The organism is Nostoc sp. (assembly GCF_036917815.1).
In the GTDB taxonomy this organism is placed as follows: domain Bacteria; phylum Cyanobacteriota; class Cyanobacteriia; order Cyanobacteriales; family Nostocaceae; genus Nostoc.
The window spans coordinates 1-57671 of sequence record NZ_JBALEK010000053.1 but is presented as its reverse complement, the minus strand read 5'-3'; the positions used below and the strand labels follow the sequence as shown (position 1 = coordinate 57671).

The 57671-nt window shown below is 41.7% G+C and carries 49 protein-coding genes (1 of these 49 running past the window's edge); 24 read left to right on the top strand and 25 right to left on the bottom strand.

Annotation, left to right across the window (positions count from 1 at the left end; translation table 11 throughout):
• The 3 genes in view from V7K97_RS15435 to gnd are tightly spaced (at most 24 nt apart) and all read right to left on the bottom strand, a layout consistent with a single transcriptional unit that may run on beyond the window.
• Positions 1–110, bottom strand: the 5' portion of a protein-coding gene (locus V7K97_RS15435) for a hypothetical protein (RefSeq protein ID WP_334801909.1). It extends 46 nt beyond the left edge of the window; 110 of the gene's 156 nt are visible here — the first part of the coding sequence; its start codon is at positions 108–110; its stop codon lies beyond the left edge, outside the window.
• A gap of 24 nt (positions 111–134) precedes the next feature.
• Positions 135–1514 (bottom strand): glucose-6-phosphate dehydrogenase, encoded by a 1380-nt coding sequence (zwf, locus tag V7K97_RS15430; RefSeq protein WP_334801908.1) that lies wholly within the window; start codon positions 1512–1514, stop codon positions 135–137.
• An 11-nt stretch (positions 1515–1525) separates the two neighbouring features.
• Positions 1526–2548: a phosphogluconate dehydrogenase (NAD(+)-dependent, decarboxylating) gene (gene gnd, locus V7K97_RS15425; RefSeq protein WP_334801907.1), complete on the bottom strand. Its 1023-nt coding sequence runs from the start codon at positions 2546–2548 to the stop codon at positions 1526–1528.
• Between the two features lie 377 nt (positions 2549–2925).
• On the opposite strand from gnd, the gene V7K97_RS15420 reads away from it, so the two are divergent.
• The gene (locus tag V7K97_RS15420) at positions 2926–3969 is read left to right on the top strand and encodes a heme-binding protein (RefSeq protein ID WP_334801906.1); all 1044 of its coding nucleotides are present in this window, start codon (positions 2926–2928) and stop codon (positions 3967–3969) included.
• A 689-nt stretch (positions 3970–4658) separates the two neighbouring features.
• A complete protein-coding gene (locus V7K97_RS15415; RefSeq protein WP_334801905.1) occupies positions 4659–4976 on the top strand; it encodes a hypothetical protein in 318 nt (105 codons plus the stop codon).
• Between the two features lie 75 nt (positions 4977–5051).
• On the opposite strand, the gene V7K97_RS15410 is transcribed toward V7K97_RS15415, so the two are convergent.
• The 6 genes from V7K97_RS15410 to V7K97_RS15385 form a co-directional block, all read right to left on the bottom strand.
• Positions 5052–5282 carry a ribbon-helix-helix domain-containing protein gene (locus V7K97_RS15410; protein WP_334801904.1) on the bottom strand — a complete coding sequence of 77 codons (231 nt, stop codon included), beginning with the start codon at positions 5280–5282 and terminating at the stop codon, positions 5052–5054.
• Positions 5283–5484: 202 nt separating this feature from the next.
• On the bottom strand, positions 5485–6861 hold the full coding sequence (gene opcA / locus V7K97_RS15405) for a glucose-6-phosphate dehydrogenase assembly protein OpcA (protein ID WP_334801935.1): 1377 nt from the start codon (positions 6859–6861) through the stop codon (positions 5485–5487).
• Positions 6862–6948: 87 nt separating this feature from the next.
• Entirely contained in the window at positions 6949–8478 is a 1530-nt protein-coding gene (zwf, locus tag V7K97_RS15400) for a glucose-6-phosphate dehydrogenase (RefSeq protein ID WP_334801903.1), read from the bottom strand.
• 140 nt (positions 8479–8618) lie between these two features.
• Positions 8619–9764 carry a transaldolase gene (gene tal, locus V7K97_RS15395; protein WP_334801902.1) on the bottom strand — a complete coding sequence of 382 codons (1146 nt, stop codon included), beginning with the start codon at positions 9762–9764 and terminating at the stop codon, positions 8619–8621.
• A 446-nt stretch (positions 9765–10210) separates the two neighbouring features.
• On the bottom strand, positions 10211–11260 hold the full coding sequence (fbp, locus tag V7K97_RS15390) for a class 1 fructose-bisphosphatase (protein WP_334801901.1): 1050 nt from the start codon (positions 11258–11260) through the stop codon (positions 10211–10213).
• Positions 11253–11453 (bottom strand): hypothetical protein, encoded by a 201-nt coding sequence (locus tag V7K97_RS15385; RefSeq protein ID WP_334801900.1) that lies wholly within the window; start codon positions 11451–11453, stop codon positions 11253–11255. Before V7K97_RS15385 ends, fbp begins: the two co-directional genes overlap by 8 nt.
• A gap of 150 nt (positions 11454–11603) precedes the next feature.
• Here V7K97_RS15385 and V7K97_RS15380 point away from each other — a divergent pair, with 150 nt between their 5' ends.
• From V7K97_RS15380 to V7K97_RS15370, 3 genes are all read left to right on the top strand, one after another.
• Positions 11604–12302 (top strand): Uma2 family endonuclease, encoded by a 699-nt coding sequence (locus tag V7K97_RS15380; RefSeq protein ID WP_334801899.1) that lies wholly within the window; start codon positions 11604–11606, stop codon positions 12300–12302.
• A gap of 81 nt (positions 12303–12383) precedes the next feature.
• A complete protein-coding gene (locus V7K97_RS15375) occupies positions 12384–12779 on the top strand; it encodes a hypothetical protein (RefSeq protein ID WP_334801898.1) in 396 nt (131 codons plus the stop codon).
• A gap of 300 nt (positions 12780–13079) precedes the next feature.
• Positions 13080–14288 carry a NupC/NupG family nucleoside CNT transporter gene (locus tag V7K97_RS15370; RefSeq protein ID WP_334801897.1) on the top strand — a complete coding sequence of 403 codons (1209 nt, stop codon included), beginning with the start codon at positions 13080–13082 and terminating at the stop codon, positions 14286–14288.
• A 606-nt stretch (positions 14289–14894) separates the two neighbouring features.
• Here V7K97_RS15370 and V7K97_RS15365 read toward each other — a convergent pair.
• Together V7K97_RS15365 and V7K97_RS15360 are read right to left on the bottom strand one after the other, a co-directional pair.
• Positions 14895–15440, bottom strand: coding sequence for an RNA 2'-phosphotransferase (locus V7K97_RS15365; protein WP_334801896.1), 546 nt, complete (start codon positions 15438–15440; stop codon positions 14895–14897).
• 164 nt (positions 15441–15604) lie between these two features.
• Positions 15605–16912, bottom strand: coding sequence for an amino acid permease (locus V7K97_RS15360; RefSeq protein WP_334801895.1), 1308 nt, complete (start codon positions 16910–16912; stop codon positions 15605–15607).
• Between the two features lie 385 nt (positions 16913–17297).
• On the opposite strand from V7K97_RS15360, the gene V7K97_RS15355 reads away from it, so the two are divergent.
• The 3 genes from V7K97_RS15355 to V7K97_RS15345 all read left to right on the top strand — a co-directional run bounded on the left by V7K97_RS15355 (position 17298) and on the right by V7K97_RS15345 (position 26897).
• Positions 17298–18548 carry a hypothetical protein gene (locus V7K97_RS15355; RefSeq protein ID WP_334801894.1) on the top strand — a complete coding sequence of 417 codons (1251 nt, stop codon included), beginning with the start codon at positions 17298–17300 and terminating at the stop codon, positions 18546–18548.
• Between the two features lie 372 nt (positions 18549–18920).
• Positions 18921–21230 carry an NAD(P)-binding protein gene (locus tag V7K97_RS15350; RefSeq protein WP_334801893.1) on the top strand — a complete coding sequence of 770 codons (2310 nt, stop codon included), beginning with the start codon at positions 18921–18923 and terminating at the stop codon, positions 21228–21230.
• Between the two features lie 333 nt (positions 21231–21563).
• Positions 21564–26897: a trifunctional serine/threonine-protein kinase/ATP-binding protein/sensor histidine kinase gene (locus V7K97_RS15345; protein WP_334801892.1), complete on the top strand. Its 5334-nt coding sequence runs from the start codon at positions 21564–21566 to the stop codon at positions 26895–26897.
• 383 nt (positions 26898–27280) lie between these two features.
• On the opposite strand, the gene V7K97_RS15340 is transcribed toward V7K97_RS15345, so the two are convergent.
• Positions 27281–28258 carry a threo-3-hydroxy-L-aspartate ammonia-lyase gene (locus V7K97_RS15340; RefSeq protein ID WP_334801891.1) on the bottom strand — a complete coding sequence of 326 codons (978 nt, stop codon included), beginning with the start codon at positions 28256–28258 and terminating at the stop codon, positions 27281–27283.
• Between the two features lie 207 nt (positions 28259–28465).
• Between V7K97_RS15340 and V7K97_RS15335 the strand changes: the two genes are divergently transcribed.
• Complete coding sequence (locus V7K97_RS15335) at positions 28466–29278, top strand: SDR family NAD(P)-dependent oxidoreductase (RefSeq protein WP_334801890.1); 813 nt, start codon at positions 28466–28468, stop codon at positions 29276–29278.
• Between the two features lie 309 nt (positions 29279–29587).
• Here V7K97_RS15335 and V7K97_RS15330 read toward each other — a convergent pair whose 3' ends face one another.
• Both V7K97_RS15330 and argJ read right to left on the bottom strand, forming a co-directional pair.
• Positions 29588–30790, bottom strand: coding sequence for an AAA family ATPase (locus V7K97_RS15330; RefSeq protein ID WP_334801889.1), 1203 nt, complete (start codon positions 30788–30790; stop codon positions 29588–29590).
• 661 nt (positions 30791–31451) lie between these two features.
• Positions 31452–32615 (bottom strand): bifunctional glutamate N-acetyltransferase/amino-acid acetyltransferase ArgJ, encoded by a 1164-nt coding sequence (argJ, locus tag V7K97_RS15325; protein ID WP_334801888.1) that lies wholly within the window; start codon positions 32613–32615, stop codon positions 31452–31454.
• A 362-nt stretch (positions 32616–32977) separates the two neighbouring features.
• On the opposite strand from argJ, the gene V7K97_RS15320 reads away from it, so the two are divergent.
• Together V7K97_RS15320 and V7K97_RS15315 are read left to right on the top strand one after the other, a co-directional pair.
• Positions 32978–33871 carry an alpha/beta fold hydrolase gene (locus V7K97_RS15320; protein WP_334801887.1) on the top strand — a complete coding sequence of 298 codons (894 nt, stop codon included), beginning with the start codon at positions 32978–32980 and terminating at the stop codon, positions 33869–33871.
• Positions 33872–34187: 316 nt separating this feature from the next.
• Positions 34188–35270, top strand: coding sequence for a serine/threonine protein kinase (locus V7K97_RS15315; protein ID WP_334801934.1), 1083 nt, complete (start codon positions 34188–34190; stop codon positions 35268–35270).
• Positions 35271–35453: 183 nt separating this feature from the next.
• Here V7K97_RS15315 and V7K97_RS15310 read toward each other — a convergent pair whose 3' ends face one another.
• Together V7K97_RS15310 and V7K97_RS15305 are read right to left on the bottom strand one after the other, a co-directional pair.
• Positions 35454–36203, bottom strand: coding sequence for a Uma2 family endonuclease (locus V7K97_RS15310; protein WP_334801886.1), 750 nt, complete (start codon positions 36201–36203; stop codon positions 35454–35456).
• Between the two features lie 63 nt (positions 36204–36266).
• The gene (locus V7K97_RS15305) at positions 36267–37055 is read right to left on the bottom strand and encodes a Uma2 family endonuclease (protein WP_334801885.1); all 789 of its coding nucleotides are present in this window, start codon (positions 37053–37055) and stop codon (positions 36267–36269) included.
• A 182-nt stretch (positions 37056–37237) separates the two neighbouring features.
• On the opposite strand from V7K97_RS15305, the gene uvrA reads away from it, so the two are divergent.
• Entirely contained in the window at positions 37238–40126 is a 2889-nt protein-coding gene (gene uvrA, locus V7K97_RS15300) for an excinuclease ABC subunit UvrA (RefSeq protein WP_334801884.1), read from the top strand.
• A gap of 74 nt (positions 40127–40200) precedes the next feature.
• On the opposite strand, the gene V7K97_RS15295 is transcribed toward uvrA, so the two are convergent.
• From V7K97_RS15295 to V7K97_RS15275, 5 genes are all read right to left on the bottom strand, one after another.
• Positions 40201–40332 (bottom strand): HNH endonuclease, encoded by a 132-nt coding sequence (locus tag V7K97_RS15295; RefSeq protein ID WP_334801933.1) that lies wholly within the window; start codon positions 40330–40332, stop codon positions 40201–40203.
• Between the two features lie 54 nt (positions 40333–40386).
• On the bottom strand, positions 40387–41313 hold the full coding sequence (locus V7K97_RS15290) for a hypothetical protein (protein ID WP_334801883.1): 927 nt from the start codon (positions 41311–41313) through the stop codon (positions 40387–40389).
• Positions 41291–41689, bottom strand: a complete 399-nt coding sequence (locus tag V7K97_RS15285) for a helix-turn-helix domain-containing protein (protein WP_334801882.1) — start codon at positions 41687–41689, stop codon at positions 41291–41293. Before V7K97_RS15285 ends, V7K97_RS15290 begins: the two co-directional genes overlap by 23 nt.
• Complete coding sequence (locus V7K97_RS15280) at positions 41673–41972, bottom strand: type II toxin-antitoxin system HigB family toxin (protein ID WP_334801881.1); 300 nt, start codon at positions 41970–41972, stop codon at positions 41673–41675. Before V7K97_RS15280 ends, V7K97_RS15285 begins: the two co-directional genes overlap by 17 nt.
• A 61-nt stretch (positions 41973–42033) precedes the next feature.
• Positions 42034–42465, bottom strand: coding sequence for a DUF2358 domain-containing protein (locus tag V7K97_RS15275; RefSeq protein ID WP_334801880.1), 432 nt, complete (start codon positions 42463–42465; stop codon positions 42034–42036).
• Between the two features lie 196 nt (positions 42466–42661).
• Here V7K97_RS15275 and V7K97_RS15270 point away from each other — a divergent pair, with 196 nt between their 5' ends.
• Complete coding sequence (locus tag V7K97_RS15270; RefSeq protein ID WP_334801879.1) at positions 42662–43552, top strand: alpha/beta fold hydrolase; 891 nt, start codon at positions 42662–42664, stop codon at positions 43550–43552.
• 258 nt (positions 43553–43810) lie between these two features.
• On the top strand, positions 43811–44275 hold the full coding sequence (locus V7K97_RS15265) for a pentapeptide repeat-containing protein (RefSeq protein WP_334801878.1): 465 nt from the start codon (positions 43811–43813) through the stop codon (positions 44273–44275).
• 207 nt (positions 44276–44482) lie between these two features.
• Here the strand turns inward: V7K97_RS15265 and mnmA are convergent, their stop codons facing one another.
• Positions 44483–45538: a tRNA 2-thiouridine(34) synthase MnmA gene (gene mnmA / locus V7K97_RS15260; RefSeq protein ID WP_334801932.1), complete on the bottom strand. Its 1056-nt coding sequence runs from the start codon at positions 45536–45538 to the stop codon at positions 44483–44485.
• A 291-nt stretch (positions 45539–45829) separates the two neighbouring features.
• Between mnmA and V7K97_RS15255 the strand changes: the two genes are divergently transcribed.
• From V7K97_RS15255 to V7K97_RS15245, 3 genes are all read left to right on the top strand, one after another.
• Positions 45830–46732, top strand: a complete 903-nt coding sequence (locus tag V7K97_RS15255; protein WP_334801877.1) for a hypothetical protein — start codon at positions 45830–45832, stop codon at positions 46730–46732.
• Between the two features lie 131 nt (positions 46733–46863).
• Complete coding sequence (locus V7K97_RS15250) at positions 46864–48450, top strand: NAD(P)H-hydrate dehydratase (RefSeq protein ID WP_334801876.1); 1587 nt, start codon at positions 46864–46866, stop codon at positions 48448–48450.
• A 72-nt stretch (positions 48451–48522) separates the two neighbouring features.
• On the top strand, positions 48523–49056 hold the full coding sequence (locus V7K97_RS15245; protein ID WP_334801875.1) for an REP-associated tyrosine transposase: 534 nt from the start codon (positions 48523–48525) through the stop codon (positions 49054–49056).
• A 67-nt stretch (positions 49057–49123) separates the two neighbouring features.
• On the opposite strand, the gene larC is transcribed toward V7K97_RS15245, so the two are convergent.
• Complete coding sequence (gene larC / locus V7K97_RS15240) at positions 49124–50407, bottom strand: nickel pincer cofactor biosynthesis protein LarC (RefSeq protein WP_334801874.1); 1284 nt, start codon at positions 50405–50407, stop codon at positions 49124–49126.
• Positions 50408–50455: 48 nt separating this feature from the next.
• Entirely contained in the window at positions 50456–50656 is a 201-nt protein-coding gene (locus V7K97_RS15235; RefSeq protein WP_334801873.1) for a hypothetical protein, read from the bottom strand.
• Positions 50657–50673: 17 nt separating this feature from the next.
• Here V7K97_RS15235 and V7K97_RS15230 point away from each other — a divergent pair, with 17 nt between their 5' ends.
• The 4 genes from V7K97_RS15230 (at position 50674) to V7K97_RS15215 (ending at position 54372) form a co-directional block, all read left to right on the top strand.
• Entirely contained in the window at positions 50674–51333 is a 660-nt protein-coding gene (locus tag V7K97_RS15230; RefSeq protein ID WP_334801872.1) for an L-threonylcarbamoyladenylate synthase, read from the top strand.
• Between the two features lie 405 nt (positions 51334–51738).
• On the top strand, positions 51739–52959 hold the full coding sequence (locus tag V7K97_RS15225; protein WP_334801871.1) for a HetZ-related protein: 1221 nt from the start codon (positions 51739–51741) through the stop codon (positions 52957–52959).
• A gap of 30 nt (positions 52960–52989) precedes the next feature.
• A complete protein-coding gene (locus tag V7K97_RS15220) occupies positions 52990–53211 on the top strand; it encodes an addiction module protein (RefSeq protein WP_334801870.1) in 222 nt (73 codons plus the stop codon).
• 684 nt (positions 53212–53895) lie between these two features.
• Positions 53896–54372 carry a PD-(D/E)XK nuclease superfamily protein gene (locus V7K97_RS15215; protein WP_334801869.1) on the top strand — a complete coding sequence of 159 codons (477 nt, stop codon included), beginning with the start codon at positions 53896–53898 and terminating at the stop codon, positions 54370–54372.
• Here V7K97_RS15215 and V7K97_RS15210 read toward each other — a convergent pair.
• On the bottom strand, positions 54369–55205 hold the full coding sequence (locus tag V7K97_RS15210; protein ID WP_334801868.1) for a DNA adenine methylase: 837 nt from the start codon (positions 55203–55205) through the stop codon (positions 54369–54371). The two genes, V7K97_RS15215 and V7K97_RS15210, sit on opposite strands and share 4 nt — an antisense overlap.
• Positions 55206–55370: 165 nt before the next feature.
• On the opposite strand from V7K97_RS15210, the gene V7K97_RS15205 reads away from it, so the two are divergent.
• The 3 genes from V7K97_RS15205 to V7K97_RS15195 all read left to right on the top strand — a co-directional run bounded on the left by V7K97_RS15205 (position 55371) and on the right by V7K97_RS15195 (position 57215).
• Positions 55371–55577: a DUF751 family protein gene (locus V7K97_RS15205; protein ID WP_229550407.1), complete on the top strand. Its 207-nt coding sequence runs from the start codon at positions 55371–55373 to the stop codon at positions 55575–55577.
• A gap of 124 nt (positions 55578–55701) precedes the next feature.
• On the top strand, positions 55702–56121 hold the full coding sequence (gene rbfA / locus V7K97_RS15200; protein WP_334801867.1) for a 30S ribosome-binding factor RbfA: 420 nt from the start codon (positions 55702–55704) through the stop codon (positions 56119–56121).
• Between the two features lie 857 nt (positions 56122–56978).
• Entirely contained in the window at positions 56979–57215 is a 237-nt protein-coding gene (locus V7K97_RS15195; RefSeq protein WP_094347157.1) for a DUF4327 family protein, read from the top strand.
• Positions 57216–57671: the final 456 nt, after the last annotated feature.

Here is a 57671-nt window from a genome sequence, read left to right as displayed (position 1 = left end):
TGGTGTTGCTTATCGGCACTATCATGCCTGATGTCAGGTTTATTTCGAGGATTTCCCGTTTTTAATTCTTCTATTGTCAGGAAGGTTGTTTTATGTTCTTCCTCTGTCAACTCTGGAACTTCGACAGCAGTAACTTACTCTCTAGCTAATGGGTTGTTCCACTGATCCCTTGGCAAGAGCAGTTGATCTGACTCAGGTGGTCCCCATGTATTTGGCTCATACTCATAAATGGGTGTGACGTTATCGAGAATTGGCTGGACAATCCGCCATTCCTCTTCTACAGTATCTTCTCGTACAAACAAGCTGGGATCGCCCCGCATGGCATCACCCAATAGACGTTCATAGGGTTCCATCTCGTCGCCACCTCCGTAAAAGGCTAGGAGTTCAACTGTAGAGCCGATCATATCTTCTCCAGGGATTTTAGTGCGAGCGCCCAATCCCACAATTACCTCTGGATCTAGTAAAAAACGAACATAATTACCGTTTTCTTTTCCTCCCTCCTGGAACACATCTAAAGGTGGACACTTGAGCTTGACCATCACCTCAGTAGTTTTGACAGGCAATTTCTTCCCAGCCCGAATGTAGATGGGAACTCCTGACCACCGCCACGTATTTATAAATAACCGCACGGCAACAAAAGTTTCTACTTGGGAGTCAGGAGAAACACCTTCTTCGTTACGGTAATTACAAAATTGACCGCGAATAATCTCATCGGGTTGCACTTCCCCTATAGCTTTGAGAATACGCTCTTTTTCATCCCGGATGGAATCGGCAGCCGTACTGGCGGGAGCATCCATGCACACTGAAGCCAATATTTGCAGCATGTGGTTTTCCACCACATCCCGAATTGCGCCAGTTTCCTCATAGAAGCGCCCCCTTCCTTGAATGCCAAAGTCCTCTGCCATCACAATCTGGATGCTTTCAACATAGTTGCGATTCCAGATGGGTTCGAGAAAAGAGTTGGCAAACCGAAAATAGAGTAAATTCAGCAGTGGTTCTTTGCCCAGGTAATGGTCGATGCGATAAATGGATGATTCGGGAAAAACTGATGCCAGAATTTGATTTAACTCGCGTGCTGATTCCAAATCCCGTCCAAATGGTTTTTCAATTACCACTCGCGCATTTTTAGCACAGCCTGATTCGCCCAATCCTGACACTACTTGTGCAAACAGACTTGGTGGAATTGCCAGATAGTACAGGGGACGAGTAGCATCACCAAGGGCTTGACGTAATTTTTCGTAAGTTTCTGGTTTGTTGTAGTCACCAGCAACGTATTGGAGTAGTGCAGAAAGTTTCTCAAATGCGTCTCTCTCTACACCACCATGATGTTCTAGGCTATCACGTGCCCTTTCCCTAAGTTGATCCGTCGTCCAAGGTCGTCCGGCAACCCCAATCACTGGGACATTGAGATTGCCACGTCGTACCATTGCCTGAAGGCTGGGGAAGATTTTCTTGTAAGCTAAGTCACCTGTTGCCCCAAAAAATACCAGTGCGTCTGAATCAGGAGTTCCCATGACTAACCTCTTTAAGAATTAGCTTTTTCATCATGCCCGCCAAACTGATAGCGCATGGCTGACAAAAGTTTGTCGGCAAAGTCTGCTTCCCCACGCGAGCTAAAGCGAGCAAAGAGCGCTGCACTTAACACCGGAGTCGGTACAGATTCGTCAATTGCGGCGATCGCACTCCAGCGCCCTTCGCCAGAATCTGATACACGACCACCAAACTCTTCTAAATTGGGGCTTGTCAACAAGGCGATCGCTGTCAAATCCAATAGCCAGGAAGCAATTACACTACCCCGCCGCCAGACTTCGGCAATATCTGCCAGATTCAAGTCATACTGATAATACTCTGGATTTCGTAATGGTGTGGTTTCGGCATCGATCTCGCGCTGATTATTGCCCACGTTGGCGTGGTGAAGAATATTCAGCCCCTCTGCATAGGCCGCCATGACACCGTACTCAATACCGTTGTGTACCATTTTCACGAAGTGTCCTGCACCGATGGCCCCGCAGTGGAGATAGCCTTGTTCCGCAGTCCCGCCCACCTTCTCTCGTCCGGGAGTACGGTCAATCTCTCCTATACCCGGAGCTAGAGTTGCAAAAATTGGGTCAAGGCGTTTGATAGCCACCTGTTCACCCCCGATCATTAAGCAATAACCCCGCTCCAATCCCCAAACACCTCCGCTCGTACCGCAATCAATGTACTGAATGCCTTGATCCTTGAGTGTGGCTGCTCGACGAATGTCATCATGGTAGTAAGAGTTACCACCATCTATAATAATGTCGTCTGGCTCGAGTAGCTCAATCAGGGTTTCAATTGTTTCATCCACCGAAGCCGCAGGCACCATCAACCAGACGGCACGGGGTTTGGATAACTTGCTGACTAGATCGGCGATTGAGCTTGCTCCGGCTGCAATTACACCTTCCTTCACCATTGCGGACAATTTCTCTGTCCGACGGACATACCCAACTACACGATGCCCAGCACGCATTAAGCGCTCTGCCATGTTTGCGCCCATCCGTCCAAGTCCAATCATTCCAAGTTCCATAGATTTTTCGTCTCCTGGTTTTGACCAATAATCTTTACCATAATTTATTGTGTCGATAAGCTTTAACTCCTATTTTGAAATGATTCTGGCATCACTTTAAGGGTTTGCAGTGGTTATTGCTTCTAACTATTGGAGTAATAATCTGCTGGGTATGGACACAGATGAAGAACTCAGTGATCCCACTAAAGTTTCTAGGCTGGACTTCAAGAAAAACTCATCTAAGTAAAAACCGCTTTCCTATTTAGAAAAATCTGCCAGCTTTTCCGTAATCTTCAAACTGCAATCAGTAGATATATGTGTAACCGTTTCTTGTTTGAATTGAGGATGTGTTAGTCAATCTCATTTAAATAACCCTATGTATTAGGGAAAGGAGGCTTATGTCTGAAAATACAGATCCGCTTAACGCCAATTCCATCAATACTCGCCCCGGGGTGACACTCCAAAAGGTATCAGACTCCCTTGGGTTGCTCTCGGACCTAGCGGGTACTTGGGTCGGCACCGGCTTCAGCTTGGTTGAACTGCCGGATTTCGATTCGACTTTTCCCAGCACTGGTCCAGCACCGTTCCGCCTGAAGCTGAATAAAACCATCGAGACTTTGCAGTTCACGCCTGTCGGTGGGACGGTTCCCAACCGAGGCGTGATCACCAGCTTGGCCGATCCCACTACGGGGCAACCTGACATCCAATTAAACGCATTGAGCTATCTCCAGCGCATCAGCGATTTCGTGACCAATGAGCCGTTGCACATTGAGCCTGGTTTCTGGCTGAATGTTCCTCCGACTACAGTCTTTCCTGTACAATCAGCAACGACGGTGGCACGACTGGCCACAATTCCGCACGGCGATGCGGTGAGCGCACTGGGCGTACCGTTTTCAGTGCCGAGCGGTCCGGTCATTGCAGCGGCTGATGCTTCGCCAATTCGCCTTTCAGACAACGTGCGGCTGATCGATACACCGGGATATAACACACCCTTCCTTAACCCGCCCCTACCGCCAGACTTCAAGCTGCCCTACGTAGCCAATCCAAACCTGGCGCTACAGGATGCCATTCTCGGACAGAAAATCATTAACACCGTGGTGCTGATCATTACCACTACATCCGAGTCTGTTTCCATCCCGTCGAGCGCGAATGCCACAGACCCAAACCCCCCAGGCACCGTTGTCAACATTGCCGCACCGACAGGAGGCAGTGTCAGCGTCCCAGCACCTGGTGGTGGTACAGTCAATAGCAGCATTGTCAACATCCCCTTTGTCGTGCAGAACGCTAATGCGGTGACACTTGACGCGATCTTCTGGATTGAAACGGTGCAGCAGCCAGATGGCAGCACCTTTTTACAGCTTCAATACACCCAGACCATCTTCCTGCAATTCTTGGGGATCAACTGGCCACATATCACTGTCGCTACGTTGGTCAAGCAATAAGCAGGTGGCATAGTCGTGGTCAAAACCTACCATTAAAGCCTAGTGGTCTGTCAATTTTGATTTTGTGCGTAAGCAGTCCCAGAATATATTCCTAGCAAACGATTTCAAAAGTTGGTCACACACAATTTTTAGCTTGACAGACCACTAGAGCGCCAGTCCAGTAGAAGTAGTTGACATCATCAATAACGCTTTCAGCCTTAACTGAACCGTATTGATATCTACGCCTACTGAAAAATAATTAATTATTGCTTCCCTGAGTACCTAAAGATAGTTAATTATCAATCCAATTAGGAAAGAATAATCTGGGTATTAAGAAAGGGCGAAAGAGTAAGCATTCAAGCTAAACTATTTCTTAAACAAAAACAATAAGAGAAGAATTATGTGGAATTTAGATATTGTTCCTCTGCCTAATTCTCTAGGTTTTGGTGCGTTGTTTGCTTACGTTTTCACGTTGCTACCGAGTGGTTTAAGAGTAGTTTTCCCAGCAATTAAAAAAGCCCCAATCCCAACTATCTTATTGAAATATCGACAGATCACTTGCACAAGGAAAAACTCATTAATCAGCAGTAATTTTTATTGAATCTTCAAAGTCTTAAAAAATTAAGTGAGTGAATTCAATTTAATTGAATACATAAGTAATTTTATGTTGACAAAATTCAAACAACTTCTAGATAAAAATCGAGCTATGTTTGCAGTTATGCGTTGGTCATCACCACGGTAGCACCGGAGATCAATTGGCTCTAGTACAACAGGGAGATATTACAGTATTGCGTGGCTCTGATCGCTTACCGGATGAGGGTAGTAACTTTAGGCTACCACGATCGCACTTTCAGGTTATCCCTCACCTCGACCGTTGCCGCGCTCCTGGAGGTATTCCCAGATGCGGTCAATTTGGGTTCGCCATTCAACGCGTGAGGCGTTTAGCTCTATTGTCAGGCGTTCAAAATTTTGCTGGTGAATTGTTGCGACTTGCAGCAGTGCGTCTGCGGTGGCACGTAGTTCTGTAACCGAGGTGCGGAGGTCGGCGTTGACGGCCACTTGCCTATCTAGGGCGGCTTCGATCCGGTCGAGTCTTTCTTCGCTCATCCTGCCCCCTTGTCTTGTTGTCGCTCCTTGGCCGCCTGAGACAGCAAGTAAACAACCAGACTGCTTAAAGAACGTGACTCAGAATTAGCCCATTCTTCCAAGACAGCCTTTAAATCCGGTTCCAAATACGCTGTTACAGCTTCTAGCCTACGTTTTCCGCCCAAAGTTTTTTGATCTGATATCAGTGGTGTTGACTGCATTATACCTTCTAATAAAGTTTCAGACATCTTCCTACTGCCTCATACAGTATTGTACAGTAGCATTACCCCATCTTGGTTTCAGCCTTAGCGTACAATTTTCCCGGTTTGGTACGGTGATGCCTAAGTCCTAAAATAGAAAAACCCTCCAGATGATTGAAATATCCAAAAATCAGAAGGGTTTGCATTTAATTGTCGCAATTTGGGTAACTTTTATTGTTTCCAGGCGAAACTAACTATTGGTTGCCAACTTGAAAATATTCGCTGTAATCCCCAGACTTTCTTCAAAAAGCGACTCACGTCCCCAACGTTGTACCTGCTGACTCAGTAATGCTTCCGCCTTTTGCTCTGAAAGTGAAGTAACTTGTTGAAACAGACCGGCGGATTGGGCGCCACCGTGGGTTTCCATCCGCATACAGCCACCAGTTTCTGAGCAAATTACTGTACCACAGTCTGCCTTTGGATTTGTCGAACTGAGCCGCAAAGCAATCAAGTCGCCGGCAATTTCACCCACATCAGCCAGGGGAACACCCGCTAACTCAGCTTCTACTTGCCGTTGGTCTTGGGCAATAAAGTGAATGCGAGTGATGTCGTAATCTCCAGTTTCCTTTTGATAGGAAACTGGCTGCCATTCTAGACGACTGGCCAGCCAACCCAAAAACAGCAAAGCTTGTGCGGGGTTGCCTTTTTCGTAATCAATGGTTACTCGGTCAACTTCCTTAAGGGCGGCGCGACGGTTAGGTGAGTCGTAGGCTTCAGCTGTCAATTCTTGCCATGCTGAAAGGCGACGCCAGTTGAGGTCAGCCAGGGGAACACCACTTTCTACTAACTCTTGGAGGCGGAGTAAATCACTTTCTGGCTCGTTAAAGCGGCAAGAATCCACAATCACATTATTACAAACTGCTGACAGCCGCTTGAATAGACCATTGTTGGGGTCTGGTGTTGCTTTCCACCAAATAAACTTTGGTAAGCCGCCAATTAACAATGCTGGAATCATGCCGCCTATACGTTCCAAGGCAGCAGCAGTTCCACTGAGAGTTATGTATTCACAGCAAATTAGTGTACTTGACGATTGCTTTTGGATGGGACAATAGGCAGAAACTTGAGCCTTTACCCCTTTATCTTCGCCAGCAATGGGAAACAGTGCAATAATCCGGCAAGGATTGCGGAGGGCGATTTCATCAGCAATTCTAGGACTTGGGGCATTTAAGCTGGGAAGTTCAATAGAACCATTATCCCCCGTAGCTCCGTTTCCTTGACGTTTGACGAATTCTTCTCTCAAGATTGCCAGGGTTTCAGGTGTTGCTGTTCCCGTATTTGGCAGTGCATGTTTTGTCTGCACTTGCCGCAAGGCAGCTTGCATCTGAGGCCCTAAAATCCCATCAAGCGGGCCGTTGTAAAATCCCAAAGTAGCTAAAAGATACTGGGTTTCTTCTGGTTCGTAAACCACTAAGCTAAATGTCGTAGCCCGAGTAGCAGCAGGAAGCCCACCGTCCTCGCCAGTGATGCCGTAACTTTGCCAAATTTGACTCAGTTCCGCATCTATTTCGTTAAGGGAAATATCTTTTGGTGTCTGAAGTGAATAAATTGTCGAAGATTGGGGAGCCATAGGAAGTTTTGGGTTTTGGGTTTTGGGTTTTGTCATTTGTCATTTGTCATTTGTTTTTACTAATGACTCATGACTAATGACTAATATTTAGAGTCTGCGCCAGCGACGCCCATCTTGGTTAATTAAGAATTCTGCTTCTGCTGGTTCCCAGGTTCCGGCTTCGTACTGGGGAATAGTATTTGGGTCGGCGGGTGCATCCCAAACGGAAAGGGCTGGCGTTACTACCTGCCAAGCTGCTTCTACTTCGTCCGCGCGGGTGAACAATGTTTGATCGCCCATCATACAATCAAGGAATAAGCGATCGTAGGCATCGGATGTTGCTTGGATGCCAAAGGAACCATAACTAAAGTCCATGTCAACGGAACGGGTACGGAATTCTGCCCCTGGCATTTTCACATCAAAACGCAGGGAAATACCTTCATTGGGCTGAATCCGCATCGTCAAAATATTGGCGTTTGTTTGTTGCGCCGCAGATTGGAACATCCGAGAGGGAACTTCGCGGAAGTGGATGGAAATCTCACTGACTTTTTTCGGCATCCGCTTCCCGGTACGCAAGTAGAAAGGAACACCTTTCCAGCGCCAGTTATCCACCAAAAACTTCATCGCTACATAAGTGGGTGTGGTGGAGTTAGGATCAACGCCTGGTTCTGTCCGATACCCTGGCGCTGCTTCACCCTTCATCCAACCAGCGCTATACTGACCACGTACTGCTGACCGCGCCAGATTGTGAACATCAGCTAAACGGGTAGCTTTGAGTACCTTGACTTTTTCTGTGCGGATGCTGTCGGCATCCATTGCGTTGGGTGCTTCCATCGCCGTTAGGCAGTAAAGTTGCATGAGGTGATTTTGCAACATATCCCGAAGTGCGCCGGCGCTTTCATAGTAACCAGCCCGGTCTTCCACTCCCACGGTTTCTGCCACGGTAATTTGTACGTGGTCAACAAATTGACGATTCCACAACGGCTCAAAAATCGCATTGGCAAAGCGAAACACCAGCAAATTCTGGACTGTTTCTTTACCCAAGTAGTGGTCAATACGGTATACTTGATGTTCTTTGCAAAATTTCTGTACCACTTGGTTAAGATTCTGGGCAGAAGCCAAGTCCCGACCAAAGGGTTTTTCAATTACTAGACGATGTTTGTAAGGATCTTCTAGCATCCCGGCGGTTCCTAGCTGCTTAATCGCTTCGGGAAAGAATGAGGGGGCAACTGAGAGGTAGAACATGCGATTACCTCGCGTGCCCCGTTTTTCGTCTAATTCAGCCAATAACGTTTTCAGTTTTTGGTAGCCTTCCGGGTTGTCTATATCCCCAGGACTGTAGAACAGACCTTGAGAGAAGTCTTGCCAGAGTTCCCCTAAATCGACATCAGGATGCGCCTCTTCCATGCCCTTTTGCATTTGTTCACGGAAGTATTCGTGGCTCCATTCTCGACGTGCCACACCGACAATGGTAGTCTCTGGTGGTATACGCCGTTCTCGCCGCAATTTGTAAAGTGCTGGCACGAGTTTGCGCCAGGTGAGATCGCCAGAAGCGCCAAAAATGACTATAATCTGGGGTTCGGGCATCCTTTGTTGTTGCAGACCAACGCGCAAGGGATTTTCTAGCAGACTAACCATAACAATTTTGGATTTTAGATTTTGGATTTTGAGATTGGAGACTGGGTATTAGGGAGTGGGTATTGGGTATTGGGGATTGGTATTAGGAAAATTGCTTACCAGTCCCCAGTCCCCAGTCCCCAGTCCCCAGTCCCTAGTGCCTACACTGGTGACAATACCTTGATCTTTTCTTCTAAAGAGTTCATCAAGGACTGGAAGGGCTGGATGAATTTGTCAATACCTTCGGCTAACAGTTCATCCATTACGGCATCGAGATCGATGTTGATGTCGGGATCTTTGAGGTTTTCGATCAGCGTGTAGGCTTTGTCTACATCTGTTTCTAAGCGATCGCCTACGTTACAATGATCGGCACAAGCTTTAATGGTCGCTGGTGGTACGGTGTTGACGGTATCGTGGCCAATCAACTCCTCGATATACATCACGTCTCTGTAGTTGGGGTCTTTGGTGCTGGTGCTAGCCCAAAGTAGCCGTTGTACTTTGGCTCCTTTGGCTGCTAAGGCTTGCCAACGCTCGCTTCTAATGATTTTCTTGTATTCTTGGTAGGCAATCTTAGCGTTAGCGATCGCTACTTTCCCTTTCACAGCCAAGAGCTTTGCTTCCACGGCAATATCATCAACACCTTTTTTCAACTTAGCATCAATTTTGCCATCAATGTTGCTATCAATCCGACTAAGGAAGAAACTAGCGACTGAAGCAATTTTACTGATGTCTTTACCCTCAGCTACCCGTTTTTCTAAGCCCTGAATATATGCCCAAGCTGTGTTTACATAGCTTTCTACAGAAAACAGTAGCGTAATATTGACATTTATCCCATCGGCGATCGCCTGTTCCACTGCTGGTAAGCCAGATTCTGTACCGGGAATTTTAATCATCAAATTTTCCCGACCAATTTCTTGGAAATAGCGCCGGGCTTCGGTTATCGTTGCTTCAGTATCTTGGGCGATGGTTGGCGGGACTTCGAGACTCACATAACCATCTAGTCTATTGGAGGCTTCATAAACAGGGCGCAAAATATCACAGGCATTACGGATATCTGCAAAAACGAGGGATTCGTAAATTTTGGCTGTCGGTAAGCCAGCCCGAATTCCGGCTTCGATATCGGCATCATAAATAACATTACCAGCGATCGCCTTTTCAAAGATCGCTGGGTTAGAGGTAATCCCAGAGATTCCTTGATTTTCAACCAGTTCTTTGAGTTCGCCTGATTGAATAATGTCACGGGTCAAATTATCTATCCAGATACTTTGACCGTATTGCTTAATTTCTAGTAGATGATTGGTAGCCATAGCTCTAATTTGTTTCACTCCTGTATAGTGATGTTTCTAAGTGAAGTTGGCAAAACCCATCAAATGTTGATGGTGACTTTTGAATTGTGACGTTGCCAATCACTTATCGCATCGGCCAGCTGAGATAATCTTTAATTGATCTTCAAAAAGTGCTATTCTCCATTCCCAATCGTAAATCACCATGATTAACTTTTAATTAATGCCAGAAGCTAGATGCATCCTTGATACTTCTGTCTCTCTCTTCTAGTGCAGTATGGCAAAAATAACTATCCAGTCAAAAAAAGTTCAAAAGCATAATTTACAAGCTTTTTTCTCCTATCTTCTGCCTTGAAAGTGCCGAGTGCTGTTAACGTAACGGGGCGTAGCCCGTGCTGAGTGCTAAGTAAAAATACTAGTCCCCAGTCCCCAGTCCCCAGTCCCTTTTTCATCGGTACTGCCTTCTAACACTAGTGTCCGTTTTGAATAAAAGACTCCACCTTTGCTACATCCTCTTTGCTACCAATAATTAAAGGTGTGCGCTGATGCAGTTTTTTCGGCACTACATCTAAGATATTTACCAATCCTGTAGTAGCACGACCACCTGCTTGCTCAATCAAAAAGGCGAGAGGAGCGGTTTCATAAAGCAAGCGCAATTTCCCTTCTGGGTTTTGAATTGTGCCTGGGTAGAGAAACACACCGCCTTGAACCAAAATTCTATGAATGTCGCTCACCATTGCGCCGCTATAACGAGCGCTGTAGCCTTCTGTGCGATGAACGTAGCGGATATATTCTCGAATCGATTCTTCCCACTGCCAGAAGTTACCTTCGTTCACGCTGTAAACTGACCCGTGGGTAGGAATGCGGATATTTTCTTCTGTGAGAATAAACTCTCCTAAGCTGGGATCGAGGACAAAGGAATGAACGCCCTTACCGATAGTATAAACCAGCATTGTGCAAGGACCATACAGGATGTATCCGGCAGCGAGTTGCTTACGTCCATTGGTGAGGAGGTCAGTTGCCTTACCGTCGCTATCAGTCCCTTCTTGTTGGCGAATGGCGAAAATGGAACCTAAGCTGAGATTATTATCAGTGTTGGATGAGCCGTCAATCGGATCATACAGCAGAGTATAGCGCCCAATGGGGCAATTTTCGGGGATGTAATAGGGATTTTCCATTTCCTCAGAAGCGAGGCGACAGACTAAGCCGCTTTGCTTAAACACTGAGATAAAGACATCATTGGCATAGACATCCATCTTTTTGACAGATTCGCCTTGGACATTCACTTCCCCAGTAAAACCGAGAACGCCTTCCATTAAACCAGCGCGACTCATGCGGCGAGCAACCAGTTTGCCGGCTAGGGCAATACGATTCATCAGCGCACTTAAATCTTGTGCATCTGGCGAAAAACTCTGAAGTTGCTGGAGAACGTGACGAGATAAGGTTGTACAATCACGATCTAAAGCTTTGTCTGTAGCGTCGTAAGTAGATAAGTCTAAAGATTCTGGCGCTTTAGCCATTTTTGTGTTCTCCGCAGCCACTAGCTGTTAGTTGGGTGTTAGTTGGGTGTGGCAACTTAATTAAAATAGTTGCTGCTTCTATCTTAGAAAGGTAATTTGATAACTGAGATGCGACTTTAGATAAACTAAAGAAATGAATTTTTAGTGACTCCTGCGCCCAAAGCACAGATACGTAGTTACTTGTCGTAGACATTGCCAATATTGAGTCAATGATTTACCTAAACAAAGTGACTACAGAAAGTAATAAAGGCAACCAAGCCACTAAGTATTATGTGTAGCCTGAGCTACCCTAAAGTTATGGTAAAACAGATTTAGATTTATTATTTGGGATTGAGAACTGCTTATGTTAAACTACAATCCATTAGAGTGCCTACCTTCATCAGCAGAATTGCCAGATTCTGATGACACTCCTGTGGATAACGAACTGCAAATATTAATTCCCAACTTATTGTTAGCCATATTAGCTGCTATTTGGCAAGCCCGTGATGATTGGTTTTTTGGTATCAACATGGGAATTTATTATACAGTCAATAAACCTGCCATTGTCCCCGATGGGTTTCTAAGTTTGGGTGTAGAACGTTTTGTTGGAGAAAATGGGCGTTCTAGTTATGTATTTTGGGAAGAAGATGGCATTTCTCCAATTTTATCGTTAGAAATTGTTTCCCAAACTTACAATTTTGAATACGAACAAAAGAAAGTAGATTATGCCCAATTAGGAATTTTGTATTATGTAATTTATGCACCAACCCGCTTACGTCGTAAGCGTCAGCGTTTAGAAGTTTATCGGTTAGTTAATGGTGAATATATTTTACAACCAGGCGATAAAATCTGGATGCCGGAAATTGGTTTAGGGATTGGACGTGAACGAGGAACCTACCAAAGAATCACGCGAGAATGGTTGTATTGGTATGACGAAAATGGTAATAGATATTCAACACCAGAAGAAGTAACAATTGAGCAACAGCAACAACTAGAGCAAACTCAACAACAACTTCAAGAACTTTTAGCTAGATTAAAAAAAAAAGGGAATCAACCCGAATAATCTCTAAAGAAACTTAAAAATAACTAGGAACAAAAAATAAAAAAAGCCTTCAATATTATTATTGAAGGCTTTTTTGTTTGTATGCTTAAACAAATTGTTCTATCATTATCAATCGTAACCTCGCTATTTTCTTCTGCGTTTGCATCTATTCCCCAATATGATTTTCCTGACAATAGTTACATATCCAAAGAAGAACTGATAAACCAGTTAGTTATAGTTACTCCCGTCAGACATCCATTTGTTGTCATCTCTAAACGGCTTGTAAAATGGTCTGAATATGCCGGAGACAAAGACAAATCGGTTTCTCGTAATCGCTGGATCTGGGAGGTAACAATCGTAGGATGTAAGCCATCGCAAAATCAAACAAGGAAATATTATTATCTGGGGTTTGATGCTGAATCGAAAAGACTGATAACCCAATCTTTGATTAAAGAAGACAAGCAGTTTGTTGCGGTGCAAACCGACTGTGGTAAATAGGTAGGCACGAGTTAACCTAACTATGTAACAAAAGTTTCACTCGCAATGACATACTTGTAACTTTTAGGGTAAATAAATATTTTTTACTGTATCAATATCCACATATTACACCAATATTACTGCTTTTTAAATAAATAAACATCATCCTGTTGATAAACCAATTTAAACGCTTGGTTATTTTTGAGTTGATTCGCTAAATTCATCTTTACTCTAATAATTTACTAAAAATCCCCAAAAAAGGCGAGTTTTTCTGTATGCTTTCTGACTAAGTGCCTTAGCGATACATTTCCGGGAGTAAACATGGAACGCGCCATTTCTGCGTTAGGAATCTTGGTTTTTATCGGTATATCCTACGCCTTCTCAGTGAATCGTCGTGCGGTGCGTTGGCGAATAGTCGCGTGGGGTTTGGGATTGGAGTTTGTATTTGCCCTAGTAATTCTGAAAACTCCTTGGGGTTTAAATGTGTTTAAATCTCTGGGAGATATTGTCAGCCAATTTTTAGCATTTTCTGATGTCGGTGCCAAATTTGTCTTTGGAGAAAATTTTAAGGATCATTTCTTTGCTTTTGAAGTGCTGCCCACAATTATCTTTTTCTCTGCCTTCATCAGCGTCTTGTATTACTACGGAATTTTACAGCGAGTTGTAAATGTGATGGCGTGGGTAATGATGAAGACGATGAAAACATCGGGTTCTGAATCTTTATCCTGTGCAGGTAACATCTTTTTGGGACCAACAGAATCGGCGCTGATGGTTAAACCTTATGTAGCAAATATGACGCAATCAGAACTCCATGCCGTGATGACGGGTGGTTTTGCGACAATTGCCACCGGAGTACTAGGGGCATATCTTTCCTTTGGCATACCAGCACAACACTTAATTGCTGCTTTCTTTATGACTGCTCCCACATCGTTGGTAGTATCAAAATTACTTTACCCAGAAACAGAAGTATCAGAGACGGTTGGTAAGGTAGAGATGAATGTAGAAACCAATTATGTGAATGTAATTGATGCTGCTACTACCGGAGCAATTGACGGTGTGAAGTTAGCAGTTAACGTTGGCGTGATGATTATGGCCTTTTTAGGATTATTAGCTGCTCTAAATGCCCTGATGGGATGGTTGGGGGCATTTGTGGGCTTACCGCAACTGTCATTACAGTGGATTTTGTCTTTTGTTATGGCTCCCGTGGCGTGGCTGATGGGCGTACCTTGGGCTGATTGCCGGCAGGTAGGGGCTTTATTGGGTACAAAGACAATTCTCAATGAGTTTATTGCTTTTTTGGATTTGAAGGCACTAATTCAAAGCGGTAAAATTTCCCAACGCGCAGTAATTATTGCGACTTACGCATTATGTAATTTTGCAAATATCGGTTCAATTGGCATTACCATTGGCGGTATTGCCGGGATAGCACCGAATCGTCAACATGACTTAGCTCGTATGGGTGTAAGGTCAATGATTGGCGGATTGTTAGCGGGTTTTATCACCGCTTCTATTGCTGGGATGTTGATTTGAACTGGGAATTGGGGACTAGGGGACTAGGGATTAGGGCGAATGGCACTAAGAAAACCCCAAAAGCTCGTGTCCCCTCGTTCCCAGCCTGGAGGCTGGGAATGTATTCTGAGGGGCTGCTGCCTCTGGCCAAGTCACTGGAGGCGGAGCCTCCCAGAATGGGTTCCCAGCCTCTAGGCTGGGAACCAGTGAGGACAAGCATTGTATCTTAACTTAGTGCCATTCGAACTAGGGCGTGTTGTCAAAGTCTTAGATCCCCCCAACCCCCCTTAAAAAAGGCAGGGCCGATTCATTCCATTTCAAACAGGATTTGTCAAGATGATTAGCAAGAAAATTGTAAGTAAGCGTGACGAAGAGATGAACATTTAAGCACTGAAATATCAGTAAAATAGTTGGTTTCATCGGCACGTTGGTAACAAAATAACTAATTTTTAATCGCTAGAACCCTTGATTTTTAAAGCTCTTTGGGGAATGAAACAGCCCTGCTTAAAAAAGGGGGGCTACAAATCTCTTAAAGTCCCCCAATTTATCGGGGGATTTAGGGGGATCTAAAAAATTAGGAGGCTAAACGAGTAGTTTGAAAACACGCCCTAGTCACCAATCCCCAGTTCAAATTTTTTGTAGATACTCAGGTGGCACATGATCCACTAACCAAACACCATTAGCAGAACAATAGAAGATGTAACCAGCCTGATGCATTGCCGCAGTATTTACAGTAAAAACTACTGGTTTTCCATGCCTGGCTCCAACAGTTTGTGCTGTTACCATATCCTTCGATAAATGGACATGATGGCGTGACATTTTGCAAAGTCCTGTTTGCAGAATTGACTCTACAGATTTGCGTCCCGTGCCGTGATAAAGCTCATCTGGAGGAACAACAGGTTCCAATTGTAAATCGACTTCTACACTATGTCCTTGGTTCGCACGAATCAGATTACCTGTAGAATCAAAAGCAAAGCGTTGTTTATCACTGAATTCAACTACCACCTGTAATTCCTGACGGGTGAGCGGAAATTTGTTTGCAGCACAAGCAGTAAGTAGTTCATCAACACCAACCCAACCACCGGGAGCCAGTTTAATTCCAATTGCATCCGGTGTGTGTCGCAGATATTTACTGAGATATTTGCTGATTTTAACGAGGCGAGAATCACTCATTTAATTGTGGTTGGCATTTTATACTACATTTATATGCTTTTATACTACACCAAAATTTTGATGGTAAGCTATTGCGTATTTAATTTGTATATTGGACGCGGGCAAGATGCCCGCATTACAATATTTTTGGGTTTTCTTGTTATAAAATTTAGCTGCACATCAGCTTAAATTGACAGAATTTGTCTGACCATCATGGCTAATGCCACTCCAATCATGACAATGAGTGTCACCTTCCCACCAGGAACGAGTGGTTGATTGATGCTATCTGAGTTTTTTTGTTCTTGACGTTGCTTCCAACTCATTAACGCCGGCATAATTCCACCTAGAACTGAAATACTAAATGTTCCAGTGTAATCTAAGGCAGTAAAAAAGATGCTGGGGTTGAGCGTTCCCAGAGTCATGGGAGGGAAAAGAACCAGCGAATAGAGGGGTAAGCGCCTAGAAAATCCGCCCTGTTGAGGGAGGAAAATATCTTTGAACAAATCCAGCAATCCGTATACAAATCCAATGAATGATGTAACGATCGCAAACTCTGAAAAAATGCATACTAGTACTCCTAACCATTCCCCCGCACCACCGGCTCGGAGAGTTTGCAATGGGTTAAAAACAGTTCTACCGTCAGATGTGCTATGTAGCATATCGGGACTGACGCTTCCTAAAATTACGGCATTCCACGCCAAGAACATAATTAGAGGAATCACAGAACCAACAAAAATGGACTGACGAATTTTGCGGGCATCTCCTTCGAGTTGCGTCACAACTAGAGGCACAACGTTTTGGAAAAACAGCGCCACAGACATGACTGAAATGGCACTGCCAAGGGCGCTCCAATCCTGAAATAACAGTTGGGTAGTCTGAATATGCCCTCCTGCCAAAAATAATAATCCCAAGAAGGAAACGATGACAATTCCGACAAAGGCGTTGTTTAATTTCTCAATAAATTTTTCTCGCCCAAGATACATAATGCCACCAAATAAGAGCGTGAAAGTTGTTGTCCCCACCCATGTAGGCAATATCTGCAAACCCCAGACTTTTCTCGCTGCAAATCCTAAAATCTCTCCACCTTCGGTGATGTATGCTACCAACAGAGCATAATGCATAAATAAATATGCGCCGCCGGCAATTCGCGCTCCCAACTTCCCAAGGGTTTTCTCAACAATTCCCAAAAAACCTATGCTTGGCCGCCCTTCTGTTCGTATGGTGTTTAAGGTAACTTCTGCAACCAGTAAGCCAGAAACTAATGCGTAGAGCCAAACAGCAATTAGTCCAGATGTAGATGGCACAATCCCAGACGGTAGGGTAACGGCTGGGAGGGCGAGAATCCCTGCCCCGACAGTGGTTCCCGCAATTAATGCAGTACTTCCCAATACACTACCCGGTTGATGATTGAGGTTTTTTCCATCAAATTCGAGATGAGAAAACAACCGAGTGACTTCCTCTGAATCTTTGAGAACAGTCTTTATGGGAACCATACTGAATATCTGTACTTAACCCAAACAATATTAGCATCTGGAAATATTCTTCACAAAAACCATGAGCATCAGGGTTTTTCAGTCAAATTTTTGTGGTCAATTAGCATTTGGGGCGATCGCTTGACATTTTCTACTAACTATACCTCGTGAGGGGTTCAATAGTGCGATCGCACCCCTCCCCTTCATTGACACTAAGTAGAGCGGCGTGAACACTACAAACTAATCTCAAGATTTTTTACATTACTTAACGTACTTTGGTTTATTCTCACCGACTTACTTAGTCGCATTAGTGGTAAAACTTGTGCCAAAATTTGCGAGTAATTTGTTAGAAAAGCCAGTGTAAAGGGAATACTTCAAACAAGACTCATTTATTTCCCAAAATCCGATGAACAGCAACAACCCTTTACAGACAATACAAACAAGTTTCCATACGGCTTTAGGCGCTGTTAGCGAACTTACCACCCTACTTCAAGAACCCCAAAAACTTACAGATTACCTTATCCAAATCCAACAAAAACCGGATCAATTGTTCCAAGATTTAGCCGTAAAAGGCAAAAATATGGAACAAGATGTGACTAGTTTTTTCCAAAATTACTTTTGCGGAGGTGGTAACAAATCATCATACCCCAAATATATAGAACGGGCAGATGGACAGGCGTTTAATCAACCCTACGAAATCAAGGGCACAAAAATGTACGGCTTTGTCGTTGAAGGTTCAATGGCGAAGTTGCAAGAGGTGTGTGATAAATATCTCAACGATCCCAATAACGGGGAGATTGAATATCGCCCAGCGACAAACTATCTCATTTTGACTTTCAACAAGATAGATTCTTTAAGTTCTATTTATCCACCCGACTATGATAAAGGAACTGTCCATGAAGAAGAAGCCATCTTTTGGATGTTAACAGTGGTAGGTAAAAGAGTCGGTCCCTTATTCATCGCCGAACGCCTAGCTTGCTTCATGCCTTACTTGTACGTGAATAATTCTCCCATCTTAGTTTCTGGTAGAGAAGTCTACGGCTTCTTTAAACAACTTGGTACATTTCAGATTCCTGACTTAAATCAAGAACCGGATTTATTAACCGTAGACACCTTAGTATTTAAAGAATTTTCTCCTAAAAGTCAATCTCTAGATGCGCGTCTGCTGGAAATTCAACGTATCAGTACAGGGGCTAAACATCAAGCTATCAAAACATGGGATACCTTTGAAGAATCAGTAAGAGCGATCGCTAGCTTATTATTTGATAATGACGAGATTGCCATTCCTGGCTTACAGTTACCCTTCAATCTCCTCGAATATATTCTAAACAGAGTCGTCCCCCTCGTTACCCTCAAACAAATCCGCGACGTAGAAAACAGCAAAAAAGCCTGCTATCAAGCACTGATTGAATCCCCTATGCAACTGCAAACCTTCTATGGCGGAAAACTCTTTGGCTTTAATGGTTTCGGCGATCAATTTCAATTAAAAATCAATAATTTCGCTAGCCAACCAATCGTCCAAGACTTAGGACTAGCCAAAGGTTATCCCGCAGGTAGCGAATCAGTAAATATCCCCGTAAAGCTTGGTTTCGTCCTGCACTTTGACTTCACCCTCAAAGATGGAAAAAGCGTTTGGCAAGCATCACAGAAAAATTAGTATTGGGCGAATTATATTCGCTCCTCTCTTACTAACCTGCCGAGGCGAGTAGAAGTCGTGCCCATACCACAATACAGTTCAGTTAAGCAATTTTTTCCTCCTCCTTCCTCTCTCTCCGTGTCGCGCCAGTTGCTTCTCCCAGGGGGAGACGCTACGCGAACAAGTCTCTTAACCGCTTTCTTCGCACTGGCAACTCTATTGCCTCTGCGGTACCCTGCGGGAAGCCGTTCGCGTAGCGTCTCGTAGAGAAGCGTCTACGTTAAAAAAATGACTTTGACTTATAGTACTAGCCTTAACCCAAGCGTATTGGGCTATACGAGACTTCTACTCGCCCAGACTTTCCCAACTAGCCACTTATCAGCAAAAACAACCATGTCCAAAACCGTTAAGCCAAAAAAGATCGCCATCTTAGGCGGTGGAATGGCATCCCTAACCACCGCTTATGAATTAACCAGTCAACCAGGGTGGGATAATCTCTACGACATCACTATTTATCAAACAGGTTGGCGTTTGGGTGGTAAATGTGCAACTGGGCGCAACATCAAACCCCATGCACCCGATCATGAACCAGACTACCGCATCGAAGAACACGGACTGCACATTTTTTTTGGATTCTACGAAAACGCCTTTCGTCTACTCAAGCAATGCTACGACGAACTTGGTGGCAACGGGCCTTTCAGCACCATAGAAGACGCATTCAAGCCCCACAGTCTCATTGTCTTAGAAGAATACATCAATCAAAATTGGGTAAATCTGCCTTTTAACTTCCCAACCAATTCTCTAGTCCCGTGGAAAGGTGGCGGCATTTGTTCCCTTTGGGATCATATCTGCACCACCATTGAATTCGTCATTGAGACTTACGCAGGAATTCATAATTACGAACAGTCTTATTCTTCCCAAAGTTTCTCAGCATCTCTTGCCAAACAAATAGCATTAGGCAAAGAGGTAATGGAATTTTTATCAGATAGTAGTCTCTTGCAGTTTCCTAGCCAGTTGATTCAATTATTTCTGCAAAAACCCATCTTTTGGGGAGGATGGCTGAACAATATCAACCAATACATTGGTAATATCTTCCAAAACCTAGACTTGACTTCTGAAGGAATTTTCTTAAATCTTGCCCAGAACCTAGCTCAATCACTGCCCAGAAATCCGAAAACTCATAGACGCGAACATCACCAGTTAATTCTCAAGCTAATAGAGCGCTTTCAAACCCACTTGGGCAATCAGATAGAATCTGAAATCGGACAAAATTCGGAAATCTTTTGGCGGTTAACACTCATCGACTTAGCATTAGCAAACATCCGGGGTTTATTAATAGATGAGATCATTGATTTTCGTTCCCTAGACAGTTTAGATGAGTATAATTACAAAGACTGGCTACGAAAACATGGAGCTAGGGAATCAAGCGTTAAATCAGCATTTATTCGCGTTCTATACGATTTAGTGTATGGTTTTCCCGAAGGCAATACCAATAAACCGCAACTAGCAGCCGGAACAGCTATCCGTGTCCTCACCACCATCTTGTTCAAATACAATGGTGCCATCATGTGGAAAATGCAATCAGGGATGGCGGAGGTAGTCATCACTCCACTATATGAAGTGCTAAAGCGTCGCGGTGTAAAATTCAAATTCTTCCATGTCGTCAAGCAGTTGCACTTGGATAAAGATCAGCAATCAATAGCAAGCATCACCTTGGCTCGCCAAGTAAACTTAAAAAACCCAAAGCAAGAATATCAACCACTCATCAAAGTTAAAGACATTCGTTGCTGGCCTAATGAACCTCTCTACGATCAGATTGTCGATGAAGAAGCCCAAAAACTCCAAGATCAAGAAATTAACCTTGAGTCACATTGGACACCTTGGCAAAATGTAGACAAAATTACCCTCACCAAAGGCGATGATTTTGATATTGTGCTGCTGGGAATTTCTATAGCCGCCTTACCCTCTATTTGTAGTGAATTGCTCCATGCCAAAAAAAATCCAGCTCATCAAAAATGGTATGATATGTTGCAGCAAGTGAAAACAGTAACTACTCAAGGTGGACAAATATGGCTTAAGCCTACCTTAGCGCAATTGGGATGGAAACAATCGAGTCCTGTGCTAGGAGCTTACGTTGAACCACTTGATGTCTATGCAGATATGAGCGAGTTATTGCCAAGAGAAAATTGGCCTTCTGAGCATTATCCTTATAGCGTGGCTTATTTCACCGGCGTAATTGCAGATCCAGGAATTCCTCCCCACACAGAATATCATTTTCCAGCTAAAGCCCAAAAAAAAGTAGCGCAACAAGCAATTGACTTCCTCAACAATCACATCGGACACCTTTGGCCTGATGCTACTAACCCCAAAAATCCCCAAGGTTTGAATTGGGATTTACTAGTAGATTTTCAAAACCGTCAGGGAGTAGAACGCTTTAAAGCTCAATACTGGCGAGTTAACATTAACCCATCAGAACGTTATGTACTGTCTGTACCTGGAAGTACCAAGTATCGACTCAAAACTGATGAATCTGGATTTGATAACCTTTACCTAGCTGGCGACTGGATTAACAACGGTTATAATTCCGGTTGTGTGGAAGCTACAGTGATGTCTGCAATGCAAGCAACACGAGCAATTTTAGACCAATGTTTCCATATAAAATACACCAAAGAAATTATTGGTGAGTGGGATTCTTGGTTGTAAGGGTATATTGAAGTAAATGAAGTGCATTTTGACAAACTCAACAAAATTTAGCATTATTTAGGGTGCCAAAACCTAGATTATTTTGGTAAGATGATACATTTTTAAAGTTTGTTAGATACCCGACTTTTAATATAGGACTTACGCACTTTACACATTGACCATGATATGTAAAGTCAGCTTATTAAACTAAAAGTCTTGCGCTGCCTCGTTCCTGGGCTGCTGCCTGGGAACGAGAGGTCATTCACAGTTGGCTATCTCTGTCAATGCGTAAGTCCTATAATAATATAATTATCTTATGATTTTGAAAATTATTGAAAGTATTAATATAAAAAAATGATTAAATTATCTAATTACCAAATTATAGAATTAATTCATGAGGGAATAAAAACTAGTGTTTATCGAGCCACCAGAAATAAGGATGGTAAACTAGTAGTTATTAAAGTTTTAAAAACAGAATACCCTGAACTAAAAGATATAGCAGCATTCAAACATGAATATGAGCTAATAAAGAATTTAGATATCTCAGGAGTTGTTCAAGCTCATAGCCTAGAAAAATACAATAATGGTTTAGCAATTGTCTTAGAAAATTTTGATGGTACTTCTCTCTACAAAGTTATCGAGGCAGACAAAATTAAGTTAATTTATTTTCTCAAGATAGGTATTCAAATTACCCAAGCATTAGGTGAATTACACCAAAATTATATTATTCATAAAGATATTAAACCACAAAATATTATTGTTAATTTAGAAACTCATCAAGTTAAAATTATTGATTTTTCTATCTCATCACTGCTTTTTCAAGAAAAACCCAAATTTGGTAATCCTGATTTGCTTGAAGGAACTCTAGCCTATATGTCTCCAGAGCAAACAGGAAGAATGAACCGGTCTGTTGATTACCGTACAGACTTCTATTCCTTGGGTGTAACTTTTTATGAAATGCTTACAGGTCAGTTACCGTTTCAAGTAACTGACCCAATGGAGCTAGTTCATTGTCATATTGCCAGACAACCCATAACAATAGATCAGTTAATCCCAGAAATCCCTCAAGTCATTTCTGCAATTATTATGAAATTACTCAGCAAAACGGCTGAGGAAAGATATCAGAGTGCTTTTGGGATTAAAGCTGATTTAGAAAACTGTCTTAATCAGTTAGATCAAACTAATTCTATAACTAACTTTTCCATTGGTCAGCAGGATCATTCTAGCCAACTACAAATTCCCGAAAAGTTGTATGGACGAGAAGCAGAAATAGATCTTTTAATGACTGCTTTTGAAAAAGTTAATCAAGGAAATAAAGAATTAATATTAGTTGCTGGTTATTCGGGGATTGGTAAATCAGCATTAGTGAATGAAATCCATAAACCTGTTATCAAAAACAGAGGCTATTTTATTGCTGGTAAATTTGAGCAATTTCAGCGCAATATTCCTTATGCTTCCCTGATTCAAGCATTTCAAGAGTTAATGCAGCAATTACTAACAGAAAGTGAAGCACAATTAGCGACTTGGAAAGTAAAACTTTTAGAGGCTCTAGTCCCAAATGCTCAAATTATTATTGATGTTATTCCTGAACTAGAACTTATTATCGGTAAACAACCAGAAGTACCACAACTAGCCTCAGCAGAAGCACAAAATCGCTTCAACTTGGTTTTTCAAAATTTTATCGATTTGTTTGCTCAAAAAGAGCATCCATTAGTTATATTCTTAGATGATTTACAATGGGCAGATTTAGCTTCATTAAAATTAATTCAGTTATTAGCTACAGATATTGAAATTCAATATTTATTGATAATCGGAGCTTATCGAGATAATGAAGTTGATACCAGTCATCCTTTAAAGTTAGTTTTGCGGGAAATTCAAAAAAATCGTAGCTCTGTCAAGATTATTCATTGTCAAAATCTCCAAATTGCTGATGTTTGTAAATTAGTTAGCGATACCTTAAAATCTAGTTTACATAGCTCTGAAGAATTAGCAAAATTAATTTTCAATAAAACTGCTGGTAATCCCTTTTTTGTCAATCAATTACTTAAGTTTATTCATCAAGAGAATCTACTTTTATTTAATTTTGCTAGTGGTCAATGGCAATGGGAAATTCAGCAAATTCAGATGCTAGAAATTACTGATAATGTTGTTGAATTAATGATAGGTAAAATTCAAAAGCTCAAAGAAACAACACAAAATATTTTAAAAATAGCTGCCTGTATTGGCAATCGATTTAATTTAAATATACTCTCTTGTGTTAACGAAAAATCTCAGAATGACACAGCATTAGATATTTGGGAAGCAATACAAGCTGGTTTAGTTATACCTTTAAGTGATAGCTATAAACTACCACAGCTATTAGATAATGTTGATATTTTTGTCATTGATTATAAGTTTCTTCACGATCGCGTGCAACAAGCGGCTTATACGTTGATACCTGATGAACATAAAAAGGAGATTCATTTAAATATTGGTAGACTGCTATTAAAGAATGTAGACGAAAGTCTACTAGAAGAAAAAATCTTCGATATTGTTAACCAGTTAAATATCGGTGCTGACCTAATTAATTCTCCAGAAGAAAAATATAGACTCGCTGAGTTAAATCTTATTTCTGGACGTAAAGCTAAAGATTCTGCTGCTTACGAATCTGCCGTAATCTTTCTGAAGCAAGGTCTGAGTTTACTTGCAGTAAATTCTTGGCAAAAATATTATGAATTAACTCTCGATCTTCATGTAGAAACGGTAGAAGCAGAATATTTAAATACCAATTTTCAACAAGCAGAAGCATTATTTATCAGCGTGATAAGTAATAGCAAAAATATTCTTGATGCTATTAAAGTATATGAGAAAAAGATTCAGTTTTATATTGCTCAAAATCGAATGCGAGAAGCATTAGATTTAGATTTGCAGGTGCTAGAGATGTTGGGAGTTTCACTGTCTCAAACTCCACCAGGAGAGTTAACAATTGAAGAATTAGCCAACCTGCCAGAAATGACTGATGCTCATAAGCTAGCTGCCATGAGGATACTAATGACAGCCATGCCTCCCGCTTATTTAGCAGATCCTGCACTTTTACCACTGATTGCTTTTACGATGGTTGATTTATGTGTGCAGTATGGCAATTCATCTTTTGCGGCTTATGCCTATGGTTTTTATGGGCTAATTTTATGTGGGTCTCTTAAGGATATTGAATCAGGATATCGTTTTGGTAAATTATCTTTACAGATTTTAGATCAATTCAATGCTAAACAAATTAAATCTAAAGTTTACGCCTTATTTAATATTTTTGTTAGGCACTGGAAAGAACATCTTCAAGCAACTATAGAACCTTTAGAAGATGGTGTTCAAAGTGGTTTAGAGACAGGGGATATTGAGTATGTGGGTTACAATGGGTTATTAGTTTGTTGGCATCCTTTCTGGGCTGGAGAAAATTTAGAGCTTATCGAACAAAGACTAGAACAATATATTAATTTATCACATAAAATACACCAAGAACATTTTATAACTTGTTTGCTGATATTAAAACAGATAGTAATCGAGCTAGTTCAAGGACAGGATAATGAATCTTATTTAGAGGGTGATAGTTTTAATGAATCAGTAATGCAGAGAATAGCAGGGAATATTACAGCCATATTTTATGCTTATCTTGCCAAAAGTATTTTGAGTTATTTATTTAAAGATTATGCTCAGTCTATTAAAAATGCTGAATTAGCACAGCAGTATGAAGTTGCAGCTAGTGGGACTGTTTTTTTACCTCAATATAAGTTTTATTATTCTCTGGCATTGTTGGCTTTCTGTTTAAACACAACTTCCCAAACAGAGATAAAAAGTGCTATTGAGAAAGTAGAAGAAAATCAAAAGCAATTAAAAGAATGGGCGGATCATGCACCTGTAAATAATCAGCACAAATATGAACTGGTAGAAGCAGAAAAAGCACGGTTTTTAGGACAAGTATTAGTAGCGATGGAACATTACGATCGCGCAATTAAAGGCGCTCATAATTCTGAATATATTCATGAGGAGTCGCTAGCTTATGAATGTGCGGCAGAATTTTATCTCAGTTTAGGGAGAAATGAATTTGCGTCGCTATATATGACAAAGGCACACTATGGTTATCGTCGTTGGGGAGCAAGTGCTAAATTTAAGGATTTGGAATTAAAATACCCACAATTAATTGCTAAGGTTTCCACTCACTCTCAAGTAGGGTTTACAAGTAATATTATTACTACTTCCACTGCTAATGAAAAATCAAGTGGGCTAGATTTAATCACAGTTATTAAAGCATCACAAGCTTTATCAGAAGTGATTTTACTAGAAAATCTGCTAGAAAACTTAATGACAATTGTGATTGAAAATGCTGGCGCTCAGACTGGTATTTTGCTTCTAGAGAAAGCCGGAAAGTTATTTATTGAAGCTAAAGCAAGTGTAGATCAAGATGATTTAACTGTTGGTCAATCAATGCCAGTAGAAAATAGTCAGCAATTGCCTATGTCTGTAATTAATTATGTTACAAGAACTAAAAAAGATGTGGTTTTATCTGATGCCAGCCATGAAGGAAATTTCACGATAGATCCGTATATTGTTGACCATAAAATTAAATCGCTTATATGTACTTCTATCGTTAATCAAGGCAAATTGGTTGGGTTACTTTATTTAGAAAATAATTTAACAGTGGGAGCATTTAATTTCGATAGAATACAAATATTAAAGATGCTATCTTCACAAGCAGCTATTTCCTTAGAAAATGCCCAACTCTACGCTAACTTAGAAGATAAGATTGAAGAAAGAACGAGGGAATTAAATGAAAAAAATATGCGATTAAAGCAAACTATGCGTGAATTAGAACTAACTCAAACCCAGCTTATTCAAACAGAAAAAATGTCAAGTTTGGGGCAAATGATTGCTGGTATTGCTCATGAAATCAATAATCCTGTAAGTTTTATTCATGGCAACTTAGTTTACATTAATAATTACACACAAGATTTGCTTAGTTTAATCAATATTTATCAAAATACCTATCCCGATGTTGCACCAGAAATTCAAGAGTTTTTAGAGAATATTGATGTTGATTTTATTAAAGAAGATATGCCTAAAACTTTATCTTCTATGAAAATTGGCACGGAACGCATTCGGGAAATTGTCTTGACATTGCGTAATTTTTCTAGATTAGATGAGGCTGACATCAAAGCGGTGAATATTCATGAGGGAATTGAGAGTACCTTACTAATTTTGCAAAGCCGTCTCCAAGTCAAACCAGGTAAGCCGGCTATTGAGATTATCAAAAATTACGGTGACTTGCCAAAAGTTGAATGTTATGCTGGGCAACTAAATCAAGTGTTTATGAATATTCTGAATAATGCGATTGATGCTTTAGAAAAGTTAAATCAGCAAACAAAAGCAGAGGATATTAAGAGTAATTCTAGCGCGATCGCTATTCGTACCCAAGCAGTCAATCCTGATTTAGTCGTCATTTCCATTAAGGATAATGGCGTAGGGATGAGTGATAGTGTTAGACAAAGAATATTTGATCCTTTTTTCACTACTAAACCTGTGGGACAAGGTACTGGTTTAGGATTATCAATCACTTATCAAATCGTAGTAGACAAACATCACGGTACAATAGAGTGCATTTCTGCACCTGGACAGGGCGCAGAGTTTATCATTCAAATTCCCTGCAAAAGCGAGTAATATCATGTCCGTATAAATAGCGCTCTTCTATGACTCTGGAGAGAGAATAATCCAGGCGATTAGAAATCGCGGCTACACAAGCAAAGTCCGCCTGCGCGGACTAACGTCAAAATAGGGTTTCAAATTTAATCTGATGAGAGTAATAAAAGAGCGATAGTTATGATTCCCACAGTCATTGCACCCCACCCCCAACCCCTAAGAGCTTGCGGGGAGGGGAGACAAAGCGTAGCTTTGGCGGGGTGGGGTTCTTCGGGTTTAATAAGTAATCAAGCGGACATGATATAATTTAGAACACCAGGCAACTAGAAGTCTCGTGTAGCCGAGACTTTACCCGCACTTCGGCAAGCTCAGTGACCACCTACGCGGGTTGAAAATGCTGATGCTTACTCCAATCCTACAGAAAATAATTTACCAACTTGCGCCAAATCTACATTTCCACCACTGATGATCACACCAACCCTCGCCTCTGGCGCTGTCACCACACCTTCGAGTAAGGCGGCGGCGGCGAGTACTCCGGTGGGTTCAACGACAATTTTCAGACGTTCCCACAAGAAAAACATGGTGCGAAGAATGGCTTCTTCCGATACCGTCACCAGATCATCGACGTAATGCAGCACTAAGGGGAAAGTAATTTGACCAAGGCTAGGAGTCCGCGCACCGTCAGCGATGGTATTAGGATTTTTGACAGTTTGCAGGGTTTTGGTGTGAAAGGAGCGGGTAGCATCGTCGGCAAGTGCTGGTTCTACTCCGATTACTTTACAATTAGGTGAAAGTGCTTTGGCTGCGATCGCACACCCTGAAAGTAATCCCCCACCGCCACAACAAACTAATAGTAAGTCTAACTCACCAATTTCTTGGATCAGTTCTAAAGCAGTTGTCCCCTGTCCGGCGACTATATGGGGATGATCGTAAGGGGGAATGAGTGTGAGAGAACGATTATATGCTAAATTTTGGGCTAATTCTTCTCGGTTGATTTCTTGGCGATTGTATAAAATTATCTCTGCACCATAGCCACGAGTAGCAGTTTGTTTGACAACGGGTGCATCATCAGGCATGACAATAGTGGTGGGAATATTTAGGAGTTTTCCCGCTAAAGCGATCGCTTGGGCATGATTTCCCGATGAATAGGTGATAACGCCTGTTTGTTTTTGTGCTACCGATAGTTGGGCTAGGGCGTTGTACGCACCTCGAAATTTAAATGCCCCTGTGCGTTGAAAATTTTCGCATTTAAAGAATACTTGACTATTGGTGCGATCGTTAACAATTCTAGAAGTCAGTACAGGCGTGCGGTGGGCAATCCCCAAAATTCGCTCTTGTGCTGCTTGCACATCAGTTATAGCAACGGAATTATGCTGTGGCATTGATGACGATATTAAATATTTTTGCTCTTGTTTATATAGATACAGATTTTTATATTTGTGCCAAATATGCTTGATTGAAGCATACTCATTTCAGGTGGATAGCATCATTTATTGTCTGGATAAAAATAACTACAGCAAATATTATATATTACTGTAGTTGTTTTTATAAAACTTAAATTAATTAACTCACGCTGGCAATTTTTTAGCATGAATAAAATATCTGAAAGTCGGCAAAAAAAAACTGTTCTAATTACAGGAGCGGCTAGTGGAATAGGCTATCAATTAACCCAGATATTTGCTCGCCATAGTTATAATCTTGTGTTAGTGGATAAGAATGAAGAAAAACTTACTGAAATTCTAGATGAATTTCCGCAAAAGTTTGGCATTTTTGTGAAAATTTTTGCTCAGGATTTATCTATCCCAACATCTCCAGAAGAAATTTTCACACAACTACAGCAAGCATCGATAAAAATTGATGTGCTGATTAATAATGCTGGCTTTGGTACTTATGGAGCATTTAACGAAACAGACCTCACCATTGAACTGAAAATGCTCCAGGTAAATATAGTGAGTCTGACTCATTTAACTAAGTTATTCCTCAAGGATATGGTAGAGCAAAACTATGGAAAAATATTAAATGTGGCCTCAGCTGCTGCTTTTCAACCAGGGCCTCTAATGGCAGTTTATTTTGCTACTGAAGCCTATGTATTATCATTTTCCGAAGCGATCGCTAATGAATTAGAGGGCACAGGTGTCAGCGTGACTGTTCTTTGTCCAGGCCTAACAGCATCGGAATTTCAACGAACAGCTGCAATGAAAGATTCAAAGATTGCTCGCCTTAAGAGAATGATGGAGACAGAAACCCTTGCTAAAATTGGTTATCGCGGCTTAATGACAAACAAAACCGTTGTGGTTCCTGGTATGAGAAATAAGATATTGACTGAAAGCGTAAGATTTACACCCAGAAATTTAGTAACAAAGGTCGTGAGAAGTATACACGAACTCAAAAAAAATAGGTAGCCAGATATATCTAGAACCCTTGTAGAGACGTAGCAATGCTACGTCTCTACATTCTTTTTCGGAGATGTCTAATAAAGTAGTTTATGAAAACCCGATCAACAGATTCTTTCGTATAAAAAATCTGTTGATCGGGTTTAGTCCAATACGCTTGGGTTAAGGGCTACTGGCAACAATTTTTGGTTTTCGAGTTTTCGAGACGCGATAAATCGCCGTCTCTACAAGAGGTACACCCAAATCTTGTTTACCAAGGTTAGTAGCTTTGAAAACGTACCTCACTAGGTCGGGAACCGCTATAGGGAGTGGTGTAGTTTAAACAAATAGTTGCGTGAACTCATATATTAAATCCACCCTACCCTTACGTAACATGGCTGGATCTAATCTTTCAGTAGTGTTGCAAGTCATCAAGATAACTAACCGTTGTTGCATCTGAATACCAGAGTCATCAATTACACTCTGATACAAAGTGCCATCCAGCAAACTTAGAATGTGTTCGGTTTTGTTATTGTATTGGGCTACCTCAGAAGCACGATTTTGGGCTAGATTATCAGCTTCGTTAATAACGATACAAATACGCTCTATGTAAGTTGGGGGGACAAAGTTAGCGATCGCATCATGATCTAAAATAAAAATTACATACCCTAATGGTACAAGAATTTCTTTGGCTACTGCCTGTGTCCACACTGTTTTACCAGTACCCGGTTGCCCATGTACAACAACCGCTAACTGGTTTTGATTCAAAATCGCTTGCTGTACAGAATCAGTAAAGTTTTGGATATCTGCGGGAAATGTCCGAATGTTAAATTGACTATGAACTTTACCTACACGACTTTGATATCCACTCAGCATCACCGCTAAGTCATAAGTCGCTTTGTTAATTAGTGGGGCGAGATTTTTCGCCATTAAGCTATATTGTCGTCGCCCGCGATCGTAGGGATCAATTTGCAACCAAACGTCATGCTTTGCCCAGTATGCATAAACAGTATTGATAACGTCTAAGCGTTCCCAGCTAATAAATTTATCGATAGGAAAATAAAAATCTCTTTCTGAGTGATACTGGGTAATAATGTCGGGACTACCCAACACACCTAAAACTCGCAGTACGGTAATTTCTTGCAGTCGGTTCAGAACATAATCAATAGGGATGCTACTACGACTGACAAATTGCACGATGGGCGTTTCCGTACTCAAAACATCTTTGTAGCGATGATCTGGTGATTGAGGATCTGGTGTGATGTAATTCCAAAACTTTTCAACTTCGTAGCGGGTATTATCAGATACAACACTTAATAAATTAGCCCACCAAGCATAATTATTTCGTCCCAAAATATCAGCAACATTACTCGCTAAATTCAAACTTTTTTGAGTTAATTCGCGGGAGTCACTATACAATATTTGCCACAAAAACTCCCAGTCTAATTCTCGGTTAAACGGTCGCCAACCACAAGCAATCAAGCTTTGCTTGGTATTATTTGTAGGAGTTCCTTCATTGCTTCTAAAATAGTCAAAATCCATATTTATTAGTTATGCAGCGTTAATCGAGTTATTTTGTGTGAAATAGGAGATTTTAAAAAAGTTTTCTCATAATGTAAGCTAACTGCGTACAAATGGTGATTTTATTTCCACCGTACTGTCCTAGTTAGGAAGTCTTTTTAATTTAACTCATTCCCAATGTAACATACTATATTACATGATGACCACAGGTATCAGCTTTTTTAACGAAGCAATTGGTAAGTTGGAGTTTACTTTTAGGTATTGATGTAAGTAAGTCGGTGAGAAAAATTCAATGTATATGAAGAAATATAAATTAGCTGTAGGGTGTGTTATGCCTTATAGCAACGCACCTGAGATTGTTGACGGTGCGGCGCTTGGCGACAACACACCCTACATGAAAATTCCTTAACATAGCTGGAAATCTTAGCACCGACTTACTTACCTGCGCTACTTATCCATCTCTACATGAGGACTAATATTATGGGGAGCATCTCACTTTGATAAAAAGCCCTAGCGAATGGAATTCGCGACTACAAGAGACTTTACCCGCCTACGCGGGTTTCCAATTTCTTAAGTCCGTGCAGGTGGCGTTTCCGTTGGCGCAGCCTCTCGAAGACAAGGGTAGGCCAAGGGCGAACGTTTGTGTAGCCGCGATTTCTAATCGCCAAGTATATTTACTTAATCAAGTCGAGTATTTGCCATTGATTTCTATGTAACCCTCTGAAAGATCGCAACCCCATACAGTTGCAGATGCTTCACCAATATTGAGACTAACATGAATATCTACTTGATCTTTGGACATAATTTGCCGCAACTGTTCCAGATTTTCATTAGTTAAGGTATTAGGATAAACTTTTACGTTATCAAAACTAATGACAACTAGTTCTGGATTTATCTGCTGTTCATTTTCACATTTGCCTATAGCCATAGCAACTCGTCCCCAATTGGGATCGGCTCCATAGACGGCGGTTTTTACTAATGGTGAATTCACAATTGATTTAGCTACTTTTTTCGCTTGGGTATAGTTAATCGCCGAATCTACAGTTACCTCAATAATCTTGGTAGCACCTTCTGCATCTCTGGCAATTTTCAGCACTAATTCTTGTGCAACTTCTTGCAATGCATTAGCAAAATCTGCTTCGGAAACTTCACCAGCTAAACCATTAGCTAGAATTACGGCGGAGTCGCTAGTAGAAGTGTCAGTGTCTACACTCAGACAGTTAAAGGTTTTATCTATAGTCGAGCGAAAAATAGAACGAAGGCTATTTGCAGAAATTGCCGCATCAGTAAAAAAGAAAGTTAGGAGAGTCGCCATATTAGGCTCAATCATCCCGACACCTTTAGCAATTCCTACGAGCTTGGCATTTCCGATTTGGCGTGTAGCTAATTTCGCTACTGTATCGGTGGTCATAATCGCACGGGCGGCGGCATGAAAATCAGCATCAGTCAATTTGTTGCCCAATCCTAATAAACCTGTTCGGATTTTTTCAATTGGGTAACGTCTACCAATTACACCTGTAGAAGCTATGACAATATTATGTGCAGCAATTCCAGTTTCAGTTGCAACTAATTGTAGAACTTCTTGGGCATCAGCGATGCCAATAGAACCATTAGCTACATTGGCATTTTTAGATATAACGACGATTCCTTGTGCTTGTGAATCTTTTAAGTTATCACGGCTAATAGTAACACTTGGCCCAGCAAAAAGACTTTGAGTGAAGACTCCATCAGCAACACAAGGAACTGATGATTTAATAAATACAAAATCATCTGTTGTATCTCGGATTCCTAAATTAGTAATAAATGCACTAAAACCTTGAGGTGTGGAAGATATAGGGAATGACATTTTTCTGGATTTAATAATTTGCTTCAATTATCCCATACCATTTCCACAAATATTTACGACATCAGAATCGGCTGTGGGGACAGATGTACGCCCAATATGGTTCGGTTAAGTGATGACCCTCTTAAAAAAGGTTAAATGTTGCAATACGCTTGGGTTAAGGCTAAAACTTTTGATCAAAGTCGATTTTTTTACGAACCACAGAGGCGCAGAGGAAACAGAGAGAAGAAAAAATGCTTAACTGAACTGTATTGGTAAATGTTGTCCATCGATTGCCACTTTATAGCTGAATGTTTCCTTGCATTTGTTCGAGTAATTTTTGTACTATAAGTAGAGCCAATCCTGAACCTTTATTAAGATTAATAATGACTGTAACTACACAGCAGCTTGCAACCCAAGACGCTTTTGAAAAATTCTTTTGGAATTGGCAAGGCTATAAAATCCAGTACACTGTTATGGGCACAGGATGCCCTTTGGTATTGGTTCACGGCTTTGGTGCTTCTATTGGCCACTGGCGCAAAAATATCCCAGTTTTAGCTAATGCTGGCTACCAGGTATTTGCTATAGACCTTTTAGGTTTTGGTGGTTCTGATAAAGCGCCCATTGATTACAGTGTGGAAGTTTGGGTGGAACTGCTGAAAGATTTTTGCACGGCACACATAGACGAACCTGCTGTTTTTATTGGCAACTCCATCGGCGCACTTTTAAGCTTGATTGTACTGGTAGAACATCCAGAAATTGCGGCTGGTGGTATTTTAATTAACTCTGCGGGTGGGTTGAGTCATCGTCCCCACGAATTGAACCCGCCGCTACGGATGGTGATGGCAGCTTTTAATCGGTTTGTGCGATCGCCTATTACAGGTAAATTTGTCTATAACCGCATCCGCCAAAAATCCCAGATTCGCCGTACCCTTTACCAAGTTTACCGCGATCGCCAAGCCGTCACCAATGAATTAGTCGATTTACTTTATACTCCCTCTTGTGACCCAGGAGCGCAACAAGTCTTCGCCTCCATTCTCACAGCGCCTCCTGGCCCAAGTCCAGAGGAACTTTTGCCCAAAGTCCAACGTCCTTTATTAGTAATTTGGGGTGCTGATGACCCTTGGACACCAATTACCGGGGCAAAGATTTACGAAAAGGCGCGTGAGAATGGCAAAGAAATCAAAATTGTTCCCATTCCCAATGCCGGTCATTGTCCCCACGATGAGGTTCCAGATGTTGTCAATGCCCAGATTGTTGATTGGCTAGGGCAAAGGTAATTATTTCGCGCCAAGACGCAAAGGCAAAGACGCTTTCTGCCGATATGCCTTGTCCCAGGTAGGGTAAAAATGGGGCTAACAATCTGGGTGAGTGGATCTTAATTTTGGGAGTATGCCAAATGTGCAAAAACCTTGATAGCCCTCATCCCCTAACCCCTTCTCCCATGTTTGGGAGAAGGGGAAATAGAGCGATGTCTCCCCTCTCCCATATATGGGAGAGGGGCTGGGGGTGAGGGAAAAGAGTTAAGCAAAATTGGGATACTCCCTTAATTTTTTAATCGCACCTTGACATGATCAAACTCGTATGCAGTGTGAAATGGAGCTTGATGTGCATAATGGACATAAAGGGGTAATTCCCTTAAATCACCATCCAGATTTTTCTGAACAAGGCTATCAAGTTATCAGCGAACTAGGATGTAATAGAGAAGGGGGACGGATTACTTATCTAGCTAATGTCCTCAACTCTAATCAACAGGTGGTAATTAAAGAGTTTTGTTTTGCTCGTGCTAGTGCTGATTTATCAGGCGTGAAAGCATATCAGCGCGAAATTGAAATTTTGCAACAACTGAATCATTCCCGCATCCCTCGCTATATAGATTCCTTTGAAATGCCAGGGGTTTTTTATTTGGTGCAGGAATATAAAAATGCGCCATCCTTGGGTTTAAAACGCAGCTTTCATCCTGAAGAAATTAAGCAAATTGCTCTGTCAATTTTAGAAATTTTAGTTTATTTGCAAAAGCAAGTTTCCCCAATTATTCATCGGGATATTAAGCCAGAGAATATTTTGGTTGATGAACAACTAAATGCTTATCTGGTTGATTTTGGGTTGGCGAGAACACAGGGTGCAAAAATAGCTCTTAGTAGCTTTATAGCTGGAACCCCAGGATTTATACCGCCAGAGGAACAGTTTGGTCATTCTCTGACTAAGGCATCAGATTTATATAGTTTAGGAGCAACACTAATTTGCTTACTTACTAATATCTGTTCGGTTGAGATTGGGAAATTAATTGATGATAACTATCGCTTTAACTTCCAGCAATTAGTTCCTCATATCAGTCCGCGTTTTGAGTCGTGGTTAATGAAAATGGTGGAACGCAATCGCAAACGTCGCTATGCTAATGCGGCTGTTGCGTTGAAAGTACTTAAGTCCATTGAGGTTGTTGGTAATGCCACCAGGATAGAAACTTTAGTTAGTACAATCAAATCTAGAAAACGAGCTACAGTACTGGGACTAGCCACAGTTGTTACACTGGCTGCGGTTGGGGCAATTTTGATGAGTTGTCAGCCTGGTGATCCGGTTAGGCAATTGCTGAAAGCTAGAGAACGTCAACGTTTTGATCCTGAGTTTAAATGTAGAGTAAAAGGCGATCTGACTTTTCACGTTCTGTGGAAAAGCTAACGATTGACCTAACCCCCTAACTCCCTTCCCTACAAGGTAAGGGGGAAAATTCAAAGTCTCTCTCCTTTTAGGAGAGAGAAATAGAAGTGAGGTTTTCCAGATACCGTGAAAAGTAAGAAAGGCGTAGGCGTAGCCCGTCGTAGACATCGCTTGGTAAAAAAGAAATGCGATCGCACTTCCGAGTTAAACTTCCGGTTCGACTCCCAGCGCTTTTAACTGAGCGGCTAATCTCTCTGCACGCTGGCGTTCTTGTGCTGCAAGCTGTTGAGCAGCGTTTTTCTCTTGCCGTTCTTTTGCTGCTAACTCCAAACCCCACAGCAATAGTTCGCCGTTGTCATCCCACCAACGTAACCAATAACCTGCGCGGTTTTCTCGGCTTCCTTGCCATACGCCTAAAAACAAGTTCATTTCGCCAATCCAGTGGCGATTATTTACATCTGGTGTTTGCAGTTCATAATTTCCTAAATCATCTCGTCGATAAACTTCTAAGACTCCTTGCTCTGGTTCAAAAATGGCATAGTTTGGCACTTGTAAAATCTGCTCATAATAGAACCATTTCCCAGGGGGATAGGTTGGTTTACTAGAATACTCTCCACCTTCGGTATCTGAGAGAAATTCCATCACAATTACGGGAATATCGCCTTGCAGTCTTGGGGTATAACTGCGCTTCACTTCTTCTCGTGAGACTCCAATAGATGATACATATCCCCAATCTGGTGCTTTGAGTACAAATCGATTATTCAAAGTGGCGCAGATGCCGTAGTTGGTGATGGTTAAAGCATTGGCGGGCAATTTGCCAGCCAGTTCCAAGCTTTCTGTTAAAGCAGCAGCCAATAGTGGCTGATTAATGTTATCCACTGGTTCATTCTCTAAAACAAAATCATCAGGTAACTTTTCCCAGGTGACATCATGGCTGGTGGCATTGGCTAGCATAATCAGAATATCTCAAGTACAAATTCAATTTCTAATGGCCTGATTAAAAAATTGCATACGGCATTACTCTTGAGCAAGGGTTTGCACTTCTTCTACTGACAATCCCAATGCTTGGGCAATCTGTTCGATGCTCAAATTCATTTGCAATAATCGGGGTATGGCATCTCTTCTGGCTTGTTCTGCAAGTTCAGCCCGTTGGCGTTCTTGTTCAGCCCGTTGTCGTTCTTGTTCAGCCCGTTGTCGTTCAAGTTCTGCGTTGCGGGAAATTTCTGTATAAGTTAAAAACCGTTCTCCATCAGGGCGATATAGCTGCAAACCTTCTGATGATGGAACAAACCGAATTTTTAACCGAGGACTCACCCAATCTGCCATTTGGGGGATGACATCTAAGCCATCTTCACCGCGTAACCAACCGTGCAAATTATTTTTCTCAGGATCGTAAATGTAGTACTCTTCCACGCCATAACGGTCATAGAAAAGTAATTTCTTATCCATTTCACTTTGGGTGTTGCTGGGAGAAAGAATTTCAAACACCACTTGTGGGGTAACTCCCTCCTCCTTCCATTGTTGGTAGCACAAGCGATGTCTACGACGGGCTACGCCTACGCCTTTTGGTCTACCTAATACCACCATCACATCTGGGGCGTTAACAATTTTGTTGCGTCCCTCTACCGGATACCAAAATAAATCCCCAGCGACAAATACATTTGGATTGTCGGCAAATAGCCACTCTATATTCTGCTTAATTTCTACAATCCAGCCAAACTGTATGGTATTATTAGCAACTGGTTGTCCGTCACTATCTGGGTAGATGACCTCTGGCTGGGTCGGCGGTTGGATTTGCGATACCATAGCTTCGCCCTCAGAAGGAGATTTAATCGGGATGCTTCCAAATTAGCAGACTCTTAAGTATGTCTGCGGCATGAATCTGGAATGATAACTAACTATAACAGTACTATTGTTCTACAATAAACCGATTAAAGATAGTATTATTAAGGACTGTTTCATCAGAAACTACCTCTTCGCCGCCCAATATGTCAGACCAACAGCTAGCAGCATCCTTGAATGGCCATCTTCCGTACCCCAGCCACAACAGCCAGAATACCATTCGGATTCGGGGTGCTAGGCAGCATAATCTGAAAAATATTGACTTGGAATTGCCACGCGATCGCCTAATCGTATTTACTGGCGTTTCTGGCTCTGGTAAGTCTTCCCTAGCTTTTGATACCATTTTCGCTGAAGGGCAACGTCGCTATGTAGAATCCCTCAGCGCCTACGCACGGCAATTTCTCGGACAGTTGGATAAGCCGGATGTGGAAGCCATTGAAGGCTTAAGTCCAGCAATTTCTATTGACCAAAAATCAACGTCTCATAACCCCCGTTCCACTGTCGGTACAGTGACAGAGATTTACGACTATTTGCGGCTGTTGTTTGGTCGGGCTGGTGAACCCCATTGTCCGATATGCGATCGCTGTATTGCACCCCAGACAATCGATGAGATGTGCGATCGCATCATGGAATTACCAGATCGCACCCGCTTCCAAATCCTAGCACCCGTTGTTCGCGGTAAAAAAGGCACACACCGTAAGCTTTTGTCAAGTCTGGCTTCCCTTGGTTTTGTCCGAGTGCGAATCAATGGCGAGGTACGCGAACTGTCAGATTCCATTGAATTGGATAAAAATTTTACCCACGCCATCGAAGTGGTAATTGACCGCTTGGTGAAAAAAGATGATATCCAAGAGCGTTTGGTTGATTCCCTGTCTACGTGTCTCAAGCAATCGGGTGGTATTGCGACCATTCTGGTGAGTCTACTTGGTGACGACGGACAAGAAAAAGAAGAAGAATTAGTATTTTCGGAAAACTTTGCTTGTCCAGAACATGGCGCGGTAATGGAGGAATTATCGCCGCGATTGTTCTCCTTTAACTCGCCTTATGGTGCTTGTCCGCACTGTCATGGCATTGGGACTTTAAGAAGATTCGCGCCAGACTTGATTGTACCCGACTGGGAAGCGCCAGTTTATGCTGCGATCGCGCCTTGGTCAGAAAAAGATAATTCTTATTATTTGGAATTACTCTACAGCGTCGGACAGATTTATGGATTTGAGTTACAAACAAATTGGAGCAAACTGACAGAAGAACAGCAGCAAATTATTTTGTTTGGAGAGAAAGATGAACGAGCCGCAGAAGCACAAAGAAAGCAGAGTTTTAAAGGTGCTATTCCAATTTTGCAACGGCAGTATGAAGGTGGTTCAGAATTAGTTAAGCAAAAATTAGAGCAGTATTTAATTGACCAGCCATGTGAAGTTTGTCATGGAAAACGGTTAAAACCGGAAGCCTTGGCGGTGAAATTGGGACAATATGGAATTTTAGAATTGACTACCGTATCAATTCGGGATTGTCGGGAGAGAATTGAGCAATTCCAGTTGAGCGATCGCCAGTTACAAATTGCTGATTTAGTATTGAGAGAAATCAAAGCTAGATTGCAATTTTTGTTAGATGTCGGCTTAGATTATCTCACCCTTGATCGTCCAGCCATGACGCTTTCCGGTGGTGAAGCCCAACGAATTCGTCTAGCAACGCAAATTGGTTCTGGATTAACGGGAGTTCTCTACGTCTTAGATGAACCGAGTATTGGTTTGCATCAACGAGATAATGGTAGGTTGCTCAAAACCTTAACTAAATTGCGCGATTTGGGTAATACATTAATTGTTGTTGAACACGATGAAGAAACAATTCGTGCAGCTAACTACATAGTTGATATTGGCCCTGGTGCAGGAATTCACGGCGGAAATATTGTCGCCCAAGGTGATTTTCAGGCGTTATTAGCAGCAGAAGATTCCTTGACGGGTGCATATTTATCAGGAAGGCGAGTAATTACCACACCAGCAGAACGTCGAGAAGGAAATGGGCGCAGTTTGGGAATTAAAAATGCCCATCGCAACAATTTACAAAATATAGATGTAGACATTCCACTAGGTAAACTCGTCTCCATTACTGGTGTGTCTGGTTCTGGCAAATCTACCCTAATTAACGAATTACTGTATCCATCTCTGCAACACCATTTAACTAAGAAAGTTCCCTTACCCAGACATTTGGATAAAATTCAGGGATTAAACGCGGTTGATAAAGCGATCGTTATCGATCAATCTCCCATTGGACGCACACCACGTTCTAACCCTGCAACTTACACAGGAATTTTCGATGCCATTCGAGATGTATTTTCCCAAACAGTAGAAGCCAAAGCTAGGGGTTATAAACCTGGACAATTCTCCTTTAACGTTAAAGGTGGACGTTGTGAAGCTTGTAGCGGACAGGGCGTGAATGTGATTGAAATGAACTTTCTCCCGGATGTTTACGTGCAATGCGAAGTTTGTAAGGGTGCAAGATACAACCGCGAAACTTTGCAAGTGAAGTATAAAGATAAGTCTATATCTGATGTTTTGAGAATGACAGTTGAGGAAAGTTTAGACTTTTTCCAGAATATTCCCAAAGCGATCGCGCGTTTGCAAACTTTATTTGATGTCGGCTTGGGTTATGTCCAACTAGGACAACCTGCGACTACCTTATCTGGTGGGGAAGCGCAACGGGTAAAATTGGCAACAGAACTATCTCGACGCGCTACAGGTAAGACACTTTATTTAATAGATGAACCAACGACAGGGTTATCTTTTTACGATGTCCACAAATTGTTAGATGTGTTGCAACGATTGGTAGATAAAGGTAATTCAATATTAGTAATTGAACACAACTTAGATGTAATTCGTTGTTCTGATTGGGTGATAGATTTGGGACCAGAAGGTGGTGACAAAGGGGGAGAATTGATTGCAGTGGGGACACCGGAGGAAGTTGCAAAAAATCCCAGGTCTTATACTGGGCAATATTTACAGCAGGTGTTGAAACAATATCCGGCGATGAAATCTTAGTTTTTTCCGAGTAGGGTGTATTATATAAAACTAAACCATCCTATCTCTAAATTTTATCCCTAGTTTGAGACTATTTAATTTTTGAATGTTGTATTGCAGTATAGGTGAGTTAACTGTGCATTATCTAAATTACCTAAGCCACCATCTTCTTTTCTTGTTTTGTGATCTATAGATATAGAGTGACTGTGAAGATACCCACCACAGATTTTACATCTTTGAACTTTAGGTAAAGCATCTCTGATAAAAGCTGCTGCTTTGGTTTATCGTGAAAAAGTTTTACTTTGAGTTTCACTTGTGTTAACTCTAGATTTCATTTTTAAGGAACCAAAAGTTTTTTCGGCTATGATTTCCTTCATAACATTTTTTTTATCTACACCTTTTATTAATTTTTCAACTATTGTCAAATAAAAATCTTTAACTTTTTCTCGTGCCTTGACTGCACTACTTTTACTTACAATTTGTGGAACTAAATCATCATGTTGCCAAATCAAAAATTCAAAATCTTTCCTGCATTTTATAAATTTATCATAAGATTTGTTTTTTCCTAAATATAATACCAAGCTAACAACACCATAAAATGAACCTACTCTATATCGACTATCGTGAGTATAGAAATATATCAGTGGGTGAAGCCCAAGAGATGAAGGATCATTAGTATTTATTCTCTGGGCTAATTTTTGACAATTCGTTAAGAACTTTACAGTATTTTCCGCTGTTGGATCATCATTCAAATCTAGTTCATTTTCTGCTTCTATATTGTTAACTATATTAACAAATTCTAAGATAAATTCATTTTTCTGTGAAGTTGATAGATTTCCTACCATTGGAACATCTGTAGTTTTTATAGGATTTTTAAGCTTAGGCTCAAAAAGAAGTTGATGTATTTCTTGAGCGAGTTTTTCAATTTTATCTTGTTTATCTTGTGAGAACTCTGACCAATATTTATGGCCATTACCACTTCTCATAATTGCACGAGCAGCAACACCATTAGGTTTATTCCTAGCTTTTAATAAACGCATTTCAGTTGGACTAATAGGCGCTGCTTTTTGATTAATGTTAAAAAATGAATCTGCTGCTTTAGATACATTACCGCCAACCCACTGAAGTTGGATACCCAAACTGCCCAAATTTCTTGCTCTTTCAAGTGTTTTTTGATCTATTTTATCAAAGAAACAAGCTTGGCTCAACGTGAAAAAAATTTCCCAAAGCCTCAGCTTGTTCTTTCGTGATTTCTAACTCGCGATTCATAATTTTAGTAACAATCTCGCTCGAACCAAGAATTTCTACCAAATCAGCTTGTTCCAAACCCCTAGCTTCCATCAAATGCAAGAGTCTTGAATAAGGTGTTGAAACATTAAGCTGATAGTGCTTATCTTCAAAATCCTCAATCAGTTTTACCAATAATTCCAACAAAGCATCTTCTTCAGGAGTCAGATGAGAACGAGAAAGCAGTTCTTCAACAGTCTCTAAAAACTTCTCGTTTTCCTCTTCTGTCTTGATAATCCGAGGTTGATGTTGAGACAGCAAGTGGCTGTAAATATCTGAATTAAAAGTAAGGGTCATTTTTCCAGGAGTCTTTGTCATATTCGGCATGAGTTAAGACATATTTTATATAGATGACCTGCTTTTCATAGTTAATACTAGCAATTAAGCGGTATTTATTACCTTTGATGTTGAAAATTATAAACTTGCTTACTGCTTCGGCTTGAGGATAAATAGTTTGAACTTCTAGTAAATTAGCCCAGTCTGCTTTACTAGCAGTTATGTACCAGTCATCAAGTGCTTCACAGCAATCAGCGTGTTTTTGGCAGAATTGTCGTAGCTTTTTCCGACTGATAACGTGCATTAATTTCTTATTTCGGGGTTTCTCTGCTTGTTCTGGATAAATTTTTTAACTCACCATGTATCTAATTAGTCATATCTCCCCTTTGCCAAAATTGCTTTAATATCTCACCAGGTTTTCGATCCCATGTGTCAATATGCTCGTATATCAAATTATCTTGGTTGAGTTTATAAGTTGAATAGCCATTAAAAAGCAAACCAGCTTTCCAAGGAACACGCAAAACTCCCCGCACTGTCCACTTTGCTAAAATCGTGTCTTCGGCTGACTGAGAAACTTCATGGACATCAAAGTAAATTTGGGTAAAAAATAGCCGAGCGTGAAATCGCAAAGTCCAAAATATAATCCGATAGTTAAATTTGTATTTGAATGTATTCACCGGGTCTTTAAAATAGATATCCTGTGTATAAATTTGATATGAGATATCTTTCTCAAAAAGTGTTGGTAAATCCTCTTTTAGAGTCTTAATTACCCGTTCCACTGGCAATTTAAATTCCACGCGCCTTTTTCCTTAAAAAATGATTTTCAGGTAGGGGCAATTCATGAATTGCCCCTACAGCGTGTAATTTTGCGTAAGTCCTACAGATATCTAATATCTATCCAAAGGAGAATTGCAATTTTAGAACTATCTATTAATATATATTTTTACGAAAAACATTACATATAATAACCATCACCAACAAAAAATACAAGAGATGTCTGTAATAGAAGTGACTTGGAAACACGATTATATAACGACTAATGGGGTGAAACTACACTACGTTACCCAAGGTGAAGGCCCCTTAATGTTGATGTTGCATGGGTTTCCTGAATTTTGGTACTCTTGGCGGCATCAAATACCAGAATTTGCCCAAGATTTTAAAGTTGTCGCCCTTGACTTACGTGGCTACAACGACAGTGATAAGCCAAATGAGCAATCAGCTTATGTCATGGATGAATTTCTCAAAGATGTTGAGGGAGTAATTAAAGCTTTAGGATATCAAAAATGTGTTTTAGTTGGACATGATTGGGGTGGTGCGATCGCATGGAATTTTGCATACACTCACCCGGAAATGGTAGAGCGATTAATTATCCTTAATCTACCTCATCCTGCCAAATTTGCCGAAGGCTTACGCACTTTCCAACAGTTGCAGCGTAGTTATTATATATTCCTCTTTCAACTGCCTTGGTTCCCGGAAGTATTTTTACAATCTTCAGACTACCAAGCAATTGAAACAATTTTTAAAGGTACAGCAGTTAACAAGAGTGCTTTCACTAAAGCGGATATTGACGCTTATAAAGATGCTGCGGCAAAACGTGGTGCCCTCACCGCAATGTTGAACTACTACCGCAATATTTTTCAACAGAGAATGCTAAATCAAAATTGGGGCATTCTGGAAGTGCCAACACTGATGATTTGGGGAGAAAATGACACTGCACTCGGTAAGGAACTAACCTATAATACCGCAGCATACATCAGGGATTTTCAAATCAAGTATATTCCTAATTGTGGTCATTGGGTGCAACAAGAACAGCCAGAATTGGTTAATCAGTATATGCAGAAATTTCTGAAGACTGAAGCTAAAACATCAATTGATCAAGTATAAATACTTATCAAACCAGTGATTGCGAATAACGCCAGCTTTTAAAAAGATTTAATAGTGATTTAACATTGCCCGTTTTGAAGACTTATCGTTTAAAAATCACCAAAAATCAGAATTAATGGGATTTTTGACATCATTTTTATCTCTGTTTCAGATCACAAGTAAGTTGTCAAGAGATAGATTGACCTTACGAAGTTTAGTGAGATAATAGAGTTGTGAGGGATAGAACGGACGCAACTTGATTATTTAAGGGGGAAAATTATGAAACTCCAGCTATTAGTGGCCATGGCCTTAGCAACTCCCCTATTTTTCACGACTTCGGTTAGAGCCGAGAATCCGCAGGACTTACAAAAGCTGCTTTCAACTGGGGAATGTATTAAGTGTGATTTATCAGGAGCTAACCTCAGTGGCGCTCATTTAATTGGTGCTGACTTGAGAGGCTCGAAGCTGCAAGGAGCAAACCTTGTAGGAGCTAACCTCGAAGGTGCTGACTTAACTGGTGCAAACTTGGCAGGTGCTAACCTAACATCCGCTTATGTAACCAATGTGAATTTGAAGCAAGTTAATCTCAACGGAGTAAATTTTACTCGCGCGACGATTCACGATTCTAATGTGTATCAAGCATCAATGAATGATCTCAACCTCACTGATGCAGAAATATTTAACACTGGAATCGGTATTGGTGGAGAAGATTCCAGCGGCCCCATCGTTCCCGATTGGAAATAGCCTCAACTAAGTTGGCAGGTTAAAATCAACACAACATAGATTTTTGCTGGTTTGAAATCAGAGGAACTGGTTTTTTGCCAGCATTATCCTTAAAATCTGCCTATACAAAAATAAAAAATGAAACCCTTCTGCCTTGTACTGATTTTAAGCTCGCAAAGGCAGAGGGGATTTCTTTTTGGCATTGATGGCTTCGCCAACGCCCAAGGTTCAACTAAACTGTTCGATAATTCCGCCACCTAAGACTTTTTCGCCGTCGTACCACACCGCAGCTTGTCCGGGGGTGATGCTGGATTGGGGTTCATCAAACACCAAACGCACACGGGAGTTTTCCAACGGAATTACCGTTACTGGTGTAGCTGTTGAACGATAGCGAATTTGCACTTCGGCATGAATTGGGGTGGATGCTTGGGCAATAGAAACCCAGTTTACCCGCCCGACAGTACATTCCGGCTGAGTTACCTTGGTGCGATCGCCTACTACTACTTTATTATTTTCCGCATCTAATTCAATCACATACAAAGGTTCGGCAGCCGCAATGCCCAAACCTTTGCGCTGGCCAATGGTGTAGTGATGGACACCATCATGCTGTCCCAAAACTTTGCCTGTGACATCGACAATATCCCCTGTTTTGGGAGCTAAATATTTATCTAAAAATGCCCGCATGGAACCGTTACTTTCCACTAAGCATAAATCTTGACTTTCTGGCTTGTCAGCAGTTTTTAGCCCGTATTCAGTCGCAATGCGCCTGGTGTCAGTTTTTTCTAGTTCGCCCAGAGGAAATATAGTTGCTGCAAGTAAATCTTGAGACAAATCATAAAGGAAGTATGATTGGTCTTTGTTGCGGTCAACAGCCCTTAATAATTGGTAACGTCCAGTTGTTTCGTCATAGCTAATTCGGGCATAATGACCAGTGGCAATGCGATCGCATCCCAATTCTTCACGAGCATACTGCACCATTGGCCCAAACTTCACCGTTTTATTGCACTGGGAGCAAGGCAAAGGCGTGATCCCAGCACTGTAACCAGTTACTAGATAATCGACAATCTGCGTCTGAAAGAGATCCCGAATATCGACAATCTGATGGGGAACGCCCAGTTGTTCACAGAGTTCAGCCGCGTCAATCATACCTTCAGAGCAACATTGACCTTTGCCTTTCATTAGCCAAAGAGTCAAACCAATCACTTCATAGCCCTGATGGTGCAGGATAGCGGCGGCGGTGGAACTGTCAACGCCACCAGAAAGACCAACGACGACTTTTTTCATACAAAGCACGACACGATAGCTGCGTGGTTGTCCCATTGTAGCACATACTCTTCAAAGCCTTGCTACTAAAGCACTTCAGTTTTACAGTCAGCGAATTAGCGACGCTGAATAGCCCGTCTGAGACATCGCTATTCACTCCCCTCTCACCATTATCTAAAATTAGTTACAGATGTATTTTTTGCCACGTAGATGAGCTAACTTTACGTTAACGCTATATAGTTGCTACAACGGTGAACTAATTAGTTCCTGATGGAAATTGCCTAAAAATACTTTGACTACTTTCTAACTACTATGTCGAGAGGAATACCCAGTCAATTTATCCCATTTCAGATGCTGCGCCAAAGTTCTGAGGGTTGGAAGCCCACTATCAGACTTCTCTCCTTGTTACTGGGAGGATGGTTAGTGCTGATTACTGAATCTACGCCAGCACAAGCACAAATCCATAACAGCAAGGTGCTACTGGCTCAACAAACAGGTGAAACTTTACCGCCACCGCCAATTCCCTTTGAGCAACAGTCATCACCGCAGTTACAACCGGTGGAACCAGTACAGAACAATCAACTTGAGCAGAATTTTCAGCCCTCTCAACCGTTACAGAACAATCAATTTCAGCCGAACTTTCAGCCCTCTCAACCTCCACAGTTTAGTCAATATAACCAAAACTTTGAGCGCTACTTAGTTTACGTAGATGGTAGTGATTCCCAAACGTTACAACAAATACGTCAGATTGAACCCAGTGCTTACATTCGCCAGTACCAAGGACGGAATGTAATTCAGTCAGGAGTTTTTAACAGAGTATCTAACGCTCAACAACGGGTTAGTGAGCTACAGTCACGAGGTATATATAACGCCCGGATTATCAGCTTCGGTAATGGACAGGAAATAGATGCAGGCAATAGTAGAGGCTTTGTAGGCGATCGCAACAATATAATTGCTACTAGGTCAGTCTCTAGATATTATGTCGCAATTCCTACCACTTCCGAACAGTTATCTGCGATCGCGGCACAAATTAGGCAGAATATAGCCCAATTTAGCCAAGGTTTAGGCCGATCTGGCGGAGTCCTTGAAAGGACGCAACCACGAGGACCACACGTAGCAGTAGGGCCTTTCGCCGATCGATTCCAAGCTGAGGAATGGAATAAATATCTGCGAAATTTAGGATACGCTAATGCCAGAGTTTATTACGGGAAGTAAAAAATTGGGAGTTAGGAGTTAGGAGTTAGGAGTTAGGAGTTAGGAGTTAGGAGTTAGGAGTTAGGAGTTAGGAGTTAGGAGTTAGGAGTAAGATGAATCCCTAGAGACTTATAACTTAGGACTCAGGACTGATGCAAGATAGGCAAGAACAAATTTCGCAAGTGATAGTGACTGCTGGGCAGATGCACGATGTTGAAAAGCGGATCTTCGCAGTGGGAATGCCTATAGTTGCTTTGATGGAAAAGGTGGCGGGATTAATTGCCCGTCGGATTCTAGAGATCCTCCCAACTCCGCTTAAAAAAGCTTACTCTGTTCCTGCCAATACCCCCTTTTTAAGGGGATTTCGTGTTGGAATTCTGGTCGGCCCCGGTCATAATGGTGGCGATGCTTTAGTAGTAGCCCGTGAATTACACTTTCGCGGGTATGAAGTTTGGATTTATTCTCCCTTCTCTAAGCTCAAAGAATTAACTTCGCAACACTTGCAATATGCCCAGAGTTTAGGCATTCCAATTTATCAAACAATTGAGCAACTGCCCGATTCGGATTTATTGATTGATGGGTTGTTTGGGCTGGGTTTAGAAAGAAACCTGATTGATCCCATCGCCTCTGCAATTAATCAGCTAAATGAATTGTCTGTACCAATTTATAGTATTGATTTACCTTCAGGTTTACACACCGACACTGGCGTTGTATTAGGAACTGCCATTCGCGCCACTCACACATTTTGCTTAGGTTTATGGAAACTAGCTTTCTTCCAAGATCAGGCGTTGGAATATATTGGTAAAGCTGAGTTAATCGATTTTGATATTCCTTTAGCTGATGTAGAAGCTGTTCTCAAAGATGCACCCAGAATTAAACGGATTACACCAGCAACGGCACTTACTACTTTACCTCTACCGCGTCCAGCAGTCACTCACAAATATAAGGAAGGACATTTACTGCTGATTTGTGGTTCGCGGCGCTATGCAGGTGGAGCAATTTTAACTGGTTTGGGTGCTAGGGCTAGTGGTGTGGGGATGCTTTCTATTGCCGTACCTGAATCCCTGAAATCTCTTTTGGTGTCACATTTGCCAGAAGCGCTAATTGTCGGTTGTCCAGAGACGGAAACCGGAGCGATCGCCCACTTAAATTTACCAGAAAAAACCGATCTGAGTTCCTTTAATGCGATCGCTTGTGGCCCCGGTTTAACACGAGATGCTACACCCATTGTCCAAGAAGTGATCGAAAGCGATCGCCCTCTAATTCTCGATGCCGATGGTTTAAATATCTTGGCACAAATGGGGACAATCCCCACGTTAAAAAAACGCCAAGCAGTAACCATACTCACACCCCACACTGGCGAATTTGAGCGATTGTTTCCTAATGTCGCCGATGCCAAACATGACAGAGTGAAAGCAGTACAAGAAGCTGCCGCGCAAAGTGGGGCAGTAGTTTTGTTGAAAGGGGCGAGAACTGCGATCGCCAACCCTCAAGGTGCCGTTTGGATTGTTCCTGAAAGCACACCCGCCTTGGCGCGTGGTGGTAGCGGTGACGTGTTAACTGGGCTACTGGGTGGATTGTTACCACAAGCAGCAACTAAACAGATTCCCATAGAAGATATTGTGGCAACTGCCGCTTGGTGGCATTCCCAAGCGGGTATAATAGCCGCCCAAGAGCGCACTGAATTGGGTGTAGATGCGTTTACATTGACACAATATTTGCTAAAAGCTCTGACTTAGTCAAATTCCTCGTTCCCAGTCTCTGACTGGGAATGCCATCCTAGAGGCTCCGCCTCTAATTTAAATAAAATCATGGGACGCAGCCGCTACCACGTACTAGGAACCCAGCCACATTTCCTCACCTGCACAGTTATAAATTGGATACCACTATTCGGCAAAGTTGAATTTACACAAATTATTTTAGACTCCCTCAATTTCCTGCAACATCAGCAGCGTTTAACCTTGTACGGTTACGTAATTATGGAAAATCATCTCCATGTAATCGCCTCTGCCGCCAGCTTATCTAAAGAAATAGGAAATTTTAAATCGTTCACAGCTCGCTGTATTATTGACTTACTTGAGAAAAATAATTCCAACTACATACTTAACCAGCTTGAACTTTACAAATTAAAACATAAGATAAAACAAGAATACCAGCTTTGGCAAGAAGGTTTTCATCCGCAGGCGATTATGGATGAGGAAATGTTTAGACAAAAGTTAGATTATATTCACGACAATCCAGTTAGGCGTGGTTATGTGGATGATCCCGCACATTGGCGGTATTCTAGTTGCCGCAATTATATGGGGGAGATAGGTTTATTACAGGTAGAGTTGATTGATGTGTGATGGAAGGCGGAGCCTTTAGGATGGCATTCCCAGTCGGAGACTGGGAACGAGGACGAGGAAATTTGGATCAGGGATTTACCAAATACCAACGCTGTAGCGCCAACCGTTGAATTTCGCGCCAGGGAATATTATGCTTTCGGGCTAAGTCTGCACAATCTTCATATTCGGGCTGGACATTTGCAATAACTTTTTCTGGCGATTGTCCCTTCCATGCTATTTTAACGCGCACTTTGCCATATTCAATTTCCACTTGTTGAATTTCCCGTTGTAAAATGGCGCGTTGCTGAGTTGTTCGCCGAATGCCTAAAGTTGTAGTTTCGCGGAAGATAACGGCTTCACAACTGAGTAAATTTTCGGGATGACAAATCACAGTCAGCAAAATCCCCGGACGAGACTTTTTCATACCGATCGCTTGGGTAAAAACATCCACCGCACCAGCAGCAAACAACGCCTCAAACACATAGCCGATGGCTTGCGGATTTAAATCATCAATTTGGGTTTCTAGTACCGACATGGTTTCCAAATTTGAGCTAGTATCTTCAGAATTACTGAAATTTGACTCTAAACTTGTGCTTTCACCCAGCCAGAGGCGTAAAATATTTGGAATGGGTAAATTTATGGTTCCTGCTCCCAGCCCTACCTGCTTGATAGCGATCGCAGGTGGTGAACCAAAATCTCTTGCCAAAGTAGTAGCGATCGCGGCTCCTGTCGGTGTCACCAGTTCTCTGTCAATGCCATTGCTATAAACTGGACAACCCCGCATTTCCCACAGCTTTAAGACTGCTGGTACTGGTACCGCCATCTGGCCATGTGCAGCCCGAACAGTGCCGCCACCAGTGGGGAACGCCGAGCAGTAAAGCAAAGGCCATCCTTCGTTATTACTCTCAATCCCCAACCAATCCAACCCCAGGCAAGTACCCACAATATCGACGATGGCATCTACAGCACCCACCTCATGAAAATGAACTTTTTCAGGAGAAATGCCATGCACCGCTCCTTCTGCCACTGCTAGCTGTCGGAATACCGCCAAACTCCAAGCTTCTGCCCGTGGTGGCAACCCCGCTTTGAGGATCATTTGCTCTATTTCTGGCAAGTGGCGCGTGCGATCGTGACTGTGTTCGTGTTCGTGGTGATGATGATGATGATCGTGTACTAAATCCACATGAACTTTAGTCGCCTGCTGACCATTACGTTGGACAAATTCTGCCCTTAACTGATATTCCTGTTCAATACCCAACCCATTGAGTTTTGCAATTAAATACTCCACAGGAACACCCAAGCTTACCAAAGCACCCAGGCACATATCACCAGAAATTCCTGTCGGACATTGAAGATAAGCGATTTTATTCATAATAAATTAGTCATTAGTCATTAGTCATTAGTCATTAGTCATTAGTTATTAGTCATTGGGCATTGGGCATTGGGCATTGGGCATTGGGCATTGGGCATTGGGCATTGGGCATTGGTTATTCTCTCCTGCTCCCCCTGCTCCCCCTGCTCCCCCTGCTCCCCCTGCTCCCCCTGCTCCCCCTGCTCCCCCTGCTCCCCCTGCTTCCCCTGCTCCCCCTGCTCCCCCTGCTCCCCCTGCTTCCCCCCCCACTCCCCACTCACCGAGTTATGGCAAAAATTTTCCCAGTTCATCCGGATAATCCTCAAACTCGCCGAATAGAGGAAATAAAGTCGGCGCTCTTAAGTGGCGCAGTCATGCTTTACCCTACTGATACAGTCTATGCGATCGGTTGTGATTTGAATGCTAAGTCGGCGGTAGAACGAGTGCGGCAAATTAAAAAGCTAGCAAATGATAAACCACTGACATTTTTATGTCCCTCGCTTTCAAATGTGGCAACTTATGCCTCCGTAAGTGACACAGCCTATCGGATTATGAAACGCCTGATTCCAGGTTCATACACGTTTTTGCTCCCAGCTACTAAGTTAGTACCGCGATTGGTGCAAAGCCCCAAGCGGAAAACTACTGGAATTAGAGTACCAAACCATACTGTGTGTTTGGAGTTGCTGGCAGCGTTGGGCAATCCGATTATTTCAACTTCGGCACATCTGCCACCAGATGAAGCAGATAATGACATGATTCGGATAGATCCAGAAATTGTTCAGTCGCGGGTAGAGCTATTTGACCGTTTGGACAAGTTGGTAGACATCATTATTGACACTGGCGAGGAACCTACATATCAAGTGTCTACTATCTTGGATATGACGGAAGATAAACCAGTAATTATACGGAGGGGTTTAGGTTGGGAAGCAGCAGCAGCATGGGTATAAAAATTCCAGTTCACAGGCGCACCTCTCCGTTTCGGAAATTGTGATAAAAACGACTCCAGTTTTAAAATTGTCATATTTAAAGGCGATGTCTACAACAGACGTAGCTGCCACAGTTGATATAACAGGATGGTGGCAACAGTCGGCAGAACAAGGCATTTGACAACTTTGATCAAATGGCGGGTACTCATGTCCCAGCGTCAATATGGTGGCTTGTGAAAAAACCGACACATTGTCATAGCTGTAACTCTTTCGTATTTCCTATAGTTTTAGATATGAGCTTTAGATGTGAGCATTATATGCGGCAAGTCTTGATGGATGAATGTCCAAAGATTCACAAGCCAAGGACTGCCTTGATTGCTGTCTCTGCGTTGTAATTACGGTGCAATACTACTACCTGGAAAAGTCATGAAAGCTAACGTCGTCAATCTACCAAACTCTACACCCATTTTTGAGAACCACCTTTCGACTGAAGAATTTTCAGATAGCAGCAGTGATACCCTAATTCAATTGCTGTGTGACGAAATGCAAGCGCAAGTGAAAGCAACCCCCAAGTGCGTAGAAGCTTTAGCGAAGCGCATAGCTGTAGAAGTAGAACGCATTTGCGATAAAAGCTCCCGTATCCAAACATCTGGGGAAATCAAGTCCTGGCAGATGACCTTGGGAAGACATCGGATGCAAAAGTGCTTACGTTACTACCAACTAGGTTCTAAACAAGGGCGGGTGGAATTACATAGCAATTTGGGTGCTATGGTTTACCGCCATGTAACTATGTCCGGCTCGGAGTTGGGCTTTGATGCTCGTTACAGCCTGATTGAAGATTTTTTACAAGCATTTTATATCGAAGCGATTAAAGCTTTCCGTAGAGAAAACGAACTACCTAATGATCACACGCCGCGTACTCAGCTGCAATTAGCTGAATACATGGCTTTTACAGAACAGTACGCCAAACGCCGGATCAATTTACCTGGTGGTGCAAATCAGCAATTGATTATCTTGCGGGCCCAAGGTTTTGCTCGTCGTCAACCCCAAGAAACCACTGTGGATATTGAAATGGCGGTAGAGTCTGCTAAGGGTGAAGAAGCAGAATCTTACCAGCGTAACTCGGCGGTGCAACAGCTGCGATCGCAAATGATCGCCCAAACTAATTTCGATCCATCGGAAGAATCAGAACGCGATCGCGTCATCACAGAATTGATGAAATACCTAGAGTCTCAAGGACAATCTGATTGTATGAACTACCTCAGCTTGAAACTTCAAGACCTCTCAGCCCCAGAAATTGACCAAATTCTCGGTTTAACCAGCCGTCAGCGCGATTATCTCCAACAACGCTTTAAATACCACGTAGAAAAGTTTGCCAAACAACACCACTGGCAATTGGTACATCAATGGTTAGGTGCGGGTTTAGAGCAAAAATTGGGTTTATCTTCCCAGCAGTGGGAAATCTTTGTAAATCAACTCACAGAACAGCAACAGCAAATATTACAGTTAAAAACTGCACGGGAAAACGACCTGGCGATCGCTAAAACCATCAAATGCACCCCCAAACAGCTACAAAAGCGCTGGACTCAACTTTTAGAACTAGCATGGGCTATCCGCAACGGTCATACTGAAGCTCAGACGGGCTAAAATGAAGGTGAGTAAAATATAGAGAAGACCATGAACCCAGTATTTCTCCAACTCTCTAGTCTTTCGAGAGCGGAAAAACTTCAACTGGTAGAAGATTTGTGGGATGAAATTGCCGCGACACCAGCAGCACTCCCAGTCTTAGATTGGCAGAAACAAGAACTAGCCCGTCGCAAAGCCGAATATTTGCAAAATCCAGCCATTAGCAGCAGTTGGGAAGATGTAAAAGCCAGAATCTCTCAACGGCATGGCTAGAAAATTAACTATCCTTACAGCTGCAGAACTAGACACTATCGAAGCTTATGACTGGTACAAGGGGCGCGAATTTGGGTTAGGCGCACAGTTCCTACGCTGTATTGATGCCTGCCTGAATTTAATTTAGCGTCACCCCAGCACATACCAGATTGTTCATGAAACTTATCGCCGCACTACAATTAGGCGTTTTCCTGACGTCGTTTTTTACGAGTTTAATGAACAGGAGATTATTATCTACGCTGTTTTCCACTGTTCACAAGACCGAGAAAAATGGCGGAGTCGCTTGCAATAGTTGGTCTTTGAGACTAAAGAAAAATCCACTATTTTAACTATTATCTAAATTAGTAACTCGTTCCTTATCCAAATTATTTATACATTTGTATTTATTTCAATACTGCTCGGTTAAGGGAAATTGTAGGTTGGGTAGAGCGTAAGCGTTACCCAACAAATCTTGGTAAATGTTGGGTTTCGTTCCTCAACTCAACCGACATTAACGTAAGTTTTTCGCAAAACCTACGCAGTATTGGTATTTATTTAGTACAAAATTACCAATACTCTCGGATTTTTTACCTATTCATCCAACCTTTTTTAGTAAAAATCAAAAATTCATATTAAGCAATTGACCCTTTTTACTGCTTCTGTGAAATCCTATAATAAGCAGGACTTTTGGCAGAGGGATTGAAGATGGCTCTGACTCAAGGCGGACGGGCAAATAAGTCTGGGAATATTTTAGAAGGAAATGTAGAAGCAATCTTGAGTGGGCATAATTATTTCCAAGTTGGGAACTATGTCCAAAAAGAATTTATTTTAAATGCTGCTTTATTACCAAAACGCTATGGAAAAGAAGTTTATATTGGAACTGGAATTTATCATACCGATTTGAAGGTTGATTTTTATGTTGTTGGCTCACCTGCAATGCCATCTGGTTTAATTTTCGAGTGCAAATGGCAAGAAAGCCCAGGTTCGGTTGACGAAAAGTTTCCTTACTTGAACATGAACATTCAGCACTATTATCCTGCACCAACTATCGTGATTTTAGGCGGTGAAGGTATGCGAGAAGGCGCAAGCAAATGGCTGAAAGCAAGAGTTAATGATAACCATAATTTATTAGCAGTTTATAGCTTAGACAGATTCATTTCTTGGGCAAACAAAAATCTTTAAAAGAAAGAAGTAATTAATAATTCGTCAATCACGCCTCTATTTTTTATGTTTGAGTTAATTGAACGCGTTGCTTTAATTTTGTAGGTTTTAAAATTGATATCTGTATAAATTTTTCTAATAAACTCGCTATCAGAATTACATACCATAACGTTGACACCACGACTTGCCAACTCTGCACAAGTGTCTCTTAAAAGTTCTTGGTCTTTTTTACTGAAACAATTTTGACTATAAGCGGTGAAATAACTAGTGTCACTGATAGGATGGTAGGGCGGATCAAAAAATACAAAGTCATCACTACTTGTGGCATAATTTAGCACATCAACAAAATCCGCTTGTTTAATTTCTGCATGAGCAAGTGCTTCTGAGGCTGCTTTTAGTAAAACCTCAGAACAAATATTAGGATTTTGATATCTGCCTAATGGCACATTGAATTTACCCTGTGAATTAACTCGGTAAAGACCATTAAAACAAGTCTTATTAAGATAAACTATCCGAGCAGCCTTTTCTATATCAGTACCACCAGAGTTGTTTCTGACACTATAATAATAATCTTTACCATGTCGGATCTTATGCTCTTTTAATAGAGAAATTAATTCTTCAACATGATCTCTAACACAACAATAAGTGTTAATTAAATCGGCATTAATATCAGTTAAAATGGCTGCACTTGGTTGGAGATAGAAAAAAACTGCACCACCACCTAAGAATGGTTCATAGTAATTTTTATAACTCTTGGGGAAATAAGGAATATATTGCTGTATCAACCTACTTTTACCCCCTGCCCACTTCAAAAATGGACGCGGGCTAGTTTCCTTGGGGATTTGAATTACCATTTACTTCCGATTTAACTGAAAATAATCACGACTAAATAAAGCCAATATAACCGACGAGCCATATTTTATATTAGCTGGCTAATTTTCCAGCCGCATAGATTACAATTGAGTAGATAAAGCATATCAAAACAAACGTAAGTATATAACAAGGCAGTTTACATTCAAATGTTTGACGGATTTTGGGATAACGTCTTTCGCTACCCCCGGTACTTAATTACGATCGTCTTAGGGCTGTTTCTAAATACCTTTGCGCCATTGGTGCCATTGTTGAAGCGCCCTGTCACTTTGATCGCCATCTTGGGTTTATTTGTGAGCAGCCTAGTCTTCCTGACTTTCACCCTACGGGCAATGCTGGGCTTGAGTCCAATCTAGACTAGCGGTATATCGGGGCTATGCCCCACAGACGGTTGCTCTTGGCGTTGCTCACGCTAAGTACTGTCTATCCAATTTGCATCTATATTTTGTCGTACAACCTCTCTGATGAGGCGAAATTTTTATGGCTACAAATCGTCGGGTTTCCCGCGTTGCTGAATTGATCAAACGGGAAGTTAGCCAAATGCTGCTCAACGGCATTAAGGATGACCGTGTGGGTACTGGAATGGTTAGTGTTACTGATGTTGATGTTTCTGGCGATCTCCAACACGCCAAAATCTACGTCAGCATCTATGGTACAGATGAAGCTAAGGTAGAAACAATGGCAGGCTTAAAGTCGGCCACGGGTTACGTCCGCAGCGAACTTGGGGCGCGGGTACGCCTACGTCGGACACCAGAGGTGATATTTCTCGAAGATCGCTCTATAGAACGCGGTAATAAGGTATTGGCACTGCTAAATCAACTTAACAATGAGCGTCCGCCTGAAAATCTGGTAGCAGTAGAAGACAGCACTGATAAAAATGATCGGGAATTCTCCGAATAAGTAACTAAAACAACAATGTAACTTCAGAACAATTAATCTCAGCAAATCCGCCAAACACTTTACAGACGTGACTAGATCGCGTCTGTTTTAATGTGACCATAACCTACTTCAGCGATCGCTAGTCCCTTTCTGTTTGTCTTCACTCTACTGTAAAAGGTTAGTAGCAGCACCAACCCGGATTTCTGTACAGATGCCTAAATGCTGCTTGTCTCAAGCATTTTCATCTGTGTCTTAATTACGAACTAGTATTAATCCACCTTTCTACAGATGTATTTCAAAAGAAAACTGTGTTAATTAAGTGCTGAAACTAACCAAGTAATTAGGGTTTTACTTAAAAAATTGTTAACAGATGCCAGGGAAAAAGCTTTCATAGTGTACTTTAGCCGTTATGTTTTGCAACAGTTTATACCCCAGTATCTGACAAATATTCTTGTGTTGTTTACCCTTAGATAAATACCAGGAGTTCTAGATCCAGTTTTAAGGTGATTATTTTGATATGTAAGCGATTCCGACGGCGGACTACACCTACGCGATATAAGCTCTTCCCACCCACCAAATCTTGCCTAAAAACAGTAATGGCAAGACTTTCAGACTTGTGGCATCAAAGTTATACAGCTACCACAGCACGTTAAGTTAACTACTCGGAATTTTTTTTGTAAAGCGAATTTTCGATGAATGTCAGGATTCGTTGACTTTCTTAACATTTCTTGAGATAATTTTCGGAGATGTAGCGTCAAAATAAAAATAGTTCCGTATAGCAAACTACAAAATCTTAGCCACAAGTCTAATTTCTGTAATGTTTGTTCCTAATTATTAACGGGAACACTATCGTAAGTGTTAATTTGTGAGTAAAAAACATGAGTGTGAATACGGTGCCTTCTATCAATTACTACTCTCTAGATGTGATTCAAGACGAAGCACGCCGACTGGTGCAAAAGGGAATGGTTAGCAGACAACAGCCAATATATAGCCTCTGCCAATACATTCCAGCTAGAGAGTGGGTTTGTGTTGAATGTGAATTAGAGAAATGTGACTTTTTGTTGCGCGATCGCATTGGCGACCTAATTGGTCGTGAACAGTGGGATAACGACTAATCATGTTTGGTTTCGGATTTGGGATTGGGAGTTTATTTTCGATGTGTGGATGTCACCATTAACGATTCAACACCCAATCAGGGGGATAATCTCTAATTTTGATGAGCATTGCCCCATACAGAATCTTGCGTTTTTCATTAATACAGAATCATTAGAGTCTGAATTTATACAACTTTTCAAGTAGAGAAGGCATCAGAATCATTTGATCTCTATTAGGACTTACGCAAAAGTACACGCTGTAGGGGCAATTCATGAATTGCCCCTACGGGAGAATAAGGGGTTCGGCTATTGTTTGCGTAAGTCCTGTCTATATCTGATGCCAGGGCTTGAGTTTAGTATGTAAATTCTGTGACGTTCCTACATTTATAAAGGGTAGGTTGAAAACCCCTGAGAAACAGCAACGCAGTTGCGTATTTCGTACTTCAGGCAGGGGATGAAAACCACGATGCAGGCTAA

Excerpts from the sequence above, each read along its gene's own strand:
- V7K97_RS15250 (WP_334801876.1), top strand. The coding sequence starts at position 46,864 with ATGCAAGATAGGCAAGAACAAATTTCGCAAGTGATAGTGACTGCTGGG.
- V7K97_RS15210 (WP_334801868.1), bottom strand. The coding sequence starts at position 55,205 with ATGGTAATTCAAATCCCCAAGGAAACTAGCCCGCGTCCATTTTTGAAG.
- V7K97_RS15330 (WP_334801889.1), bottom strand. The coding sequence starts at position 30,790 with ATGGATTTTGACTATTTTAGAAGCAATGAAGGAACTCCTACAAATAAT.
- V7K97_RS15410 (WP_334801904.1), bottom strand. The coding sequence starts at position 5,282 with ATGTCTGAAACTTTATTAGAAGGTATAATGCAGTCAACACCACTGATA.
- V7K97_RS15195 (WP_094347157.1), top strand. The coding sequence starts at position 56,979 with ATGAGTGTGAATACGGTGCCTTCTATCAATTACTACTCTCTAGATGTG.
- tal (WP_334801902.1), bottom strand. The coding sequence starts at position 9,764 with ATGGCTACCAATCATCTACTAGAAATTAAGCAATACGGTCAAAGTATC.
- V7K97_RS15345 (WP_334801892.1), top strand. The coding sequence starts at position 21,564 with ATGATTAAATTATCTAATTACCAAATTATAGAATTAATTCATGAGGGA.
- V7K97_RS15245 (WP_334801875.1), top strand. The coding sequence starts at position 48,523 with ATGGGACGCAGCCGCTACCACGTACTAGGAACCCAGCCACATTTCCTC.
- V7K97_RS15335 (WP_334801890.1), top strand. The coding sequence starts at position 28,466 with ATGAATAAAATATCTGAAAGTCGGCAAAAAAAAACTGTTCTAATTACA.
- V7K97_RS15385 (WP_334801900.1), bottom strand. The coding sequence starts at position 11,453 with ATGTCTACGACAAGTAACTACGTATCTGTGCTTTGGGCGCAGGAGTCA.
- V7K97_RS15360 (WP_334801895.1), bottom strand. The coding sequence starts at position 16,912 with ATGGTTCCCATAAAGACTGTTCTCAAAGATTCAGAGGAAGTCACTCGG.
- V7K97_RS15365 (WP_334801896.1), bottom strand. The coding sequence starts at position 15,440 with ATGAGTGATTCTCGCCTCGTTAAAATCAGCAAATATCTCAGTAAATAT.
- V7K97_RS15230 (WP_334801872.1), top strand. The coding sequence starts at position 50,674 with ATGGCAAAAATTTTCCCAGTTCATCCGGATAATCCTCAAACTCGCCGA.
- V7K97_RS15305 (WP_334801885.1), bottom strand. The coding sequence starts at position 37,055 with ATGGTATCGCAAATCCAACCGCCGACCCAGCCAGAGGTCATCTACCCA.
- V7K97_RS15220 (WP_334801870.1), top strand. The coding sequence starts at position 52,990 with ATGAACCCAGTATTTCTCCAACTCTCTAGTCTTTCGAGAGCGGAAAAA.
- argJ (WP_334801888.1), bottom strand. The coding sequence starts at position 32,615 with ATGTCATTCCCTATATCTTCCACACCTCAAGGTTTTAGTGCATTTATT.
- zwf (WP_334801903.1), bottom strand. The coding sequence starts at position 8,478 with ATGGTTAGTCTGCTAGAAAATCCCTTGCGCGTTGGTCTGCAACAACAA.
- fbp (WP_334801901.1), bottom strand. The coding sequence starts at position 11,260 with ATGGCTAAAGCGCCAGAATCTTTAGACTTATCTACTTACGACGCTACA.
- V7K97_RS15285 (WP_334801882.1), bottom strand. The coding sequence starts at position 41,689 with ATGACCCTTACTTTTAATTCAGATATTTACAGCCACTTGCTGTCTCAA.
- zwf (WP_334801908.1), bottom strand. The coding sequence starts at position 1,514 with ATGGGAACTCCTGATTCAGACGCACTGGTATTTTTTGGGGCAACAGGT.
- V7K97_RS15270 (WP_334801879.1), top strand. The coding sequence starts at position 42,662 with ATGTCTGTAATAGAAGTGACTTGGAAACACGATTATATAACGACTAAT.
- rbfA (WP_334801867.1), top strand. The coding sequence starts at position 55,702 with ATGGCTACAAATCGTCGGGTTTCCCGCGTTGCTGAATTGATCAAACGG.
- V7K97_RS15205 (WP_229550407.1), top strand. The coding sequence starts at position 55,371 with ATGTTTGACGGATTTTGGGATAACGTCTTTCGCTACCCCCGGTACTTA.
- opcA (WP_334801935.1), bottom strand. The coding sequence starts at position 6,861 with ATGGCTCCCCAATCTTCGACAATTTATTCACTTCAGACACCAAAAGAT.
- V7K97_RS15315 (WP_334801934.1), top strand. The coding sequence starts at position 34,188 with ATGGAGCTTGATGTGCATAATGGACATAAAGGGGTAATTCCCTTAAAT.
- V7K97_RS15215 (WP_334801869.1), top strand. The coding sequence starts at position 53,896 with ATGGCTCTGACTCAAGGCGGACGGGCAAATAAGTCTGGGAATATTTTA.
- V7K97_RS15265 (WP_334801878.1), top strand. The coding sequence starts at position 43,811 with ATGAAACTCCAGCTATTAGTGGCCATGGCCTTAGCAACTCCCCTATTT.
- V7K97_RS15225 (WP_334801871.1), top strand. The coding sequence starts at position 51,739 with ATGAAAGCTAACGTCGTCAATCTACCAAACTCTACACCCATTTTTGAG.
- gnd (WP_334801907.1), bottom strand. The coding sequence starts at position 2,548 with ATGGAACTTGGAATGATTGGACTTGGACGGATGGGCGCAAACATGGCA.
- larC (WP_334801874.1), bottom strand. The coding sequence starts at position 50,407 with ATGAATAAAATCGCTTATCTTCAATGTCCGACAGGAATTTCTGGTGAT.
- V7K97_RS15280 (WP_334801881.1), bottom strand. The coding sequence starts at position 41,972 with ATGCACGTTATCAGTCGGAAAAAGCTACGACAATTCTGCCAAAAACAC.
- V7K97_RS15340 (WP_334801891.1), bottom strand. The coding sequence starts at position 28,258 with ATGCCACAGCATAATTCCGTTGCTATAACTGATGTGCAAGCAGCACAA.
- mnmA (WP_334801932.1), bottom strand. The coding sequence starts at position 45,538 with ATGAAAAAAGTCGTCGTTGGTCTTTCTGGTGGCGTTGACAGTTCCACC.
- V7K97_RS15375 (WP_334801898.1), top strand. The coding sequence starts at position 12,384 with ATGCTTAAACAAATTGTTCTATCATTATCAATCGTAACCTCGCTATTT.
- V7K97_RS15380 (WP_334801899.1), top strand. The coding sequence starts at position 11,604 with ATGTTAAACTACAATCCATTAGAGTGCCTACCTTCATCAGCAGAATTG.
- uvrA (WP_334801884.1), top strand. The coding sequence starts at position 37,238 with ATGTCAGACCAACAGCTAGCAGCATCCTTGAATGGCCATCTTCCGTAC.
- V7K97_RS15350 (WP_334801893.1), top strand. The coding sequence starts at position 18,921 with ATGTCCAAAACCGTTAAGCCAAAAAAGATCGCCATCTTAGGCGGTGGA.
- V7K97_RS15420 (WP_334801906.1), top strand. The coding sequence starts at position 2,926 with ATGTCTGAAAATACAGATCCGCTTAACGCCAATTCCATCAATACTCGC.
- V7K97_RS15320 (WP_334801887.1), top strand. The coding sequence starts at position 32,978 with ATGACTGTAACTACACAGCAGCTTGCAACCCAAGACGCTTTTGAAAAA.
- V7K97_RS15255 (WP_334801877.1), top strand. The coding sequence starts at position 45,830 with ATGTCGAGAGGAATACCCAGTCAATTTATCCCATTTCAGATGCTGCGC.
- V7K97_RS15310 (WP_334801886.1), bottom strand. The coding sequence starts at position 36,203 with ATGCTAGCCAATGCCACCAGCCATGATGTCACCTGGGAAAAGTTACCT.
- V7K97_RS15355 (WP_334801894.1), top strand. The coding sequence starts at position 17,298 with ATGAACAGCAACAACCCTTTACAGACAATACAAACAAGTTTCCATACG.
- V7K97_RS15370 (WP_334801897.1), top strand. The coding sequence starts at position 13,080 with ATGGAACGCGCCATTTCTGCGTTAGGAATCTTGGTTTTTATCGGTATA.